The 54,703-nt window shown below is 32.7% G+C and carries 48 protein-coding genes, 1 other RNA gene and 1 riboswitch; of the genes, 5 read left to right on the forward strand and 44 right to left on the reverse strand.

What is annotated here, in order from left to right; genetic code table 11:
* The 9 genes from HMPREF3239_RS04510 to HMPREF3239_RS04550 all read right to left on the reverse strand — a co-directional run.
* Window positions 1-3,283: YSIRK-type signal peptide-containing protein (locus HMPREF3239_RS04510; protein WP_141763585.1), on the reverse strand; the 3,283-nt coding region annotated here is incomplete at its 3' end.
* Window positions 3,284-3,904: 621 nt separating this feature from the next.
* On the reverse strand, window positions 3,905-4,783 hold the full coding sequence (locus tag HMPREF3239_RS04515; RefSeq protein WP_070854866.1) for a 5'-3' exonuclease: 879 nt from the start codon (window positions 4,781-4,783) through the stop codon (window positions 3,905-3,907).
* Between the two features lie 16 nt (window positions 4,784-4,799).
* Entirely contained in the window at window positions 4,800-8,243 is a 3,444-nt protein-coding gene (locus HMPREF3239_RS04520) for a dynamin family protein (protein WP_070854867.1), read from the reverse strand.
* A gap of 192 nt (window positions 8,244-8,435) precedes the next feature.
* Entirely contained in the window at window positions 8,436-9,074 is a 639-nt protein-coding gene (locus HMPREF3239_RS04525) for an SDR family oxidoreductase (protein WP_070854868.1), read from the reverse strand.
* 164 nt (window positions 9,075-9,238) lie between these two features.
* Window positions 9,239-10,372, reverse strand: a complete 1,134-nt coding sequence (locus tag HMPREF3239_RS04530) for a THUMP domain-containing class I SAM-dependent RNA methyltransferase (protein WP_053029415.1) — start codon at window positions 10,370-10,372, stop codon at window positions 9,239-9,241.
* 120 nt (window positions 10,373-10,492) lie between these two features.
* Window positions 10,493-10,876: RNase P RNA component class B (rnpB, locus tag HMPREF3239_RS04535), an RNA gene on the reverse strand.
* Window positions 10,877-11,007: 131 nt separating this feature from the next.
* Window positions 11,008-11,346: a cell division regulator GpsB gene (gene gpsB / locus HMPREF3239_RS04540; protein ID WP_053029416.1), complete on the reverse strand. Its 339-nt coding sequence runs from the start codon at window positions 11,344-11,346 to the stop codon at window positions 11,008-11,010.
* Window positions 11,347-11,356: 10 nt separating this feature from the next.
* Complete coding sequence (locus HMPREF3239_RS04545; RefSeq protein ID WP_070854869.1) at window positions 11,357-11,920, reverse strand: SLOG family protein; 564 nt, start codon at window positions 11,918-11,920, stop codon at window positions 11,357-11,359.
* 10 nt (window positions 11,921-11,930) lie between these two features.
* Window positions 11,931-12,269: a DUF1798 family protein gene (locus tag HMPREF3239_RS04550; RefSeq protein ID WP_070854870.1), complete on the reverse strand. Its 339-nt coding sequence runs from the start codon at window positions 12,267-12,269 to the stop codon at window positions 11,931-11,933.
* Window positions 12,270-12,561: 292 nt separating this feature from the next.
* Between HMPREF3239_RS04550 and recU the strand changes: the two genes are divergently transcribed.
* Both recU and HMPREF3239_RS04560 read left to right on the forward strand, forming a co-directional pair.
* Complete coding sequence (gene recU, locus HMPREF3239_RS04555) at window positions 12,562-13,188, forward strand: Holliday junction resolvase RecU (RefSeq protein ID WP_053029419.1); 627 nt, start codon at window positions 12,562-12,564, stop codon at window positions 13,186-13,188.
* Window positions 13,185-15,446: a transglycosylase domain-containing protein gene (locus tag HMPREF3239_RS04560; protein ID WP_070854871.1), complete on the forward strand. Its 2,262-nt coding sequence runs from the start codon at window positions 13,185-13,187 to the stop codon at window positions 15,444-15,446. Before recU ends, HMPREF3239_RS04560 begins: the two co-directional genes overlap by 4 nt.
* Before the next feature lie 336 nt (window positions 15,447-15,782).
* Here HMPREF3239_RS04560 and HMPREF3239_RS04565 read toward each other — a convergent pair whose 3' ends face one another.
* The 25 genes from HMPREF3239_RS04565 to cmk all read right to left on the reverse strand — a co-directional run bounded on the left by HMPREF3239_RS04565 (window position 15,783) and on the right by cmk (window position 41,194).
* Window positions 15,783-16,112: a YpoC family protein gene (locus tag HMPREF3239_RS04565; protein ID WP_070854872.1), complete on the reverse strand. Its 330-nt coding sequence runs from the start codon at window positions 16,110-16,112 to the stop codon at window positions 15,783-15,785.
* A 21-nt stretch (window positions 16,113-16,133) separates the two neighbouring features.
* Window positions 16,134-16,787 (reverse strand): endonuclease III, encoded by a 654-nt coding sequence (nth, locus tag HMPREF3239_RS04570; protein WP_053029422.1) that lies wholly within the window; start codon window positions 16,785-16,787, stop codon window positions 16,134-16,136.
* Entirely contained in the window at window positions 16,777-17,463 is a 687-nt protein-coding gene (locus HMPREF3239_RS04575; RefSeq protein WP_070854873.1) for a DnaD domain-containing protein, read from the reverse strand. The genes nth and HMPREF3239_RS04575 overlap by 11 nt, the downstream gene beginning before the upstream one ends.
* A 220-nt stretch (window positions 17,464-17,683) precedes the next feature.
* A complete protein-coding gene (gene asnS / locus HMPREF3239_RS04580; RefSeq protein ID WP_070854874.1) occupies window positions 17,684-18,976 on the reverse strand; it encodes an asparagine--tRNA ligase in 1,293 nt (430 codons plus the stop codon).
* Window positions 18,977-19,086: 110 nt separating this feature from the next.
* Window positions 19,087-21,789 (reverse strand): helicase C-terminal domain-containing protein, encoded by a 2,703-nt coding sequence (locus HMPREF3239_RS04585; protein WP_070854875.1) that lies wholly within the window; start codon window positions 21,787-21,789, stop codon window positions 19,087-19,089.
* A gap of 32 nt (window positions 21,790-21,821) precedes the next feature.
* Window positions 21,822-22,793 (reverse strand): biotin--[acetyl-CoA-carboxylase] ligase, encoded by a 972-nt coding sequence (locus tag HMPREF3239_RS04590; RefSeq protein WP_070854876.1) that lies wholly within the window; start codon window positions 22,791-22,793, stop codon window positions 21,822-21,824.
* The gene (locus HMPREF3239_RS04595; protein ID WP_070854877.1) at window positions 22,780-23,982 is read right to left on the reverse strand and encodes a CCA tRNA nucleotidyltransferase; all 1,203 of its coding nucleotides are present in this window, start codon (window positions 23,980-23,982) and stop codon (window positions 22,780-22,782) included. Before HMPREF3239_RS04595 ends, HMPREF3239_RS04590 begins: the two co-directional genes overlap by 14 nt.
* 1 nt (window position 23,983) lies before the next feature.
* Complete coding sequence (bshA, locus tag HMPREF3239_RS04600) at window positions 23,984-25,114, reverse strand: N-acetyl-alpha-D-glucosaminyl L-malate synthase BshA (RefSeq protein ID WP_070854878.1); 1,131 nt, start codon at window positions 25,112-25,114, stop codon at window positions 23,984-23,986.
* A 28-nt stretch (window positions 25,115-25,142) separates the two neighbouring features.
* Entirely contained in the window at window positions 25,143-25,460 is a 318-nt protein-coding gene (locus tag HMPREF3239_RS04605; RefSeq protein WP_053029429.1) for a nucleotide pyrophosphohydrolase, read from the reverse strand.
* Between the two features lie 289 nt (window positions 25,461-25,749).
* Window positions 25,750-26,448, reverse strand: a complete 699-nt coding sequence (locus tag HMPREF3239_RS04610) for a zinc metallopeptidase (RefSeq protein WP_053029430.1) — start codon at window positions 26,446-26,448, stop codon at window positions 25,750-25,752.
* Between the two features lie 44 nt (window positions 26,449-26,492).
* Window positions 26,493-27,092 (reverse strand): DUF1405 domain-containing protein, encoded by a 600-nt coding sequence (locus HMPREF3239_RS04615; protein ID WP_070854879.1) that lies wholly within the window; start codon window positions 27,090-27,092, stop codon window positions 26,493-26,495.
* A 24-nt stretch (window positions 27,093-27,116) separates the two neighbouring features.
* Window positions 27,117-27,653: a YpiB family protein gene (locus tag HMPREF3239_RS04620; protein ID WP_070854880.1), complete on the reverse strand. Its 537-nt coding sequence runs from the start codon at window positions 27,651-27,653 to the stop codon at window positions 27,117-27,119.
* Window positions 27,654-27,667: 14 nt separating this feature from the next.
* On the reverse strand, window positions 27,668-28,912 hold the full coding sequence (locus HMPREF3239_RS04625; RefSeq protein WP_070854881.1) for a tetratricopeptide repeat protein: 1,245 nt from the start codon (window positions 28,910-28,912) through the stop codon (window positions 27,668-27,670).
* Between the two features lie 6 nt (window positions 28,913-28,918).
* Entirely contained in the window at window positions 28,919-30,217 is a 1,299-nt protein-coding gene (gene aroA, locus HMPREF3239_RS04630; protein ID WP_070854882.1) for a 3-phosphoshikimate 1-carboxyvinyltransferase, read from the reverse strand.
* Between the two features lie 12 nt (window positions 30,218-30,229).
* Window positions 30,230-31,294 carry a 3-dehydroquinate synthase gene (gene aroB / locus HMPREF3239_RS04635; protein ID WP_053029435.1) on the reverse strand — a complete coding sequence of 355 codons (1,065 nt, stop codon included), beginning with the start codon at window positions 31,292-31,294 and terminating at the stop codon, window positions 30,230-30,232.
* A 32-nt stretch (window positions 31,295-31,326) separates the two neighbouring features.
* Window positions 31,327-32,493 (reverse strand): chorismate synthase, encoded by a 1,167-nt coding sequence (gene aroC / locus HMPREF3239_RS04640; RefSeq protein ID WP_070854883.1) that lies wholly within the window; start codon window positions 32,491-32,493, stop codon window positions 31,327-31,329.
* 347 nt (window positions 32,494-32,840) lie between these two features.
* The gene (gene ndk / locus HMPREF3239_RS04645; protein WP_053029437.1) at window positions 32,841-33,290 is read right to left on the reverse strand and encodes a nucleoside-diphosphate kinase; all 450 of its coding nucleotides are present in this window, start codon (window positions 33,288-33,290) and stop codon (window positions 32,841-32,843) included.
* Between the two features lie 153 nt (window positions 33,291-33,443).
* Window positions 33,444-34,400 (reverse strand): polyprenyl synthetase family protein, encoded by a 957-nt coding sequence (locus tag HMPREF3239_RS04650; RefSeq protein ID WP_070854884.1) that lies wholly within the window; start codon window positions 34,398-34,400, stop codon window positions 33,444-33,446.
* Between the two features lie 21 nt (window positions 34,401-34,421).
* Window positions 34,422-35,132 carry a demethylmenaquinone methyltransferase gene (locus tag HMPREF3239_RS04655; RefSeq protein WP_070854885.1) on the reverse strand — a complete coding sequence of 237 codons (711 nt, stop codon included), beginning with the start codon at window positions 35,130-35,132 and terminating at the stop codon, window positions 34,422-34,424.
* Window positions 35,125-35,712, reverse strand: a complete 588-nt coding sequence (locus HMPREF3239_RS04660; protein ID WP_070854886.1) for a heptaprenyl pyrophosphate synthase subunit A — start codon at window positions 35,710-35,712, stop codon at window positions 35,125-35,127. Before HMPREF3239_RS04660 ends, HMPREF3239_RS04655 begins: the two co-directional genes overlap by 8 nt.
* A 209-nt stretch (window positions 35,713-35,921) precedes the next feature.
* Window positions 35,922-36,194: an HU family DNA-binding protein gene (locus HMPREF3239_RS04665; protein ID WP_070854887.1), complete on the reverse strand. Its 273-nt coding sequence runs from the start codon at window positions 36,192-36,194 to the stop codon at window positions 35,922-35,924.
* A 168-nt stretch (window positions 36,195-36,362) separates the two neighbouring features.
* Complete coding sequence (locus HMPREF3239_RS04670; RefSeq protein WP_053029441.1) at window positions 36,363-37,361, reverse strand: NAD(P)H-dependent glycerol-3-phosphate dehydrogenase; 999 nt, start codon at window positions 37,359-37,361, stop codon at window positions 36,363-36,365.
* Window positions 37,362-37,376: 15 nt separating this feature from the next.
* Window positions 37,377-38,687 (reverse strand): ribosome biogenesis GTPase Der, encoded by a 1,311-nt coding sequence (der, locus tag HMPREF3239_RS04675; RefSeq protein ID WP_070854888.1) that lies wholly within the window; start codon window positions 38,685-38,687, stop codon window positions 37,377-37,379.
* Window positions 38,688-39,048: 361 nt separating this feature from the next.
* Window positions 39,049-40,227, reverse strand: coding sequence for a 30S ribosomal protein S1 (gene rpsA / locus HMPREF3239_RS04680; RefSeq protein ID WP_070854889.1), 1,179 nt, complete (start codon window positions 40,225-40,227; stop codon window positions 39,049-39,051).
* A gap of 310 nt (window positions 40,228-40,537) precedes the next feature.
* Entirely contained in the window at window positions 40,538-41,194 is a 657-nt protein-coding gene (gene cmk, locus HMPREF3239_RS04685) for a (d)CMP kinase (protein WP_070854890.1), read from the reverse strand.
* Window positions 41,195-41,270: 76 nt separating this feature from the next.
* Between cmk and HMPREF3239_RS04690 the strand changes: the two genes are divergently transcribed.
* A complete protein-coding gene (locus HMPREF3239_RS04690) occupies window positions 41,271-42,245 on the forward strand; it encodes an asparaginase (RefSeq protein WP_070854891.1) in 975 nt (324 codons plus the stop codon).
* A 287-nt stretch (window positions 42,246-42,532) separates the two neighbouring features.
* On the opposite strand, the gene ypdA is transcribed toward HMPREF3239_RS04690, so the two are convergent.
* The 4 genes from ypdA to HMPREF3239_RS04710 form a co-directional block, all read right to left on the reverse strand.
* On the reverse strand, window positions 42,533-43,519 hold the full coding sequence (ypdA, locus tag HMPREF3239_RS04695; protein WP_070854892.1) for a bacillithiol disulfide reductase YpdA: 987 nt from the start codon (window positions 43,517-43,519) through the stop codon (window positions 42,533-42,535).
* A 281-nt stretch (window positions 43,520-43,800) separates the two neighbouring features.
* On the reverse strand, window positions 43,801-45,363 hold the full coding sequence (ebpS, locus tag HMPREF3239_RS04700; protein WP_371106759.1) for an elastin-binding protein EbpS: 1,563 nt from the start codon (window positions 45,361-45,363) through the stop codon (window positions 43,801-43,803).
* Window positions 45,364-45,507: 144 nt separating this feature from the next.
* The gene (locus HMPREF3239_RS04705; RefSeq protein ID WP_070854893.1) at window positions 45,508-46,887 is read right to left on the reverse strand and encodes a RecQ family ATP-dependent DNA helicase; all 1,380 of its coding nucleotides are present in this window, start codon (window positions 46,885-46,887) and stop codon (window positions 45,508-45,510) included.
* Entirely contained in the window at window positions 46,880-47,833 is a 954-nt protein-coding gene (locus HMPREF3239_RS04710) for a YpbB family protein (protein ID WP_070854894.1), read from the reverse strand. The genes HMPREF3239_RS04705 and HMPREF3239_RS04710 overlap by 8 nt, the downstream gene beginning before the upstream one ends.
* Window positions 47,834-47,942: 109 nt before the next feature.
* Here HMPREF3239_RS04710 and HMPREF3239_RS04715 point away from each other — a divergent pair, with 109 nt between their 5' ends.
* The gene (locus tag HMPREF3239_RS04715) at window positions 47,943-48,191 is read left to right on the forward strand and encodes a ferredoxin (RefSeq protein WP_002449743.1); all 249 of its coding nucleotides are present in this window, start codon (window positions 47,943-47,945) and stop codon (window positions 48,189-48,191) included.
* A 69-nt stretch (window positions 48,192-48,260) separates the two neighbouring features.
* On the opposite strand, the gene HMPREF3239_RS04720 is transcribed toward HMPREF3239_RS04715, so the two are convergent.
* The 6 genes from HMPREF3239_RS04720 to HMPREF3239_RS04745 all read right to left on the reverse strand — a co-directional run bounded on the left by HMPREF3239_RS04720 (window position 48,261) and on the right by HMPREF3239_RS04745 (window position 53,862).
* Complete coding sequence (locus HMPREF3239_RS04720) at window positions 48,261-48,812, reverse strand: ECF transporter S component (protein ID WP_070854895.1); 552 nt, start codon at window positions 48,810-48,812, stop codon at window positions 48,261-48,263.
* Between the two features lie 63 nt (window positions 48,813-48,875).
* Window positions 48,876-49,003, reverse strand: a riboswitch (FMN riboswitch).
* Window positions 49,004-49,249: 246 nt separating this feature from the next.
* The gene (locus HMPREF3239_RS04725) at window positions 49,250-51,007 is read right to left on the reverse strand and encodes an ATP-binding protein (RefSeq protein ID WP_070854896.1); all 1,758 of its coding nucleotides are present in this window, start codon (window positions 51,005-51,007) and stop codon (window positions 49,250-49,252) included.
* Window positions 50,988-51,713, reverse strand: a complete 726-nt coding sequence (locus tag HMPREF3239_RS04730; RefSeq protein ID WP_053029451.1) for a response regulator — start codon at window positions 51,711-51,713, stop codon at window positions 50,988-50,990. Before HMPREF3239_RS04730 ends, HMPREF3239_RS04725 begins: the two co-directional genes overlap by 20 nt.
* Before the next feature lie 151 nt (window positions 51,714-51,864).
* Window positions 51,865-52,602 carry a pseudouridine synthase gene (locus HMPREF3239_RS04735; protein ID WP_070854897.1) on the reverse strand — a complete coding sequence of 246 codons (738 nt, stop codon included), beginning with the start codon at window positions 52,600-52,602 and terminating at the stop codon, window positions 51,865-51,867.
* On the reverse strand, window positions 52,599-53,138 hold the full coding sequence (scpB, locus tag HMPREF3239_RS04740) for an SMC-Scp complex subunit ScpB (RefSeq protein WP_053029453.1): 540 nt from the start codon (window positions 53,136-53,138) through the stop codon (window positions 52,599-52,601). Before scpB ends, HMPREF3239_RS04735 begins: the two co-directional genes overlap by 4 nt.
* Window positions 53,131-53,862, reverse strand: a complete 732-nt coding sequence (locus HMPREF3239_RS04745; protein ID WP_070854898.1) for a segregation and condensation protein A — start codon at window positions 53,860-53,862, stop codon at window positions 53,131-53,133. Before HMPREF3239_RS04745 ends, scpB begins: the two co-directional genes overlap by 8 nt.
* Window positions 53,863-53,955: 93 nt before the next feature.
* Between HMPREF3239_RS04745 and HMPREF3239_RS04750 the strand changes: the two genes are divergently transcribed.
* Window positions 53,956-54,474, forward strand: coding sequence for a DUF309 domain-containing protein (locus tag HMPREF3239_RS04750; RefSeq protein WP_070854899.1), 519 nt, complete (start codon window positions 53,956-53,958; stop codon window positions 54,472-54,474).
* Window positions 54,475-54,703 lie beyond the last annotated feature (229 nt).

Below are 54,703 nucleotides of genomic sequence, written 5' to 3' on the forward strand. Positions count from 1 at the left end.
TGACTGGATCAGACATAGAACTATTCGGATGTTCCGCATTATCAATTGCTTTAGCTGTAACATTACCTTCAGGAATAGGTCTTGTCGGTGTAATATTGACACGACCTGAACTATCCGTAGTTCCAGTTCCTATGATTTGCCCATTTTTATCTAATAATTGAACATTCGTATTCGGATCTGTTGTAACTGTAACAGGGTCAGTCGTACCTGCTTTTCCTCCTAAAGGTGAAGTAACTCTAGGTTTAGTTGGTGGCGTCGTATCCGTCGCTTTTCTAGGTGCAGACGTTGAAACATTGTTAGCTGGGTCATAAGCTTTCGCAATGACATTACCCTCTACAATAGGAGTTGTAGGAGTGATAATTACATGCCCATTTCCGTCAGTTGTACCAGTACCTATAACACGCCCATTTTTGTCGATTAAATCAACTCTCGTATTCGGATCCGTTGTAACGGTAATTGGCGTTAAAGTTGTTGCTTTTCCTGTTAAATCTGTATCTACAGTTGGAACAGTTGGTGGAATGGTATCTGTTACTGGTACATGATCAGAATCGATTGAGTTTGGTGTTTCTGCACCATCTGTAGCACGTGCATAGATTTTTCCTAAAGGTAGTGGCTCTCTTGGCGTAATTATACCGTGACCGTCCATTCCAGTAAGAACTACACCATAACTTTTACCATTTTCATCAAAGATTTCTACTCTAGTCAATACATCCGTAGAAACATCAATAGGCGTTCTTGTACCTACTTTATTAACTAAATTTGTATTAATTACTGGTTTTCTAGGTTGTGTTGTATCGGTAACATGTCTAGGATCAGATGTTGCATTATTAGTTTCATCAGTTTGATCATATGCTTTCGCAGTGATATTACCCTCGAAAAGATAATGATCAGGGGTAATATTAACATGTCCGTTAGAGCCTGTAATACCACGTCCAATGACATTATTATTTTTATCTAATAGTTCAACTCGCGTATTTGGAGTAGATGTAATGTCGATAACTGGTGTAGAGAAAGCTTTACCCGCAACATTTGTATTAATTACTGGTTTCATTACAGGAATAAGCGTTGTCGCTTGAACAGGTATTGAAACCGAACTATTTGGATGTAAAGCATTATCAGTTGCTTTCGCAGTAACATTACCTTCTGGGATAACACGATCTGGAGTAATTACTACGTGACCACTACTATCTGTTGTACCAGCACCAAAAATACGGCCATTTTTATCTATTAATGCAACATGCGTATTTGGATCAGTAGAAACATCAATCGGTGTTAATGTACCAGCTTTGTAAACTAGTCGTGTGTTAATTACAGGTGTTGTAGGTGGTGTTGTGTCAGTTGCAAATTTAGGATCAGATGTTGAAACTTTTGATTCATCACTGTGATTATATGCTTTTGCAGTGACATTACCTTCAGGTATAGGACTAGTTGGCGTAATGTAAGCATGTCCATTAGAACCTGTCGTACCTGTACCAATTTTATTACCGTTTTTATCGAAAATTTCTACTTTAGTATTCGGATCAGTAGATACATCAATAACTGTTGTCGTTGTTGCTTTACCTACTAAATCAGAGTTAATTGTTGGTTTCACTGGTGGTTGGTTCTCGATAGATGGCAGTGCACTATCTTCAGGTAATATACGACCTGATAAAACTGTATAAGCAGATTTACTTACACCACCCATAGCAGCTGTATTAGCATATGACCAAGCATTTTCTAGCTCGGCATTTGTAACATTATCTCTTAATTTAACTTCAAGATGCATATGATACGCACGATTTGCGCCTTCTGGATGGTTAGGATCTACTTGAATACCAATACCATAGTTCCATCCACTGTAAATGCCTCGTTGATCTTCAACTGCTCTTCTCAAGTCAGGATTATTTCTATTTGAATGGAAATATTCGTTTGCATCACTATTAAAGCTTCTGCCTGGACGAACACCGAAACTAAGATAAAATGTTGTATGACCAAAATCGCGTTGATTACTTCTTAACATATCAATCATTTGTGTACTATTATCTGGATCGATAATAAAATCGCTAGGTGATTCACTTAATAGACTATTTCTACCACTTCTTTTTTCATAAGCTGCGTAAGATAGATTTCTAACTGAATCGCTCGCAAATGAACCATCTGAGTTCAATTTCATTACTTTATATGGTAATAGTAAGGCCATCCCTAAACGTTGTTGTGACCCAGGTGATATAAAGTTAACGCCGTCATTATTGAAGAATACATCATAAACTAAGTATTTTGAATTACCTTCATTTTTATAATAAGCACGCATTACGGTCTTTCTAGAAGTAATACTTTCCACACCGTTTCTTTGTTGACCAGTACCAAGCGCTCTACCATCAGGTAAAGAAGCATAGTTTCGTTGATATACAATAACGTTTCTTCCAGCATTCCAACGGCTATTCAATGTAGTAAATCTAAAGTTCGTTCCTTTATCGATTTGTTGGCCATTTCTTGGATCACGTTTACCTGAATGTGATCGAGTAATCACATTGGCTAATGAATTGCGAGTTCGCTCTAATCTCTTAGCTAAATCTAAAAGTGATTGTTGTGATACATCGCTAGATTGAATAATATGATGACTTTCAACTATTAACTTTTTAGCTTCTTCAATATGAGGATTTGAAGGTTCTAAAGTTTCAACTTCTGGCAATTTACTTTGAATTTCATTTGTCAGGTTAGTCAATTTAGATACGTTTTTACTATCACTCTTCTGTACGTTATCCACCTTAGATGCTTTAAGCATGTCCGGATTGTCTGCTAATTGTTTAGATGATTTTGAGTTAGAGTATTCAACTGATTGTTTACTTTGATTCGATGATTCTTTCTCAACGTTTAATGAAGATTTTTTCTCCAGCACTTTATTTTTTTCATCTTTAACGACTGTCGGAGATTCCTCTATCTTTTCTTTAATTGGTGAAGATGTCGAATTAGTAATTTCTTTTTTGCTTGTTTGAGTTTCTAAAGTATTTTTTTCTGTCGTTATCTTGTCATCTTGTTTTGACTGCTTATTGATTTCTGCAGCTTGATCAGAAGTTTGATCATTTTGAATTGTTATTGCATCATTTTGAGAACTATTTATGTCTCGGGTTGCTTGTGTATCAGTATTTGTCTTAGCTTTTTCTACGGTAGCATTAGCATTCTCACTTGCATGCGCTTGATCCGTATGCGTCCCTAGAAATACGAGCGTGGCAATTAAAGTTGAGAATGTTCCCACTGCATACTTTCGGATACTGAATTTCTGCAATTTATCTCGATGATTCATTGATGCGCGTCTCTCCTATTCTATGTTGTATATTCTTGATGTTGATGTTATGAGCATGATTGAAAAGTAATTCCGATAACACATAGCTCAATATCAAAAAGGTTGATAATTAAGTTACCGTTATTATTGTCAAAATTTTAAGTGTCACTTTAACACAAAAAAATTACTCGACAAAAGTTTTACAACTCCTCTCGGGTATTAAATTTCAATTATCATTATGAAATGAACAATTCAATTGTTGTTCTCTTTAATTGTAGCACTAATTCAATTCACTGTGAATTAGAATTTTTATCAATAAAATAAATTAATTTATGAATTGAGCGGCATTTAAAATTAATAAAAAATAAAGAGTGGGACAGAATTCTTTTTAAATTCGTCATCCACTCCTATCTTGCTTTGTTTATAAAATGTATTAGTAAAATGCACTTTGCTGGGACCCCGACTCCCAACTTGCTTTGCTAGTAGAATTTCTTAGTGGAATTCTCTTTGTTGGGGCCCCCGCCCGCAAGGATGCCTAGAACTGAGAAAAGCTCGATTTAAACGCCTTCTCAGTTCAGTCAACTACTGCAAATTTCCAAAATACATCATTATTTTATATATGTTCCAGACTCATTGCGTCCGTTATAACTTCGATGAAATATATTTACCTGATACATATAGTTCATGTTCATTACAAATTGAAAGTATGTGATTAATTGAATGTGCGTAAGCCATATCTTTATATATTTCTATACTATTAAGTGGTACTTCAGTATATATTTCGGCTAGGCGTTTGGATAAAGTTAAGTTATCTTTATCACTTTCAATTTTCTTGCGTTGTGCAGGTGTTAATTTATCAATATTAGAAAGCACATTTTCGACACTTCCATAGGTTTGAATTAATTTGAGAGCTGTTTTCTCGCCTATCCCTTTTACACCGGGATATCCGTCTGCACTATCACCCATAAATGCTTTAATATCAATCAGTTGTTGCGGATTTAACTGATATTCATCATTGAAACGTGTTAAAGTATAGCGATTATATATGTTAAATCCTTTTTTAATTAGCCACACTTCTACTTTTTCATTGATGCATTGTAAGATGTCTTTGTCTCCAGTGATGATGTGAACTTCATTATTTTTTGAAAAAGATTTTGCAAGCGTACCTATAACATCATCAGCTTCATAATTTGTCATACCTACATTAATGAAACCAAATTGATCTGAAATGTCTTTGACATAATCAAATTGAGGTATGAGTTCTTCTGGAGGCGCTGGACGGTTTTGCTTATAAGCGCTATACATCTCATTTCTAAATGTTGATTGTCCCATATCCCAGCAAACTGCAACATGGCTAGGTTTAATCTCATTAATTGCTGTAAAAATATGTCTGACAAATCCTTGGATACCATTGGTTGGTACCCCTTTTGAATTATACATAAATTGTTTGTGTAAACTAGTTGCATAGAAATGTCTAAAAAGTAAAGCCATTCCATCCACTAATAGGACACGATTTTCCATAGATTGTGCCTTCTTTCTATTTTAATAGTGCATTTAATTTTTGATGCGCTGTTTGTAATTGTTCAATTAAAGTATTGTCCAAATTAAATGATACTAATTCATCAATTTGGCTTTGAATCGCACCTTCAAGTTGCGCAAATTTATCTTCTGCCTCTTCATTCATTGAGGCAACAAATTGAATTAATGCTTGTCTGAATTCACTCATTTGATTTTGTAATAATTCAAGTGTGCTTATACTAATTTGTTCTTGCAATGCTCTTTGAGTATTAGGATTAAGAATTCTTCGTTTAGTTAATTGTTTAGGTAATGCAGCAAGCATATCGTTTAAATCTATACGTAAAAATGCTTTTTCAGTAAATTCAGGCGTGACATTAAACTCAGGATTAATAAACACATGCAATTGGTTTAATTTTTGTAGTATTGGTGCGACTTGATCGCTAAGTTGATGATTATAATATTTTTTTATACGCTCAACTAATAGACTTTGTTCCAAATACAGGCGTTGGTGAATTTGGTCTAAAAATGTTTTAGAAGAAATTTTCTTTTCATCATTAAAATCACTATTTTGAGTCATTTGACTATTATAAACACGTTTAACATCATCTAATAATTGTAACTTTAATCTTCCATTTAAATGATAAATCTGATCTTCAACCTCATTATTAGTATGTTGTTCCGTAGTCATTAACAATTGATTTGATAATCTTTGCTTATTTTGATATTGCTTTAATTGCTGTTGACGTTGCTCAATATGAGATTGGTTTGTTTGATAGTCATGAATCATTTCTTCAAAAGAAAGATTGATTTGTTCAAGCTGCTTAACCATTTGTTGTTCTAATATACGATTTGAATCTATTTCTACAAATTGATCAATACTTTGTCGCAATTGATCAATGCCTTCATCGCTTTGTTTCAGTGCTAGTCTACTTGAAACGCCAAAGATATCCGATTTTAGGTTGACTTGAGTGAGCGCATCTTTAACATAATGTTTCACAGCGTTTAAATCATCAGAGCTTTCTGCTAAGTCTACCGCGTTGATGACCATTTTAAATGCTTGATTTTCATTAAGTTGATTCATTTCTTTCATATGTTCAATAAAATGCTTATCGTTATCAGTAAAGGAATGATTAAAATAACTCACATATAAAATTAAGTCAGATGAAGTCAAAATTTGTTCAGTTTCATTTGTATGTCGTTGATTATTAGAATGTAGACCTAGAGAATCAACAATGATTTTACCTTTAAGCCATTCTATCGGTAAATTGATATGGACAGTCTTAACAAATGTAGCGAATTCATCTTGGGCACTCCATTTCTTAATTTCTTCTCGAGAAATCACATGTTTGGTACCTTCTGCTAACATATCTTTATACATCGAATAATGTTTTTGAACTGCGCTTACAAAGGCAAGTTGGTTCTTTTCTAATTTACGCTTTAAACGTTGAATATCAGAATAGATAAATGAGTCAAGTGTTTCAAAAGAAACATCGTGATATTCAATTAGTTGATTAAGTTCGTTTAATAATTGTTCTTCAGTTTTAAGTGTAATCTGACTATTCTCTCCATATGATAATTCAGTCGTCGCTGCTGTAGTTGGATTTGGTGAACTTACTAAATATTGTCCACCTAATAAAGCGTTAATTAAACTACTTTTACCTGCGCTGAATGTGCCGAACACACCAATTTTAACTAACTTATTGTCTAATCGCTCTAATGTATCTTTAATATCTTTTTTCGTTCTTTCAAATAAAGGTACAGGATTAATAATATCCAATGCTGCTTGAATATTAACTTCATTAATGTGATTAACATTCGAATGATGATTTGATGCGTCCTCATCGTTTGTGATAACCTGTTCGGTATCCTCGAGAACATAATTTGCCTCAGTTCTACCTATTAATTTATCTAAAGAATCTTCCATATGGATATAATAATGTAAATAATTCTTAGTAGTTAGAGATGATTTTAAATTTTGTAACTCTAGATAATGCTCGTAGATTTGTAAGTCATCAGTCGTCTCCTCAGTTAGATCTTGCGCTTGTGTATACTTAATTGCTTTATCAAACAATGGATTAGATTGTTTTTCTACATCATTTCTGATTGCTTTTAGCACGTCATCACTGAAAGTAAGTACATACGTATTACTTATACTCGTTTGAGGTTGATATAAATTTGAGATTAAACTTGAATCAATAGCATAATGCTGATTTAGAATGTCATGATTCACCTCGGAATTATTAATAAAGCGAGTTAAGAACGACATATCTTCTCTTAGAGGTTGTCGAATTTGTTGATTCATCTTATCTTGTAATTTAGTTACAACATTTTGTAGGCGCGCTTCTTGTTCTTCTTGCTTTTTCTTCTTTTTGTTTAAGAAGCCTCCAACTTTAAAATCATCGCTCATACTTTCAAGGTATTGTCTAATTTCTTCACGCATGTCATGCGTCATTATATATGCATTATCTAATACATCTTTACGCTTTTGTTTTAAAAAGCTTAATAATTGATCAGGATTATTCAATAGTCTAGCTTCTTCGCTAACAGCTTGATTTTGTTGAAACTTGGCATAAGCTTGTTCAAATTCATCTTCATTAATGTTAAGTTGTTCCAATATATCTTGTAGCTCATTTTGAATATATCCTAATTGTGCTTCTGTAATGAATTTCACTGTACGATTGACATATTCTTCAATAGCTTCTCTGTTATTATCTTTCTCTACTAAATACTGAGAGAGACGTGATAGTTCATTTTCAGGGTGATCGAATTTAGACACATAAAAGATATCTGTTAGATTAATCTCCCAATCCTCAATTGACTTATTGACTCTCTCTTTAAAAGTTCCAAATGTAATTTCATCTTCATTATGTTTATCAATTTGATTAATGATAAAGATGACAGGAATCCCTACATCATTCATTCGTTTAATAAATTGAAAATTTAACGCTGATTGTACATGATTATAATCTACTGTATAGAATAGAATATTACTTGTGTACATGAATTGTTCAGTAGTGGATTGATGTGTAGCAACGTTTGAATCTACGCCAGGTGTATCTTGCAAAGTAAAGCCATTTTTAAATTTTGCAGATGGAAAATTAATCTCAACAGATTCTACATCTACATTTAAACGGTTCATTTTTTTAACTTCATCATAAGTTTTTAATTTAGAATATTGTTGATTTTCTAAATTAGCTATAATACCTTGTTTATCTGAAACAGATACAATTGCAGTATTACTTGTTGTTGGTACTGGTGAACTTGGAAGAATATCTTGTTCTAATAATAAGTTGATTAAAGTTGATTTACCCGCTGAAAAGTGCCCTACAAAAGAAGCAGTATATTGATTTAAATATACTTTTTTAATGACTTGATTAATGGTATGTACTAAAGTTGAGTTTTTAGATTTTTCAACTTCTTTTTTTAATTTATATAAAATATCCAGTTGTTCATTATTAGCCATGCTAAGTCCCCTTTATTTCAAACATTCTAATAAAAAAAGTAAGAGCCTGAGACATACTAAATGTAACAGGCTATTTTAACAGTGGTAGTATTCTATAGAATAGAATGAACGGCATTACAATATCAATTCTGCCAAGCTACCTATTTATTAAATTTTATCACAACACTTGTTTGAAACAAATATAAAGAATTGTTAATTAAACCAAGCAGGTTTATCCCCATCAGTGTTTGGTTTATTAACACCAATATTTTCTTTTGAGTACAGTTCTGGGTTTTTAGCAATGCGGACAGCTAAACTTGCAACACTTCGACGTGAAACTTCTGTTCCTTTAAATTGAGCATCTTTTGAAGTAACTTCGTAATCTGTTTCATTCTTAAATGTAAGCCAAGCAGGACGTATAATTGTATAATCTAGTGTTGACGCTTCAATAATGTCTGCTGCTTTACGATATTTAGTTAATTTTTCTCCAAATTGAGATTTATTAAATGCATTAAATTTAGGTGGTAATTCATCATAAATCCCAGGGGCAGCTACAAAGATTAGACGTTTTACATCTTTTTTAGACATTGCATCTACAATCGCTTGTGCTTCAACATCTAATGAACCAGATAGGCTCGCAAAGACAACATCAACTTTATCTAATGCTTGTTCTAAATCTTCCGCATTTTTTGCATCGCCTTCATATACTGTCACTCGATTTGATGCATAATCTGGAATTCGATGTGCATTTCTTAAAAATAAATCAACATTAAAATTTGAATCCTCTAAAAATATTTTAGTAGCCTCGATAGAGACCTTACCGTTTGCGCCAATAATTAAAACTGTTTGCATATGATTTCTCTCCTAACTATGATGTTTAAAATATATGTAGTTGTATCTAAATTTAACACTCTTACTATCACTTTACATCAGTAATAATAAGAGCGCTAATGAATTGATTAAATTAATTAAATATTATTAGATACAGCAAGAAAAATTTACAAATTTAATAAAAATTATATAGTAGTTGGTTTTTTACCCCAATATTGATAATACGTACATTCAATATAACCATTGAATAATTTTCTTCTCTTAGTCGCTTTTCGATTAACTAAGAATTCGAATTCTTTGTTGCTAGTAAGAATGTAGGTTGATAGATGTGCATGTTGATTCATCAACTTACCAATATAGCGATACATTTCTTCAACTTCTTCTCTATCCCCAATACGTTCGCCATACGGAGGGTTCCCAACTAAAGCAACAGGGCTATCCGTATCAATTGTTAATGTATTAACATCTTTCACACTAAATTGAATAATATCTGCTAAGCCGACTTCTTCAGCATTACGTTTAGCAATTTCAACCATTTCAGGATCTATATCGGATGCAAATACTTGAATATCTTTATCATAATCTGCTTGCTGATCAGCTTCGTCTCTCATTTCATCATATATATTAGGTGGCATAATATTCCATTCTTCAGAAACGAAATCACGATTGAATCCAGGTGCGATATTTTGCGCAATTAAACAGGCTTCTATCGCAATGGTACCTGAACCACAGAATGGATCAATGAAAGGTGTATCTCCTTTCCAATTTGCTAATCGAACTAAACTTGCAGCAAGTGTTTCTTTAATAGGTGCTTCCCCTTGAGCAATTCGGTAGCCACGTCGATTCAAACCAGAGCCTGATGTATCAATGGTTAGTAAGACGTTATCTTTTAAAATAGCTACTTCAACAGGATATTTCGCGCCACTTTCGTTTAACCAACCTTTTTCATCGTATGCTTTCTTTAAGCGTTCCACAATTGCTTTTTTTGTGATTGCTTGGCAGTCTGGCACGCTATAAAGTGTAGATTTAACACTTCTACCTTGAACAGGAAATTGGCCTTCTTTATCAATAATGTCTTCCCAAGGTAATGATTTCGTCTTCTCAAAAAGTTCATCAAATGTTTTGGCATTGAAGCGGCCCACTACGATTTTAATACGATCAGCTGTACGCAACCATAAATTACATTTTACAATCGCTTTAGCATCACCTTCGAAAAAGATGCGCCCATTTTCAACTTGTGTTTCATATCCGAGTTCTTGAATTTCTTTGGCAACAACAGCCTCTAATCCCATAGGACAAACTGCTAATAATTGGAACATGACGTGATCTCCTTTTTTATAATTACATTTTTATGTTAACAAATATTTAAAATTTTATGTATGATTAGAAAAAAATAAAAGCTCTCCAATCAATGGGAGAGCTAAACTAGTTCATGATATTTCTGTAAGCCATGTTCTGTACCGTTGTACTCATATCGTACACTAGTTGTACTGGTACGTCGGTGGTAACCATCTGTCTACATATCTTTATATTTCGAATAAAGACGTCTCGTTTATACGTTGAATTCCGCTAAACAAGTGCTCCTACCAAATTTGGATTGCTCACTCGAGGGGTTTACCGCGTTCCACCCTTCTTATTTCTAAGAAGGCTACGTCACTGTGGCACTTTCAAACTACTTTAACCGTATCATTAGACTTAGGTTATTTCGTTGCCGTCAAATTAATGCCTTGATTTATTGTTTCATCAAGCACGAACACTACAATCATCTCAGATTGTGTGAGCATGGACTTTCCTCTATATTGCTATAGCGATTACCCAAAATATCACTTTTGCGATTATATCATAATTATCTATACTATTACAGATATTTTTGTAGATTGACTATTGTTTAGTGAAAATGACGCTACACAATAGTTATCTATTATTACATTCATTAAATCTAAAGACGCTTACATTACTTTCCAAATACAGCTTTTTCTAAGTTAGAAATTCGTTTTAAAATATCAACATTATTGTTTGATGAATTAGCGTTGTTTGAAGAAAATGATTTATTGTCAGAAGGTCTTGATGTTGCCACTCTTAGTCTTAATTCTTCAACTTCTTTTTTTAGTTTGTTATTTTCTTCAGACAATTTTACAACTTCATTATTCATATCAGCCATTTTTTGATAGTCTGTAATGATATCATCTAGGAAAGCATCTACTTCCTCACGACGATAACCACGGGCCATAGTTTTTTCGAAATCTTTTTCATAGATATCTTTTGCTGAAAGCTTTAAAGAAACATCTGCCATTTTTTCCACCTCATTCGAAACTTTGATCTTGCTCCCACTGCATGTCATTTATAAAATCAGTGAGTTCATCAAATGCCACAATATCACAAGTATAGTTTGTTTTATCTATAAAATCAACTAACATCCTTTTAAAGAATTTCGGGCTTCCTTCTTGCTCATCATCATATATAAGTAAAGACATATCAGAGTGATCTAGCATAAATTGATCTGTTTGTTTGAACTGATACGGCCCCTCATATTCTGAATGATGAACACTTTCCATAAAATCAGCTTCTTGCGCAATCTTATTATACTTCATTTGATTTTGTTCATTCCACTTCGACGTATGTCCGTAAAACGGTGTTATAATGCCTAATTTCAATTCTGGATAATCAGAACGTAAATCGATAACAACCTCAGCAGTCCATAATTCAATGCCGAGTTGACCTTGTATGAGGACCCATTCAAGGCCTTCATCAATATATTGTACTAATTTGTGCTTGAGAAATGCTTTTAAATAATAGACTTCAGGTGCATCATCTTTAAATATATTTAACTCAAATGATTTATATCCTGTAACATACACAGTTTTCATTTGTGCGACATCACCCTTCAATAGTTTGATAAATATATTTTAAATCGTAATTGACTGCTTTTACCTTTTCAGTGAACAACTTTTTACTCGTTCTATGAAAATGGCAGTCGACAGATAATTCTTTATAAGACTTGATAAGTAAATCAAATTTGTTGGCGTTCATATAACTTAGTTGAATAATCTGTGGTTTTAATTTGATTAGGCTTTCTAATTTAGCATCTATCATTTGCGAGTATGGATAAACCACATTGTAAAAATCATAATCATTTTGTGAAACTTTCACGTTATTAAAGCGTTCTTCAATTGTTTGTAGTTCATTGAGTAAGTCATTTATTGTTTTTGTATCCATGAAGACGCCCTCCTTATATCCAATTTAATTTATCATAATTTAAACCGACCGTCATTTAATTGATAGCTTCATTAATAGGATAAATACATTGAAATATTGTTTTACCAGATAAATAACGTTAAAATGAAGAAGATTAATAATGAAGTCACTCATGAGTATAAGTGCTTATTTGTTTATGCTTCATTATTATCTATCCTAGTTTGAAATTACAATCCGTAATCACTTAAGGATTAGTTGGTATTAGTGTTACATATCCACTATTAAATGTATTCAAACTTGTGTGGTGAATCTAATGAATTACCCTAATGGCAAACCTTTTAAGGGAAATACGACTAAGGTCGGAAGAAATGGCAAATCGAATTCTAGTAATATAGAATATGGTGGCCGTGGTATGACTCTTGAAAAAGATATTGAACGTTCTAACGATTATTATTTAAACCATGGCAAAGCGGTTATACATAAAAAGCCGACACCGGTTCAAATCGTTAATGTTCATTATCCGAAACGAAGTAAAGCAGTTATTAATGAAGCTTACTTTCGTACACCTTCAACTACGGATTATAATGGCGTGTATAATGGTCATTATATTGATTTTGAAGCAAAGGAGACTAAGAATAAAACTTCTTTTCCTTTGAATAACATTCATGATCATCAAGTAGAACATATGAAAAAAGCATTTCTTCAAAAAGGAATTGTATTTTTAATTATAAGATTTAAAATACTTGATGAAGTATATCTATTGCCATTTTCCAAATTCCAAAAATTTTGGGAAAGATATAAAAATGAAATAAAAAAATCAATAACAGTTGAAGAAATAAGAAAAAATAGTTACTATATTCCTTATCAGTATCAACCAAGATTAAATTACCTCAATGCAGTTGATAAGTTGATATTAGATGAAAGTGAGGACCGCGTATGACGGAAAATAAAGGATCTTCTCAACCTAAAAATGGTAAAAATGGGAAGTCCAAAGCAAAAAAGAATAAGAATGTGAAAAGAACGATTATTAAGATTATTGGCTTTTTATTAATCGCCTTTATCGTTTTAGTTCTACTAGGCATTTTATTATTTGCGTACTATGCATGGAAAGCACCTGCATTTACCGAATCTAAATTACAAGATCCTAAACCGGCAGAAATTTACGACAAAAATGGTGACTTGGTTAAAAAATTAGATAATGGCGCAAGACGAGAACATGTTGAATTAAAAGATGTTCCTAAAAATATGAGAAATGCCGTGCTAGCAACTGAAGATAATCGATTCTATGAACATGGTGCAATTGACTATAAACGTTTATTTGGTGCTATTGGTAAAAACTTAACTGGTGGATTTGGTTCACAAGGTGCATCTACCTTAACGCAACAAGTAGTTAAGCGAGCATTTCTAAGTGAAGAGAAATCTATCGGACGTAAAGCCCAAGAAGCTTACCTATCTTATCGTCTAGAGCAAGAGTACAGTAAAGATGAAATTTTTGAAATGTACTTAAATAAAATTTATTACTCAGACGGTGTATACGGTGTTAAAGCTGCAGCTAAATATTACTTCGATAAAGATTTGAAAGATTTAAATCTTGCTGAAGAAGCATATTTAGCAGGTTTACCACAGGTGCCTAACCTTTATAACATTTACGATAATCCTAAACAGGCAGAAAATCGTAAGAACACTGTACTATACTTAATGCATTATCATAATAGAATTTCTGATAAAGAATATAATGATGCTAAGAAAATTAACTTAAAAGCTAATTTAGTAGATCGTACAGCTAAGGAACGTCAAATTGGCACAGATGATTCTGATTCTGAATACGATTCATATGTAAACTTTGTTAAATCTGAATTGATGAACAACAAAGAATTCAAGGATAAAAACTTGGCTGATGTTCTTCAAAGTGGAATCAAAATTTACACTAATATGGATAAAGATGTTCAACAAACATTACAAAATCGTATAGATAATGGTAATTACTACAAAAATGATGACCAACGAGTTGGTTCAACAATTCTTGATAGTAAAACGGGTGGTCTAGTTGCAATCTCTGGAGGACGTAACTTCAAAGACGTTGTAGATAATAATGCTGCAACAGATGCACACTTAACTGGTTCATCATTGAAACCATTCTTATCTTATGGTCCAGCAATCGAAAATATGCAATGGGCTACAAATCATGCAATTCAAGATGAATCTAGTTATTCAATTGATGGCGGTACATTCCAAAACTATGATGGAAATGGTCATGGAACTGTAACTGCGTATGATGCACTAAGACAAAGTTTCAATATCCCAGCACTTAAAACTTGGCAACAAGTGAATGCACAAGCTGGTGACAATGCAGTTAAGAAATTTGCATCAAAAGTTGGATTAGATTATCAAAGTGATATTGGTCCTTCTGAAGTACTTGGTGGTGGCGCTTCTGAGTTCTCACCTACTCAATTAGCATCTGCATTCGCAGCAATTGCTAATGGTGGTACTTATAATAATGCGCATTCGATTCAGAAAGTTGTAACAGCTGACGATGATACAATTGAGTTTGATCATACGAGTCATAAAGCGATGGAAGACTACACAGCTTACATGTTAGCTGAAATGCTCACAGGTACATTTAAAGCCTATGGTTCAGCATATGGACACGGCGTTTCAGGCGTTACAATGGGTGCTAAAACTGGTACAAGTACTTATGGTACTGAAATTAACCAACAATATAACCTACCTGATAACGCTGCGAAAGACGTTTGGATTAATGGCTTTACACCTAAATACACGATGTCTATCTGGATGGGCTTCAGTGAAATTAAAGAAGGTGGCGTTAACTCATTCTTAGGTCACACAGAACAAGAATATCCACAATTCTTATATGAAGATGTGATGTCAGATATTTCTTCTAGTAATGATGGTGACTTTGAAAAACCAGATTCAGTTAACGGTTCTAGTCCTGATAATTTATCAGTTAGTGGTCATCCTGATAACAACACGACTAATCGTGAAGTAAACGGAAGCAGTGGCTCAAGTACATCAACTAACGCTAACAGTTCAAATAGTAGTAATAGTAACAATAGTAGTAACACTAATTCAGGAAATACGAATAACAATTCATCAACACAAAGTTCAAATAGTTTCGGAAGTACCCTTTCAAATATTTTTAATTTAAATAGTATTTTCGACTTTAAAAAAGCTTCATAGTGTTTTTGAAGTGTTAAATATTTAAATGAAAGACTGGGACATCATTCCTAGTAAAATAGCCAGTAAATGAGTTTTGATAAATTCATTTACTGGCTTGTTTATTTATAATAATTAGTATTGTTGGAGTGCTTGCCTAACTTATTTTGCTTGTAAAATTTCTTAATGAAATGCTTTTTGTTGAGGCCCGGCCGCAAGAATGACTAGAACTGAGACGCGTTTATTTTAAGGGCCTTTATAAAAGCGTATTGCAAGAAATTGAGATCATTAAATTATGACCCTATTTTATGACCTATATCTAAAAATAACGTCTCAATCTCAACGGCTATTATCTTAACTTTAGTCCAAACGCTTCCTTCTAATTTGATACGAAGCATTCATTTTAATTAACTCACTTTTTAGCGTCTTCATTTGACTATAACCCATAAAATGATACTTTCTAGCTAACATATACTGATAGCGTTCCTCGAAGTTCATAGGTACCACTGGATATTGATCTAATAATTTGAAATCAATCGTCTCAATTTCATTTATCTCTTTAAAGAATTGAATGATTAAGTCAAAATATTTATCAATAACCTTTTTAGCTTCATTTGAGTTTAATCTGCGCTGATTAGCAAATTCATCAAGTTGTTCTTCAATTTCTATAAAATCCTGTTTATTAATCATTTAATCAAGCTTTCTAAATTATTATTTTGTTTGTGCTTTCATACGTTTTTGCCCTTCTCTACAATCATCTAGTAAAGGACAAATGTCACACTTAGGCTTTCTAGCTAAGCAATGATAACGACCAAAGAAAATAAGTTGGTGATGACTTTTACTCCATCTTTCCCTAGGAATAATACTGCATAATCGCTCTTCCACTTGGGTAACATTATCTTTCCATCTATTGATACCAAGTCGCTTAGAAACACGCTCAACATGTGTATCAACTGCTAATGAAGGTTCGTCAAATGCTACGCTCATTACAACATTTGCTGTTTTACGTCCAACACCCGCTAAACTTTCTAGCGCTTTATGCGTATTAGGAATGTCACCATTAAATTGGTCGATAAGTGACTGACATAGCTTTTGAATATTTTTAGCTTTATTACGATACAAACCAATGGAACGTATGTCATTTTGCAATTCTTCGATATCAACGTTTAAATAATCTTGAGGCGTTTTATATTTCTGAAAAAGTGTACGCGTGACCTTATTCACTAAGTTGTCTGTACACTGTGCAGATAATAATACCGCAATCGTTAATTCAAAAGCATTATCATGTTTAAGTTCACATTCTGCATCTGGAAACATTTCAGCTATGACATCTATCATTTCAAGTGCTTTCTTTTTACTTATCATCTAATTTCTCCCCATTTAACCAATCAAACTTTGGTATATGTTTAACCGTATGTGTCATAGTTGGTTTGTTAAATTGTTCTCTAACTTTCTTAGATTCTTCAGTCGTTGTTACGTTATTCTTTTTCCAGTTCAATAAAATACGGTCAACATATTTAAAGCTAAGCTTATCATGGCTATATGCTTCATCTAATGCAGCTCGTATTAAAGCAAAATTATGTTGGTCTACATCAATCCATTGATTAAGCGTTTCGATTTCATAAGGAGAAATCGGTCTAGCAAACAAAGTTTCAATGTATTGAAACAAATCTTTGAAATCTTGCTGCGTTTGATTCGTTTTTTGATTTGTTTGTTCCTGAGATAAAATAGTACTTAATTTCTCAAAAAAGCCATCCAAATCCATATATTCAGTAAATTTACCTTCTTCATCCTTTTTCACTTGAAGTTGTAACAAATCTTTTTGAATTAAATGTTGAATAATACTAGTAATTTCCCTTGGCTCCATGTTAGACCCTAATTTTAATTCATCGACGGATGGTTGCTTATTTGATGATTCAGAGGCATAAATCAATTTAATTAAAATGATTAAATCTTTTTCAGTTAGTCCTAATTCACTATAATGATCAAATAATTCTCTTCTAATGACGACAGGACGTTTTTTCAGTTGAAATTTATTCAAATTGATATTCCTCCCTCTTTAAAGTTGAAAAAGCGGGAGTGGGACAGAATTCTTTTTAAATTCGTCGTCCCACCCCCGCAAGGGTGACTAGAACTGAAAAAAGCTTGATTTAAGTGCATTTTCAGTTCAGTCAGCTACTGCGAATTTGCAAAATAGCACCATCATATTATTATGTCCCAGGCTCGAGTAAATAACTGTGTATGAAAAGTAATCATAAAACCTATGGATATAAACGATTTAATAATCGTGGGAATGGTGCAGTTTCTCTTACGTGTTCTACACCTGAAATCCAAGCAACTGTTCTTTCTAAGCCCAATCCAAATCCACTATGTGGCACACTACCATAACGACGTAAATCTAAATAATAATTGTAACTTTCTGTGTCCAATTGATGTTCATCAATACGTTGTTCTAATAATTCTAAGTCATTAATACGTTCAGAACCGCCGATGATTTCACCATAACCCTCTGGTGCAATTAAATCAGCACAGAGTACAGTGTCTTCATTATCTGGATTTGGTTGCATATAGAATGGCTTAATTTTAGTTGGATAATTTGTAATAAATACAGGTAAATCATAATGATTTGCAATTGCAGTTTCATGTGGTGCACCAAAATCTTCGCCCCACTCAATATCATCGAAACCTTCTTCTTTTAAGAATTTAATTGCGTCATCATATGAAATTCTTGGGAAAGGTGTTGATACTTTTTCAAGTTTACTTGTATCTCTATCCAATGCTTTAAGGTCTAATTGACAATTTTTAAGTACAGATTGAACGACATGTGTAACGTATTGTTCTTGTACTTCTAAACTTTCAGCATGATTAGTAAATGCCATTTCTGGTTCAATCATCCAAAATTCAATTAAATGGCGTCTTGTTTTAGATTTCTCTGCTCTAAAAGTTGGACCAAATGAGAATACGCGACCATGAGCCATTGCAGCTGCTTCCATATATAATTGGCCACTTTGAGAGAGGAAAGCATCTTCATCAAAGTATTTCGTATGGAATAGTTCACTTGTTCCCTCTGGCGCACTTGCAGTTAAAATTGGTGGATCAATCTTAGTAAATCCATTCTCATTGAAGAATTCATATGTTGCTCTAATAATTTCATTTCTAATTTTCATAACAGCATGTTGTTTTTTAGAACGTAACCATAAATGACGGTGATCCATTAAAAATTCAGTACCGTGATTTTTAGGTGTAATTGGATAATCATGTGCTTCGTGTATAACTTCGATTGATTTCACTTGCATTTCATATCCTAAATCTGAGCGGTTATCTTCAGTAATAACTCCAGTCACATAAAGTGATGATTCTTGTGTGATTTCTTTTGCAAGTTGGAAAGTTTCTTCATCCACTTCTGATTTAACTACCACGCCTTGCATAAAGCCACTACCATCACGTAATTGTAAAAAGGCAATCTTGCCACTTGAACGTTTATTCGTTAACCAAGCACCAATAGTCACTTCTTGGTTAAGGTGTTGTTTAGTTTGTTTAATCGTTGTTTTCATAACCAATCTCCTAATTGTCATTCTATATAGTCAATACTTATTTATTTTAACAAAATAAATTGTGAAGTTCTAGCATGTGACGATGTTGTTTCATCGTTGAATCGTATAAATTATTGTTTCTTATCAATATTTTGCTGGATTTTTTTAATGAGTTTACCAAACTGTTTGATATCCCCTTTTTTCTGTTTATAATTTTCTAGCGTTTGAGCAAAAAAGTTCTTATAGTTACTGCTAATTAAACGGTCATCAAATGAAACAATAAGTCCTTGATCATCCTCATTTCGAATTAATCGACCGAGTCCCTGTCTAAAACGTGTAACTGCATCAGGTAATACATAGTCTTTAAAGGTAGACTCAAACTCTGAATCCATGAGCCAATGTTTTGTATTATATTTATTCATAAATGGTAGTTTGGCAATCATGACACATTTAATTCCATTTGATTGATAATCAAAGCCTTCAAAAAAGGTAGACGTACCAAGCAATATCGTTTTATCGAAACTATTAAATTGTTGAACGATTTTATAATTTTGATTTTGCTGTTGTGTGAGCACAACATAGTCCTCAAATGCTGGTAGTTCATTTAATAACTCTTGAACCATATGCATCATGCGATAACTTGTAAATAATACTAAACATTTCGACTGCGTGATTGTGACATATTCCTGTATATAATCGACAATAGATGCTACATAATCATCGATATTTTTGAAGTTATAAGCACTTACATCGCTAGGAATATACACATTTGTATTCATACGATTTGATAATGTCGAAGGAACTTGATAAGTGTTAAATTGCACATCCTCTTTGAACCAATTTTTGAAGGCATCGAACTTATGATTAAAAGTTAACGTCCCTGAAATAAAGGTTAAAGAGTTAAATTTATCTAAGACGCGTGTTGTAAGTATATCTCGGACAGCGTAATCTTTAACAATTAATTTAATTGTTGATTTCTGAGTCAAATTTCTAATAGATAAATAAGCTGTATGATGATCTTTAAGGCTTTGTTCTATGTTTCGATAAGTATCGTTAATATATAGCAATTGTTTACGTAAAGTCTTAATCGTTTTATGCGTCATGCCATTAAATATTTCTAATGTTTTATTTATTTTATCAACAATTAAATGTAAATCTTTAAGTATCTGTGTTGAATCAAATTCAAATACATAATGGTGTCGATGAATGTCATCATCGTGAACGTCCGAATTTTGAATAATTTCAAATATATGATTGAATAAACGCTCATTTAAATCATGTATTTCTGAGATGTTCATCTTCAGTCCAAATACATCAATTGGTGCAATATCTAAACGTTCTAATATACGTTGTTGTTCAAGATGATCGATTGCTTTCAACAATTTTTCATTTTCATTCTTCCCTATTAAGCCAAGTTGATATTTTAAATCTGAGTAATCAAGTTCATTTGTAACTTGATTTAATGCATAATCAGGCAAACGATGGGCCTCATCAATGATACAATCATCGAACAGTTGGTATATTGAGTTCTCTTGATCTGAATGTATAAGATGCGCATGATTAGTGATACCGATTTGGATGTGTTGTGCATTTCGTTTGATGTAATTGTAATAATGAATATCATGTCTAACGGGCACATAGGTTTCAACTTTTTGGTCAAAATACATTTTTTGACCACCTTTTAGATTTAAATCTTGAATATCCCCTGTTTCAGTTTCGATAATCCATGTCAATAATTGCATTTTTAAAATATTAACTTCATAGTTAGTAGTTTCATCTTTTAATATTTGACTAATTAGACCAAGTGAAATATATTCTGTTTTACTTTTAATAAGTGTTGCATTAATTTTAAAGTTTAGCGCTTGATTTAAACTAGGTATGTCTTTTAATAAAAGCTGATTCTGCAATAATTTAGTATTTGTTGAAATCATGACATGACGTCCTGTTTCAATATTATACATTAGCGCTGCTAATAGATATGCTAATGACTTCCCACTACCTAAAGGTGCTTCTATCATTGCTTTATCGTTGTGCATCAATTGTTCTAATATAATTTCAGATAAATATAATTGTTGAGGACGATATGTAAGATTGAGAGCTTTAACTGCATCACGATACAGATCTTTAAGTGATCCATTAAATTGAGTTTTAGGTGCTTTTAGATCCACTTGTTTTTTATAAATAATTTGTTCAAATTGTCCAAGCGTATTATCTAAAGGTAATGATGGATGCTGACGAACCATTTCAAACAAGATATTATATAAATCGTATTTTAAATTTTTACTTAAATAATAGAGTTGTTTTAACGTATCTATTGGAAGTTGTTCAAATTTTTGAAAGGCTTTAATCATTAATAATGCAGTTGTTGTAGCATCCTCATCAGCTCTATGTGCATTATCTAAAGGGATATCATGAGACTCCGCTAATTCACTAAGTTGATAACTTTTATCTGTTGGATAAGCAATTTTAAATAACTCTAATGTATCGATGACTTTTTTAGGTTCGAAATGTATATTACAGTTTTTAAAAGCCTTCTTAATAAAATTCAAGTCAAAATCTACGTTATGCGCCACAAATACACAATCTTTTAGTTGTTGATAAATATCTTTTGCGATTTCATGAAAATAAGGGGCTTGTTCTAACATTGTATCTTCAATTGAGGTCAATGCTTGAATGAATGGTGGAATTTCCAAATCAGTACGAATCATAGAATGATAAGTCCCAGATATTTTATTATTACTTACAAAGGTTATACCAATTTGTATAATTTCATCATAATCAAGTTGATTGCCAGTTGTTTCTAAGTCGACAACTGCATAACTTGTGTGTCCCATAACTAACTCTCCTTATCTTCTTGTCATACGCTTTATATATCTATATCCGCACTAATAAGGCGTCTAACTTCATTATCCTCATCTTTTACAATTAAGAAACCATCACGGTCAATATCAATCGCTTCACCAATAAATTGTGTATTATTCTCAGTAAAACGTAATTGGCGTTGCCAAATATTAGAAGCTTGAATATACTCATTTCTAATTTCTGCAAATGGCTGAGTTAAAAATTGAGTATAACGTTTTTCAATTGATGAAATGAGCGCTTCTAAAAATGTATATCGATTGATTTTAGTATCACTATGTAAACCGACACTTGTCGCGCTATGTTTAATCTCATCTGAGAAATCACTATCTTCATGGTTTAAATTGATGCCAATACCACAAATGATGGCGTCAATTGAATCATAATTTGCAATCATTTCAGTCAAAAAACCGCATACTTTTTTGTCAGCGATATAAATATCATTCGGCCATTTAATTTCTACTTTGTCATTTGAAAATGACTGTATAGCGTCTCTAATTCCTAAAGCAACAAATAAATTAAATTTTGGAATCATTGAAAAAGGTACATTAGGACGTAATACTAATGACATCCATAAACCTTTACCTTTTGAAGATGCCCAATTACGATTAAATCGTCCACGTCCTTGTGTTTGTTCATCACTTAAAATAATCATTGATGCACTATTGCCAACTAATTCTTGCTTAGCAATCGTTTGAGTTGACGCAACACTCTCGAATACCTTTATTTCTGAGGCTAATTGCGAATCTTTTAAAATATAAGTTACGATACCTTGATACCAACATTCTGGTAGTTCATTTAATTGATGGCCTTTATGATTGATGGAGTCTATTTTACACCCATCTTTTTTTAGTTGATCGATGACTTTTTTTACAGCTGCTCTTGAAATATTTAATTGATCAGCAATATATTGTCCTGAAATATATTCAGATTGATGCTTATATAGTATACGAATAACGTCTTGACTATATTTTGACATTCTCTTTCACCCACTTCAATAATTCATCTTTAGAATTTGAAACTTTATGTGTAACAACTTCACTTTCGATTTGTCGTAACACCTCTTTTAACCAAGGACCACTTTTTTTAGGCACAACTTTGAGTATATCGCCACCATTGATATTAAGCGCTTTACGACTTTCAATTGGTAATTGATGATTAATTTCTTTAATCGATTGATAATTAAAGATTAGAGGTGACGCTACTTTAATATTATTTTCTTTAAGTAAAGGAATGATGTCAATGATGTCCAAAATATTACTTGCGCCATAATCATAAACAAATAACTGTAATTGATTTTTAGTTGAGATTTTTGGCATCTCTAATAATAGTTTATGATATTGATTTATTTTAGCTTTCTCTTTATTGCTTATTTTCAAGCTTGAAAGCGGCGTGTCTGATTGCTCAATGGTCTTTAAGATTGCTAGCCATAATTCAAAGCTTATCGGTGCATTAATCCTTGTTGCTTTCATATCCAGATCTTTAAAAAATGGAACATAATTAAAGAAGTTCAATGTCAATAAAGTTGTGTAGCTTTCACTAACATTTTGACCTTGTATTAATTTTTTAAGTTCTACAACGATACGTTCTATAGATAAAAATTCGATATCTGCAATATGATGTTGCATTGCCTCAAACGTATGATGTGAGATCGTGAAATTTAATTGCGATTGAAAGCGTACGCCTCTCAAAATGCGTAAAGCATCTTCATCGAAACGCTCGTGTGGTATACCAACAGTAGTTATAATCTGTTGCTGTAATGCCGTTTGACCATCAAAATAGTCATAAATTTTAAAATCTTTATCCATAGCAATAGCATTAATTGTAAAGTCACGACGTTGTAAATCTTCTTTTAAATCACGTACAAAATACACTTCATTAGGTCTGCGATGATCAACATAATCTGATTCAGCTCTGAAAGTTGTCACTTCGTAATTCGTTCCTTCGTACACGACATTAATCGTTCCGTGCTCTTTTCCAATTGGGATTGTTTTATCAAATATCGATTCTATTTCATCTGGTGTTGCGCTGGTTGTAATATCGATATCATGGATGGGTCTATCCATTAAATAATCACGCACAGACCCTCCGACGAAGTATGCTTCAAAGCCATGGTGTTCTATTTTTTCTAAAATAGGTTTTGCTTGAGTAAATAGTTTTGTTCCCATACTAATCCTCTTTTTGATTTAACATTTTTCTATAGTAGTGTTCGTATTGATCTGTAATTAATTCTGAACCAAATCGTTTTTCTATGTCATTTAACATAGCAATTTGCATGTGTTGGTATAAATCAGGGTTAGTAAGAAGTTGTATGGCATAATCACTTGCGCTAGTACTATCACCAATATCTACGATATAACCTGTCTCATTATGCTTGATAACCTCTTTTATACCACCTGCATTAGAACCGATAGGCACAACACCTGTTTTCATTGCTTCTAGTAATGTCAATCCAAAGCTCTCTTTTTCACTTAATAGAAGCACTAAATCAGACATTTGATAGAATTCACTTACTTGATCTTGTTTGCCTAAAAATAACACATCATTTTCGATATCTAACTGACGTGCTAACTTTCGCATATCTAATAATTCTGGACCGTCACCTAATAAAATGAGTTTACTTGGTATATGATGATGAACTTTCGCAAACGTTTCTAAAATAGTATCAATACGTTTTACTTTTCTGAAATTAGATACGTGAATCAGTACCTTTTCATTTGGTTTGATGCCATAGACTTCTTTAAGTTTTTCATCATGACGTGTTGGAAATTCATTTTCACGAACAAAATTATAAATAGGGATAATTTCTTTCTCAGTTTCAATGATGGACTTTGTTTGACGTGCTAATGAATGACTCACGCTTGTAACAATATCACTTTGCTCAATTCCGAATTTGATAGCACCTTTAAGTGAGTGATCGTAACCTAATACGGTAATATCAGTGCCGTGTAACGTCGTCATTATTTTAATATCTTTACCAGACATTTGACGTGCTAAAATGCCACAAACAGCATGAGGCACGGCATAGTGCATGTGCAATACATCTAAATCATATTCTTTTATCACTTCAGAAATTTTAGTACTCAAAGTGATATCATATGGAGGATATTGAAAGACGGCATACTGATTTACTTCAACTTGATGAAACGTAATATTAGGTAAAGGTTTGCGGATTCTAAAAGGAATATTCGACGTTATAAAATGTACTTCATGACCTCTCTCAGCCATTTTAATGCCTAACTCAGTAGCGATGATACCAGAACCGCCCATTGATGGATAACATGTAATACCTATTTTCATGTTACACTATCCTCCTTTTTAAAAATGATTATTTTCGTTCAAAACGATTTTTATCTCTAGTGTTGAATTTTTCCATTGTTTCATTAAAGCTTTCAGTCATGTCGATATCGAGTGAGTTTGCTAAGCAAAGTAAAACAAATAAATTGTCTCCTAATTCGGCTTTAATTGTATTTTCATCTTCAGTTTCTTTCTTTTTCTTTTCACCGTGATAATGGTTGATTTCTCTAGCAAGTTCTCCGACTTCTTCTGTCAAACGTGCTAAATTTGCAAGTGGAGAAAAATACCCAGCTTTGAATTGTCCAATGTATGCATCCACTTCATTTTGCATCTCTTTCATAGATTTCATTGTGTTCACTTTCTCCTTTATTATTGATACTTAATAAGTATATATCATATTAAACAATCATGCATTTTATGAATATGAAAAGAACGGATTATATTTTAATTAAATTTTCAAGAAATATAAAATAAAAAATTGGGAGTAGAACAGAATTCTATACGAATTCAATGTCCTACTCCCACGTCGCTATCTAAGATTGAAAAGCATATTATAATTACTTACTCAACTTTAGTGAGCGATTAATGCTAGTAGCATAAAAATGATGTTGTTTAATGCTAAATATTTATAAGCTAAATTAATTATCACTCGCTTTAGCGATAAGAATAATTCTTACTAATTCTGCTACAGCTGTTGCAGTTGCGGCAACATACGTCATTGCAGCTGCTGAAAGAACTTTTTTAGCATGTTTATATTCTTTTTCATTGACAATATTCAAAGCAGTTATTTGTTTCATTGCTCTTGAACTTGCGTCGAACTCAACAGGTAACGTTACAATCGAGAACAGGACAGCGAGTGACATTAATCCAGCGCCAATCCATAATGCTGTTGATCCAAATGCACTTCCCATAGCTGTAAGGATAATTCCTAACATGATAATCATGTAACTTAAAGAACTACCTAAATTGGCAAATGGTACTAACGCACTTCTGAATCTTAAAAATACATAACCTTGTTGATGTTGAATCGCGTGTCCAACTTCGTGTGCAGCAATAGCTGTACCAGCTACTGAAGGTCTATCGAAGTTTGCAGGAGATAAACAAACAACTTTCTTTTTAGGATCATAATGGTCAGTTAGGAAACCTTCACCTTTAACAACGTCAACATCATAGATGCCATTCGCATGAAGGATTTCTTCAGCTACCTCACGGCCAGTTTTACCACTTGTTGATCTCACTTGTGCATATTTTTCATAATTCGATTTTACTTTGTGTTGTGCCCACATTGGAATGAGCATAATAATGACGATATATATTATATAAGACATTATAGACAATAATTCCACTCTCCTTTATCCATATTCTACTGAGAATCCTTGATTTAATCAAATAATTTAATTGGTATTATCTTTTGTAAATAATAATATAAGCATAATGCCAATGAACTTAACCAAAACGCGATATAGCCAACCATAACTTTATGTTGCTCAATAAAGTCATAGTACGGATACTTATTTAAAACATAATCAATGAAATCATTATGAAACACCCACACCATCGCAATTAGCAAACCACTTATTCTAATCTTTAAGCGAGGATAAAAGTAAATTGCTTGTATCGCCATAATACCATGACTCAAAATTAAAAATATATTCATGATTGTTATATTATGATTTAAATGAATCATTAGAAGATTCATTATTACAGCCCATAGCCCATATTTTAATAAAGTAACGAAAGCAAGGGCTTCAATAAACGGGATGTGTTTATTGATAATTAAACAAAAAATAACAATACATAAAAAAAGCGAAGCAATTGGACTATCAGGTATAAAAGGTAAGAAATACCAAGGTGTTTGAACTAATTGATCACCATACCAAATGAACCCATACAATGTGCCAAGTAAGTTACAAACAAGTAAAAAGATTAAGCAGGATTGACGATATAATGTTAACTCCCACATTTGTTTAAATGTTAGCATACGTTTTATTTCCTTTAATGACTTTTATCGATTTTCAAGCACCTCTAAAATTTGAGTTAATTGATAGAATTGTTCTCGATCATTAAATTGAAGGCTTAAATCAATATTATGGCGCAAGTGCTCAATGAGTGAGTAGACACTTGTCGAATCAAGAGATAAATTGTAAATCGTATTTAGATAAGCCATATATTGAGTTGAATACATTAATTGATGAATCATCAAGTCATTTAATTTAAAATCGGTAGCGTGTTCGTCTGAAAAATGAATCAGAATATCAAATTCACAATGATGAGATATAATATAATTGAAAATCTCATTTGTGTTTATGAGTATGTGATGATTATTAACCAACTTAATTGCTGGAGCATCTGCATTACTTAAACTCATTTCTAGCGTTTTATGATTGGATATTTTTTGATTAACAAAATGAACGTGTTCAAGTAGATCGTAATGAGATTTAATATAGTTTAAAATCCATACACTAATACGCGATTTAAAATGATAATGAAACAAAGCATATTCAATATAACTTTGTTTCATCTGATTAAGGGTTTGATTCAAGTAAATCACCTTCATTAATAATCAAGACGATTGGCTTCTTCTTGCCAAGTCTCATTACTAGGATCCATTTCTAGTAATTGTTGTAAGAGTGTCATTGCCTTTTCTTTATTACCGATTTCAATTAAATAATAGTAATAGTCACTTAAGAATGCGCTTTGCGTTTTCGTTGTAGGATAAGCAAGTTCAAAGAAATGTTGTGCTTCCTTATCACGTTCTTCTTGACCAAATGCATGCGCTAAATGCCACATGAAAACAGGATCTAAATCATCTTCATCAACATATGATAACAATGCAATAATTGCTTCATAGTCTTCTTCGTTTCGGAATAAATCACTCAAAATTAATAATGGCTCATGATAAGCGTTGTCCACTTCAAGCGCTTGTTTGAGTAATTCAACACCTTCATTAGCATCGCCATGCTCAATTTCTAAACTTCCTGTTGAAACCATCAATTCTTTATAAAATTGATTTAAGCGTAAGCCTTCTTTACCAGTTTCAATTGCATCAGGATAATTTTTTTCATTTTCATAAAGTGATTGTAAATAGAAGTATCCTTGTATAAAGTCAGGATCTTTAGATAGAAGATTTTTCGTGATTTTAATGGCTTCTTGAGTGATATCATTTTTTTCATATGCGATGGCTTTTTTGAAGAAATCTTCAGAAGTCATTTCATCTTCATTAATTTCATCATATAAATTAATCGCATCACTATAGTTACCACTTTGTAATGCGCAATCTGCCATTCGAGCAAACAAATTGATGCCATTTACTTCGTACTCACCTGTATCTAATACGACTTCATATTCACGAGTCGCACGTAAGTATTGACCATCAAAATACAACAATTCAGCTAATGCAAAATGGATGATTGGGTCGTTAGGTTCTAATTCTCTTGCTTCTATTAATTTATCAATAGCAACTTCAGTCATATTAATTTGTTGATATAAATCAGCTTCTAGCATCAGTTTTTCGGTTGATATTGCAACTTGACTTAAATATTCTAACGCTTCATCAGTTTGGTTCTCTGACATTAAGCCTTCAATAAAGTATATTAGTAATTCACTCTCATCTGGATACTTATGATATAAAGTTCTAAACACCTCTAGTCCTTGAGGTGTTAATCCAAAATTATATAAGGTTTCACCAAGAATAAATAATGCATCATCATTATTAGAGCTCAATGCATCATTTACGCGTGTATCTAAATGATCTAATTTTTGAAGATTGATATCGTCTATTAATTTATAGATATCTTCCATTTTATTTTATCCCTCATTTTCTAAAAGCTTTAATTTAGGAAGGAAACCAGGGAATGATACATTAACAGCATCAAATTGTCGGATATTAAGCGGTTCATCACTTAATAATGAAGCTATAGCTAACATCATCCCAATTCTATGGTCAGTTAAACTATCTACGGTTGCTGATTTTTTGAATTCTGAAGGATGAATAATTAACCCATCTTCAGTTGGTTGTAATTCGAAGCCTAATAACCCAAGCATGTCTGCAGTTGTATCAATTCGATTTGTTTCTTTCACTTTTAATTCTTCTGCATCTTTAATGATACTTGTACCAGCTGCTTGTGTACACAATAGTGCAATGATAGGTAATTCGTCAATCGCTTTCGGTACTAAATCGCCTTCAATATGGACTGGTTTTAAGTTTGGTGTATATTTTACACGAATCGATGCAGTTGGTTCTGACGTTTGCGTGACATTAAAGCACTCAATACGGCCTCCCATTTGTTCAACGATATCTATAATACCTGAACGAGTTGGATTGATGCCAACATTATGAATTATTATATCGCTTCCAGGCGTAATAAGTGCTGCTACAATAAAGAATGCTGCTGAAGAAATATCTCCCGGAACACTAAAGTCTGTAGCTTTGATATGTTGGATAGCGTTTGCCTGCGTAGTAATCACTTTACCAGAAATGCTAATTGGAATGCCATAATGTTCAAACATTGTTTCAGTATGATTTCGACTTATATCTAACTCAGTAATTTCAGAAACTTCATTTGAAAATAGACTAGCAAACAATAACGCACTTTTAACTTGTGCACTCGCTACTTCCATTTCATAGGTAATACCTTTTAGTGAAGCGGGTTCAATAATTAAAGGCGTATAGTTATCATCTATTCCTGAAATATTAGCACCCATCAATCTGAGTGGTTTCATCACTCTATCCATGGGCCGCTTACCTATTGACGCATCACCAGATAACACACAATTAAGGTTGAGACCACTTAGCAAACCTGCTAATAAGCGTGTCGTAGTTCCCGAATTACCTGTGTATAAAGTTTGATGTGGTGTTTTAAATTTATTATAGCCTGGTGAATTAACAACGATTTTGTCATCCGCAATTTGTATATCAACACCCAATAATTTAAATATTTCGATTGTACGTAAACAATCTTCGCCTAATAACGGTTTAAATATCGTTGATTGGCCAGTTGCTAAAGAAGCCAACATGATGGCTCTGTGCGTCATGGATTTATCTCCAGGCACTTCAATTTCACCAACTAATGGTCCCTTAATATCGATCATTTGTTCATTTGACATGCTATCATCCACCTACTTCAATACGAATTGTAAATCCTCAAATGCTTGAATTAATATGTCTTTTTCAACGTGGCAGACACGTGGTTTACCAAGCTCTTCTAGTAAGACCATTTGAATACCTTCACCATTATTCTTTTTATCCGTTAACATATATTGATACATATCATTAAAGTTTAATTGTTGAACCAATTCAACTGGATAACATAATGTTTTTAAATAATTAGCATAATGTGAAACATCAAATTGTGATTCAAACAGTCTGTTGGCGATAATAAATTGATAGATAATACCAATCATTATGGCGTGACCATGTGGTATTTTAGTCTTATATTCAACAGCATGGCCGAACGTATGCCCTAAATTCAAATATTTTCGCATATTATGCTCTTTTTCATCTTTAACGATGACGTTCAATTTCGTCTTAATGCCTTTGAAGATAAACTGATCCATATCTTTTAGAGAATTCAGTTTTTCTCTAGTAGAAAAGTGCTTCTCAATATCATCTGTAGCGACTTGTCCTGTTAATAAAGCATGTTTATAAACTTCAGCATAGCCACTTAAAATTTCTTCATAAGGTAAAGTATTTAAAAAGTTCAAATCATATATGACAGCTTTTGGTCGATAAAATGCACCGATTAAATTCTTTCCATGAATAGAATTAATACCTACTTTGCCTCCAACACTAGAATCATGCGCAAGTATCGTCGTAGGTACTTGTATGAAATCAACACCTCTTAATAAAGATGAAGCTAGAAATCCAGTAAAATCACCTGTAGCACCGCCACCAATCGCAACTAAACACGTGTTGCGCGTTAAGTTATATTCAAGTAATTGTTCTAATGTTTGTTGATAGTGCTCAAATGTTTTCATTTTCTCACCGGCAGGTACAACGATCTTATAAGTGTTTGATGCGTTAAGTAGTGAAGTGAACTTATGTTTAAAATTAAAATCAACAAATTCATCAACGATGAGAAAGACTTTATCATAGTCTTGTATATAGTCAGATAATGTTTCAAAGGCATTATGTTCGACGATAATTGGATAATTATTATTTGGATACGTTGTTTGTAATTGCATTCAAAATACCTCGTTTCTATACGTACATTGATTTAAAATTCAATGTTCAGACGTCTTCGTTCCTCAATTTGGGCTTTTAATTGATCAATATGGTTGGATTGAAACTCTTCTGTAATCGCTTTGGCTACTTCAAAAGCAACAACATGTTCACAAACTACACTTGCTGCAGGTACAGCACAACTATCAGATCGTTCAATCGTAGCTTTGAAGTCCTCTTTAGTGTTGATATCAACAGAATTAAGCGGTTTGTATAAAGTTGGGATTGGTTTCATAACGCCATTTACGATAATTGGCATACCATTTGTCATACCACCTTCAAAGCCACCTAGATGATTAGAACCACGGTAGAAGCCTGATTCGCTATTATATAAGATTTCATCTTGTATTTCGCTTCCTGGTTTTTCTGCAGCTTTAAAACCTTCACCGAAGCTTACTCCTTTAAATGCATTAATACTAACAACACCTTGAGCAATACGACCATCTAATTTACGATCATATTGTACGTAACTACCAACAGCCACAGGCATATTCTCGACCATTACCTGAACAACGCCACCAATTGAATCGCCTTCTTTTTTAGCGGCATCTATCTTATCTCTCATTTTCTGTGCGATAGATTCATCGATAACACGTACATCATTCTTATCTATATTTTGTTTGAAAGTTTCAGTATCATATAACCCCTCGTCTTTAATACCGCCAATTTCAACTACACGACTATACATATGAATATCTAATTGTTCTAACAGTATTTTAGATACTGCCCCAACTGCAACACGCGCTGCTGTTTCGCGAGCAGAAGAACGTTCTAAAACGTTTCTTAAATCTCTATGATTGTACTTCATACCACCAATTAAATCCGCATGTCCCGGACGTGGTTTTGTAATAGTACGTTTCATATTCTCTCTTTCTTCATCTGTAATAGGCGCAACACCCATAATGTTTCTCCAATGTGTGAAATCATCGTTTGTGACAACAAGTGTGATTGGACTGCCAAGTGTATAGCCATTTCTGACACCTGATACAATTTCTACAGCATCTTTCTCAATTTGCATACGTCGTCCTCTACCGTAGCCACCTTGACGCTTAAACATTTCCGTATTAATATCTTCTGCTTTAATTTCTAAATTCGCAGGTACACCTTCAATAATTACTGTTAATTGAGGACCATGTGATTCTCCTGACGTTAAATATCTCATGTGAATACGCTCCTTTCCCTTTACTACGTTAAATTGTGATATGTGTTATCATATCACATTCAACCGTATAACATAACTAGTGTGCAATAGTAAATTTGAATTTATTAGAATATTTCAATAATTAAAGAGTGAAAAACGAAATGATGATATTTCATCTTAAAAAAATAGAAAGAGAGCGAACTAGTATTCATAATGCATTCTAGTTCGCCCTCTAAAGGATGACAAGTGATGGGCAACGTATTATTAACGGCTTCACTATTTTGTCAGTCTTTGTGATTTATCTAAAAGGTAAGCCTCAACCTAATTGTCTAGACTACCCTTATCAGTTCAATATGTGTATTAAATTTCTATTCGTATAACCAAGCATCTCTAGGTGACGCATAGCTACTTAATTCGTCTTCATTAAACCATAGTGCAATTTCACGTTGTGCTGATTCAACTGAATCTGAACCATGAATTACATTTCGTCCTACAGTTAAGCCGAGATCGCCTCTAATAGAACCTGGTGTTGCTTCAGATGGGTTTGTTTTACCTATAATGTGTCTTGATACATCAACGGCATCTTCGCCTTCAACAACCATTGCAAAAACAGGTGCAGAAGTAATAAATGAAATTAATTTGCCGTAGAATGGTTTATCTGTGTGTTCAGAATAATGTTCTTCAGCTAATGATTGAGGAACAGTCATCAATTTACCACCTACTAGTTTTAAACCTTTTCTCTCAATGCGTGAAATAATTTCTCCCACTAAATTACGTTGAACTGCATCTGGTTTAATCATTAAAAATGTTCTTTCCATCGTAAATTATCCCCCTGTGTGTGAAGTCTCAATGATATAAACATAAGACTTAAATGATGAATATTTAAATATGTATCGTACTTTGGCGTAACAAAAGACCTGCTACTATTCAATAGTAACAGGTTGTTAAAGCGCTTTCAATATTTTTTCATTTTAAACGTTACGTGATCCCATTTTCTTTATTAATTTAATAAAAAGACTTTGAGCATTGGGTTCATCAAGTTCATTAATTAACTTAAGTGCTTTAGCTAAATATTTATCACTAATTGCTTTAGATTCTTTAATGCTATTAGAGTTTCTAATCTGCTCAATCAAAGGTTCAAAGTCCTGAGATTTAGATTGATGGTTGAGTGAAGCAATTTGACGCTTGAATGATATATCTTTTTTCATTTCAAGTAGCACTGGTAATGTAATATGTCCATTCATTAAGTCACTACCCACAGGTTTGCCCAATTTCTTTTCAGTGCTAGTGAAGTCTAAAATATCATCAACAATTTGGAAACTCATGCCAATATAGTGGCCTATCATTTTAAGCTTTCGAATAGTTTCATCATCAGCCTCAGAAGTAATCGCACCGACTTCAGTTGCTAATTGAATTAACAAAGCGGTCTTTCTATTGATACGTCTCAAATAATTGGTAATACTTTGCTCACTATTGAATTGATCTTGAAACTGGAATAATTCACCAAGTCCTACGTTTACAATCGAATTTGAAATAATATGATGAATTCGGTTATCACGAATTTCAGATAAATGTTCAAGACCCAATGCAAGTAAGAAGTTTCCAGTTAATATTGCGGTAGTAACGTCCCACTTTTTAACTATGGTTAAACGTCCACGTCGTTTGTCGCTTTTATCGATAACATCATCATGTACTAGTGTTGCCATATGAATTAATTCAAGGGCAACTGCAACACGATACGTATCTTCAGTTTGCTTTTGTGGTCCGAACTGACTACTCAAGATAACGAATGCAGGTCTAACTCTTTTGCCTCCTGAAGAAAGCAAATGAGATGATGCTTCATGTAAAATTGGATCATTGCTTTCGATAGCTTTTTGAAGGCGTTTTTCTACGTTCTTAATTTCGCTATTCATGTTTAACTTTGCCACGTTAATCACCTTTTATTTTGTCTAACTTTTTTGTTTATAGCCTAGATGCATTGCAGCAACGCCACCTGTAAAGCTACGGATTTTAATTTTAGTGAAGCCAGCTTGTTCAAATAATTGTTTTAATTTGTCTTTATCTGGAAAATCGAACGTAGATTGTTGTAACCACTCATATTCTTCCTTAGATTTAGCGAATAATTTACCGAAAATTGGCATTATGAATTTAAAGTATAACTTATAAATTTGTTTAAATACCGGCATTGTTGGTTGACTTGTTTCAAGACAAACGACCATTCCACCTGGTTTTAAGACTCTATTCATTTCTTTTAATGCAACTAAATAATCAGGTACATTACGGAGACCGAAGCCAATTGTGACATAATCAAATGAATTATCTTCGAACGGTAAATTCATTGCATCTCCATGAACTAAATGAATATTATCCATATGTTTTGTTTTCTCTTTACCCACTTCTAGCATGTTTTCACTGAAGTCTAAACCAGTTACTTCACCATGCGCACCTACTGCTTTACTAAGTGCAATAGTCCAGTCAGCAGTACCGCAACAAACGTCAAGTGCTTTACTACCAACTTTAACGTGCATATCTTTCATTACATGTTTTCGCCACACTTTGTGTTGCTCAAAACTAATAATGTTGTTTAAGCGATCATACTTACTTGAAATATTTTGGAAGACTGTATGAACTTGTTCTTTTTTTGCATTATTTTCAGTCATTAATATTACCTCTACTTTTCTCTATATAACTTTGATTGATATTTTGTAAAAACTGACGTACATCAGATGGTTGGTACATCTTAAGGTAAGATGGATAATAGTCATCACCCTCGGAGATTAATTGTTGATATAAATCTAAAGGCGTTACTTGTTCTTTACTGAAATGAGACAAAGTTATATATGGGAAGATTGTTTCAATTTCAATAATTGCATCATAGATAGCTTCAGACTCTAATACTTGATGATGTAATGATGATTTTAATTCATTCGATTTGACTATCGCTTTGCTCATTGCTAATTGAAACGTTGGATCATTTATTTCAGCTAAAAGCGTATAAAAATGAGCGCTTAGTAAATCACCAATTAAAATAGATTTTTTTGACTTTTGGTTTTGTGTTATCTCATCAAGATGTTTCATTGAAGTATCGATAGTGAGGCAAGCAAGTTTAGCATTTTCAGGAATGTCATAAGTATCGAGTAATGTACTCAAATTAGCATTTATATGAATCGTTTCATAATCATGAATTCCTGTAAGCTTTTGATTAATTTGTCTATTTAATTTGCTTATTGTTGTTTCCATGTTCACACCTCACGTTATTATCACTATACATCTTAACATTATATGAATAAAAATAAAATACAGTGACTTAAGTGGATGTTACTTTACTTATTTGAATATATGCACTAATGAGACATTTGTAATAGTCAAGTTAAATTACATAGGACAAATTAAGTCTATTAAAATGATATATGTATAAAAAAAAGCCCTTTATAGGGCTTTTAAGTAAATTATTTAACAGCATCTTTTAATGCTTTACCAGCTTTAAATGCTGGAACTTTACTTGCAGGAATTTCGATTTCTTTACCTGTTTGAGGGTTACGTCCTTTACGTGCAGCACGTTCACGTACCTCGAAGTTTCCGAAACCAATTAATTGTACTTTTTCACCTTTAGAAAGTGATTTTTGGATTGATTCGAAAACAGCATCTACAGCTGAACCAGCTTCTTTTTTAGTTAAATCAGCTTGTTCTGCAACTGCATTAATTAAGTCAGTTTTATTCATTACGAGTTCACCTCCAGATGAATGATAATGATATCTTTATATCATTATGCTATGACTTTAACACAACAATTAATGTTACCGCAATAATTTATGCACTTAAAACACTGAAATATCAGTATTTTAAGTGCAAATCTGCGAAAATTTTTTGAAATAGAGTAATATTACACTCTATTCGGATTTTTTATCTCTTCCCATCAAGTCTTTAACACTATCTTTAACTGGTTTATCTTCGAATAAAACCTTGTAAAGTGCATTTGTTATAGGCATATCCACATTTTGTTGTTTGGCTAAATGATATACAGAATTAGTAGTGTAAATACCTTCTACAACCATATTCATCTCATTTAATGCTTCATCCATAGTTTGGCCCTGTCCTAACTTATATCCCAATGTATAGTTACGGGAATGTGTAGATGTACACGTAACAATTAAGTCACCAATTCCGCCAAGTCCTAAAAACGTCATAGGATCAGCCCCTAATTTTTCACCTAATCTGCTTATTTCAGCTAAACCACGTGTCATTAAAGCAGCTTTAGCGTTATCTCCATAGCCCATACCTGCAACAATACCACTTGCGACTGCTATTATATTTTTTAACGCGCCACCTAATTCAACACCAACTAAATCGTTATTAGTATAGACACGTAAATAATCATTCATAAATAAATCTTGAATGAGTTCACTAACTTTTTCATCTTTTGATGATGCAGCCACAGTTGTTGGTTGTTTAATTACTACTTCCTCAGCATGGCTAGGACCTGATAATACACCTATGCCACCATTATGTTCTTCAGATATAGAATCTTCAATCATTTCTGAAACACGTTTGAATGTATCATTTTCAATACCTTTAGCTACATGGATGAAGGTTTTCTTTGTGTTGATCAAACCATCAATTTGACTAGTTACTTCACGCATAGCTTTAGTAGGTAAAGCCATTAAATAAATATCGGTAAAATTCACAGCCTCATTGATATCGCTAGTGGCTTTAATACTACTATTGAGTACGACATCTTTTAAATAACGGTTATTTTGATGGTGATCATTTAATTCTTTGACACTATCTTCGTTTTTACCCCACATTAGAACAGTATGTCCATTTTCTGCTAACACATTGGCTAATGCAGTACCAAAACTTCCCATACCAAAAACAGTAATTTTAGTCATAGTATTATCTCCTTTTTAGTTTCTTCTTCTCGGAATGATGTGAATGGGTGTTCCTTCAAAACCAAATGCATGACGAATTTGATTCTCAAGGTAACGTTTATAAGAAAAGTGCATTAATTCGACATCATTTACGAATACAACAAACGTAGGAGGTTCGATAGCTACTTGTGTAGTATAAAATACATTTAAACGACGACCCTTATCTGTTGGCGTAGGATTCATAGATATAGCGTCTGTCACTACTTCATTTAATGTAGAACTTTGAACACGTTTCTTATGATTTTCGCTTGCTTCATTAATATAAGGGAATAGCGTGCGTAGGCGTGTACCTTCTTTGGCAGAAACGAAAGCGATTTGAGCATAATCTAAAAATTGAAATTGGTTTCTAACATCATCTGCAAATTTCTTCATTGTGTTACTATCTTTATCGACTGTGTCCCACTTATTCACTACAATTACTACGGCTTTACCTTCTTCATGAGCATAACCTGCTACACGTTTATCTTGTTCTATTATACCTTCCTCTGCATCTATAACGATTAGTACTACATTAGAACGTTCGATGGCTTTAAGCGCACGTAATACGGAATATTTCTCAGTAGACTCATACACTTTACCCTTTTTACGCATTCCGGCAGTGTCGATTAAAACATAATCTTGACCATCATAACTATATTCAGTATCAATGGCATCCCTAGTCGTTCCAGCAACATTCGATACAATAACACGGTCCTCGCCAAGAATGGCATTTACTAAACTAGATTTTCCAACATTAGGACGTCCGATGATTGATAATCGTATTGTGTCTTCGTCGTAAGGGTCTTCATAATCCTCTGGAAAATGTTTAACCACTTCATCTAACAAATCACCTAATCCTAAGCCATGTGAGCCTGAGATAGGATATGGATCTCCAAAACCTAATGCGTAAAAATCAAAAATGTCGTTTCGCATTTCAGGATTATCCACTTTATTAACGGCTAACACAACGGGTTTTTTAGATTTATATAACATCTGTGCAACCATTTCATCACTTTGAGTTAAACCTTCACGCACATTTACCATAAAAATAATAACATCTGCTTCATCTATTGCAATTTCAGCTTGTGCTCTAATTTGTGTTTGGAATGGCGCGTCACCGATTTCAATTCCACCAGTATCAATAATGTTAAATTCATGTGTTAACCATTCGCCTGATGAATAAATTCTATCACGAGTAACACCAGGTGTGTCTTCGACTATTGAAACACGTTCACCTACTACTCTATTAAAGATTGTAGATTTCCCTACATTTGGTCTTCCTACAATCGCTACAATAGGTTTCGTCATAAGCTAACTTCCTCTCTTTCTAAAATCTCTATAATTTTATCATATGACCTATTTATTTCAAACAAAGTATATAAGTTAAGTTACATTATAATGAATTGATAATTTAAATTTGAATGATAACACCTTAATTAAATAGTGAACGATTCATTAAATGTTTTGCTTAAAAGATAATACTAAGATTGGTAATCAGGTTGGCATCACTATTTTGTTAAGGTTAATCATCAAAATCCATGCAACCTATCACGTTGATAGCACGCTTAAATCAAATTGATTCACATCTGTCAGTTACTGCCAGAACAATAAAATAGACTGAGACATTTTATTTTGTCCCAGCCTCATGTATTACTATCCTAACTTTAGATTAGAATTTTAAGTTTTTGAATTTATCACCAAAGACATCGCCAAGTGTTGGATTATCTTCGTTTGGATCATTACTTAAATAAGATTGAGTTGTAGCATCATCGCTTTCAACGACATCTTCTTTAGGTAAAGTAGCTTTGATTGAAAGTGAAATACGTTCATTTTCTTCATCAATACCTAAAATTTTAACATTAACTTGTTGACCTGGCTCAAGCTTTTCACCTGGTGTACCGATATGTTCATGTGCAATTTCTGAAATATGAACTAAGCCTTGTACACCTGGTGCGATTTCAACGAAAGCACCAAAGTTAGCTAAACGTACAACTTTACCTTCGACAACATCATCTTCGTGGAATTGTCCTTTAATACTTTCAAATGGTGTTGGTAAAGTGTCTTTAATAGAAAGTGAGATACGTTCTGCATCTTTCTCTACAGATTTAACTTTCACATCTACTTCTTGTCCTACAGAAACAACATCTTCTGGAGAATCAACATGTTCGTGTGAAAGTTCTGAAACGTGGACTAAGCCATCTACGCCACCGATATCAACGAAAGCACCAAAGTTAGTTAGACGAGCTACTTTACCTTTAATAACATCGCCTGCATTTAATGATTCTAGTAAAGAAGCTTTTTTAACATCATTTTCAGCTTGCTCTACTGCTTTACGGCTTAAAATGACTCTATTATTTTCAGGATCTAATTCTTCTACTTTGATACGAATAGTTTGTCCTTCAAATACAGAGAAATCTTCAATGAAATCAGTTGAAATGAGTGAAGCAGGTACGAAACCACGTTGACCTACATCTACAACTAGGCCACCTTTAACTACTTCTGTAACTTTTGCTTCAATTATTTCATCATTATCTAATTTTTCTTGTAAATATTCATATGATTTTTCAGTTTCAAGTTGACGTTTAGAAAGAATATACGCACCTGAGTCATTTTCTTCATCAACTTCTATTTTAGTAACATATGCTTCTATTTCATCACCTTGTTTAACAACCTCACTAGGGTTTTCAATATGATGCGTTGAAAGTTGGCTAATTGGAATAATTCCATTGAATTTGCCACCATTAATATGAACTACGACTTGTTTGTCTTCAACTTGTTGAACCTCACCAGTGACTTTGTCACCTTCTTTAATATCATTAATCATTGATTCATTGAATTCTTCAGTCATCTTATTTGCCTCCTTATACACTACATACATATAACATCTTATAAACCAGTAGAATTGTCAAGAAATTCCCCTTTAGTTTCATAAGTTCTTAAAAAAATTATCAATTATCAAAATTATTAAATAGAAATTTAACTGATTTGTAACTTTTAAAGATTTATAATTTTAATGAACCTTAATAAATGTTATACGATTTAAACAGTGATTAATTATTACCACTTTTAATTATATAGAATAAAAATAGCTATTTAAAATAATTCGCACTTTATTCTAAATTAAGTACAAATTATTCTATATAGCTATTATTGCTCATTTATAAATTGTTAACTAAGGTCATTATGTCTTCAGTTACTTCTTCAATCGTTTTGCCAGTTGTATCCACTGTAATCGCATCGTCTGCTTTTTTTAAAGGTGAAATGTCACGATTCATATCATAGTGGTCTCTTTCTTCGATTTCTTTTTTTAGTTGCGATAATGTTGAAGGAATACCACGTTGTTCATTTTCTTTTTGTCGTCTTTCAGCTCTCTCCTCAACTGAAGCAATCATGTACACCTTTAATTCTGCATTTGGTAGCACTACTGTGCCAATATCGCGTCCATCCATGACGATCCCTTTTTTGGCTGCTAAGTCTTTTTGTTTCTGAACTGCAAATGTTCTAACAGGCGCTTTAGAAGCGACATAGGATACATTTTGAGTCACATCATTTTCTCTTAAAAAATCGGTAACGTCTTGATCATCTAGTAAGATACGTTGTCCTTTACTTTTATCATAAGTTAATTCTAAAGTAGTTTGATCAACGAGTGCTTTAAAATCTTCAGGTTTATTATTTTGAAGATATTTATAAGTTATTGCGCGATACATTGCACCAGTATCAACGTATATCATTGATAATTTACTAGCAACTTGTCGAGCAATTGTACTTTTACCTGCTGCTGCAGGACCATCCAAGGCAATATTTATTAAGTCCATATTATTTTATCCTTCCTTGTTGTTTTGTTTGTATTATTTTATCATAAATATGTAAATTAAAAATAGGAGGAACGCAATGAAGCGATTATTAGTTATACATACTGGTGGTACGATTAGCATGTCTCAAAATCAATCCAATCAAGTTGTAACAAATGATGTAAATCCAATATCTTTACATACAGACATTATTGGTCAATACGCTGACGTAGATGAAATACATCCATTTAACATTCCGTCTCCACACATAACAATTCAAAACGTTGAACAATTGAGAAATATCATTATTGATGCAAATAAGACAAATCAATACGATGGTTATGTGATTACACACGGAACAGACACGCTTGAAGAAACTGCATATCTTCTTGATTTATTAATAGATATTCGATATCCAGTTGTGATTACTGGAGCGATGAGATCTTCAAATGAAATTGGTTCTGATGGTTTATATAATTTTATTTCGGCCATTCGTGTAGCTTCATCCAGTGATGCGCAAGACAAAGGTGTAATGGTCGTATTCAATGATGAAATACATACTGCCAGAAATGTCACTAAGACGCATACGTCTAACATTAATACCTTCCAAAGTCCTAATCAAGGTCCATTAGGTATTTTAACCAAAGATAATGTTCAATTTTATAATCAGCCCTATCAACAACAGTCTTTTGATACAGTCAATCATGAGTTAAGCGTGCCATTGATTAAAGCGTATATGGGGATGGACAGTGACATATTTAACTTCTATTCACAACAGCATGTAGATGGTATTGTCATTGAAGCTTTGGGTCAAGGTAACTTGCCACCAAGTTGCTTAAATGGCGTTCAATCATGCTTGGACAATAATATACCAATTGTGTTAGTTTCAAGATCCTTTAACGGTATTGTAAGCCCTGTATATGCCTATGATGGCGGTGGATTCCAATTATCAAATAAAGGTTTAATATTTTCGAATGGATTAAATGGTCCGAAAGCGAGACTAAAATTATTAATTGGTTTAAGTAATCATCTTAATACGTCAGAATTGAAGCATTATTTTGAAAAGCAAAATTAGCAAGGGCCGAAAAAAGGCGTATTGAATTGTATCTGATGAGTATAAAATAAGATGACAAGGGAGTGGGACAGAATTCTTTTTAAATTCGTCGTCCCACCCCCGCAAGGGTGACTAAAACTGAGAAAAGCTTGATTTAAGCGCCTTTTCAGTTCAGTCAGCTACTGCGAATTTGCAAAATAGCTTCATTAGATTATTTTTGTTCCAGACTCTTCTATTTAGCTACTATGAAAGTACATTGTAGCTTTGAAATATTTATCTCGTTGCGTTTAGCATTTTATGATTACACCTTAACTTTCGAGAGGTGTTTGCTTTTTACTTAAAATGCTTTGGGTAATAATGCCTCCATGATATTTACCGTTTTCAATGAAGATTGCATTATTATCATTACCAGCAGCAATGACGCCAGCAATATAACAATTCTCTACATTTGTCTCAAACGTTTCTTTATTATGAACGGGTGCAGTACCGAATTCATTTGTATTGATTTCTATTCCAATTGATTCTAAAAAGTCATAATCAGGATGGTATCCTATCATCGCGAATACATGATCATTAGGTATTTCAATCAATTTACCTTCTTTTTTATAAACCACACTATTTTCAGTGATTTCAGTTACATTAGCATTAAATTCCATTGTGATTTTTTCATGATTAACTAATGATTCAAAGTTAGGTAAAATCCATGGTTTAATAGCAGATGAATAACGATCGCCTCTATATAATACAGTTACATTTGCGCCAGCTTTTTCTAATTCTAATGCTGCGTCGACTGCAGAGTTTTTACCACCAATTACAGTTACATTTAAATTGAAATAAGGATGTGCTTCTTTGAAGTAATGTTGTACTTTCGGAAGTTCTGCACCTTTAACCTCTAATGTATTATGTTGACCATAATATCCAGTTGCAACAGTTAAGAATTTACATTCATATACATCTTTGGTAGTTGTTATAGTGAATTTATTATCAATCTTTTTAACAGTTAACACTTCTTCAAATGCATGAACATTTAATTGGTGATGTTTAACAACTTCTCTATAATAAACTAACGCTTGATTACGTCGAGGTTTACTTTCTTCAACGATAAATGGTATATCGCCAATACTCAATTTATCACTAGATGAGAAGAATGTTTGGTGTGTTGGATATTTATATATAGCATCTACAACATTCCCTTTTTCGATGACTAATGTTTCAATACCCTTTCTTTTTTGTTCGATAGCAGCACTTAAACCGCATGGGCCTCCGCCGATTATAATACTTTCTATGCTTTGCATGTCATTGACCTCCTTTAATCACCCATTAATTATAGCAGTTGTAACATGATTTCTAAATAGAATCGCACCTATATTATTTACAATTTAATGAGATTATAAATTTTATAAAGAAAACAGGGATAGGACTGAATTCTATTTGAATCCATTGTCCTACCCCTACAAGGTTAGCTAAAATGAGAGATATGCTTGATATAAGCACCCTTTCAATTTTAGTCAGCTACGATGAATGAACAACGTAGCATTATTTTTTAATTTTTATCCTATGGCCTTTTTTAATGTAATTATTGTGGAATTACTAATCTTTGGCCATTTGAAATGTTATTACTAGATAAGCCGTTCGCTTGTTTCAGTTTGTTAACATTTTCAACAGTACCTTCTCCGTAGTATTGAATCGCGATACGATATAGGTTCTCGTTACCTGATACGACATGCGTTTGTTGTCCTGAATTAGTATTATTTGATTGATTGTTATTACTATTATTTTGGTTACCACTGTTCTGAGTGGCTTGTGAATTAGCATTATCACTGTTGCTATTTGAATTATAAGCATCGCTATCTGATGATGAACTGTTGTCAGATGCGTTTGATGAATCATTGTTGTCAGAAGTACTACTATTATCATCGCTTGAATTACTTGATGATTCATTATCAGTTGTAGCTTTGTCACTTGAGTCATCATCTTTAGTGGCATTATCTTTATTCTTGTCACTGTCGTCGCTAGCTTTGTCTTTGCTATCTTTGTCATTATCTTTGTTTGCAGTTTGTTCAGTTTTGCTATTATCAGCTTGGTCGCTATCTTTTTTATCATTGTTTAAATACATACCAATAAAGATAGCAAGTGCTGCTAGAATTAGTAATAACGCAATTAATGGAAGTAAAAGACCTGCTAAACCACGTTTCTTTTTACCATTGTGAGCTTGGAATCCATCATTATCCTCTTGATGTTTTTTATCATTGTGTTCTTCATTCGTTTGATTATCTTTATGATTGTGATGGTCTTTATTATCTTTTTTATGTTTTGCGGCTGCTACACCAGCAGCACCAGCGGCACCTGCAGCACCAGCACCGACTGCAGCTTTTTTCCCTTTATTACCTTTTTTTGATTCATCTTTAGAAAGATGTTCTTGATTGTCATCTAGTTGCTTTTCATTGTTATGTTTTTTATTGCGATCACGCTTATGATCATGATTTAAATGATCGTCATCTTTATGTTCATTATGATTTGAACGATGATTTGTGTCTTTATTTCGTTTATCCTTAGCAGCTTTGGCACCAGCAGCACCAGCGACACCAGCACCACCAGCAAGTGCAGCATCTTTACCATGTTTTGACTTATCATGTTTGTTTGCATCGATATGCTCTTGGTGATCACGACGGTGACGATCATCATCATTTAAACTTTCATTATCATAGTCTTTATCATGCTTTCTACTTGATGCTTCATGACGATGATTTTCTCGAGACGATTGATTATTAAAGTCTCTATCGGGTGAGTGTTCCCCATCTTTATGTATTGATGCTTTATCTAATTGATTCTCTTTTTGGTTGTGTTGTAACTCATTTAAAGAGTCTTCATCGTGTCGATCATCAAGTGAACCAGTAGCATTTGAATCAGAAGTTTGATTATCGAATTTTCTGTTTTTATTTGTAGCTTGATTACGTCTTCTTTGACGTCTTTGTGCATTTCTAGGTGGGAATTGTTGATCTGATTGATTCTCAAATTCATCTGAATGATTTGAGTTATCATCAAACTCATTTGTGTTTTCTTCGAATTGGTCATCAGAATTGATAGACTGACGATTTTTTTCGAAATCATCTCTAAAATTATTTTTAGACACGGTCATCATCCTCTCTTAATTAAATATTTTAATATCACATACCATATACCCCACAAAGTGTGAAATATGTATAGTATCACGATATTTCTTGAAAAAACTTTAAGTATTTTAATTATATCCTCTTAAAATAATTTTAGTAAAGAAAAGCAACTATACTTTAAATAAATATTTTAACTTTTCACTATAATTTAATTTTCTTTTAACTTTTTTTCGGTTTGTAACGTGAATGGATTCTAAATCCGAATCAATATCACAGCATTGTTTAGGTTGAAGTGGTGTATCGCCAAAAAATTCTAATAAATAGCGGCGTCTACATTGATCTAAAGATGTATATCCAATCATCCTTTGATAACCTAATTTTTTACGTATTAAAGCGTTGTTGAAAATTGATTTAAGCACTTTGGATGAATATCTTTGGCTTAAAATGGATAGAATTTCTTCCTTTTGTGGTGGTAGAAATGCGCCAATATCATAAGCGTCAATATCTTCTGTTGTAATCGCATCACTAAAAAGTAATGTTTCCAAAATGAAGCTATCATCAGGTTGATATAGGCTTATCGCTTGGCTTGGTAAATTATCTCTACCTGCTCTACCTATTTCTTGTAAATAGTTTGATGGACTTGTCGATAAATGAAAGTGAATCACTGTTCTAATATCTTTTTTATTGACCCCCATACCGAAAGCGCTTGTGGCCACAATAACGGGTATAAAGTTTTCCATAAATTGATTTTGAACGGTATGGCGTTCTTGATAGGATAGATCACCGTGGTAAATACCAGTTAAATAGCCATGGTGATAGATCATGGTCGCTAATTCTAAGCATACTTTTTTGGATGAAACATAAATGATTGTAGGTCCTGATTGTTCTAAAAAGTTTAATAACCACTGGATTTTACTATCATCATTATCAAAATTGAGATGTGAAAAAGCAATATTTTGCCGATTCATAGAAGTCTTTATAACAGTTAATTCCTTAGATAAAATAAGGTTTAAATCTTTTTCGAGATGAGGTGGTGCTGTCGCCGTTAGGGCTAATATGGTTGCATTCTTGTAATAAGATGTAATTTCTCCAATAATTGCATAGTGTGGTCGAAAATCATATCCCCATTCTGATAGACAATGTGTCTCATCGAGTACTATTAAACCGAAATCTATGTTCTTAATTAATTCGAAATTTTGAGATTGTAACATAAATTCTGGACTTAAAAACACAAATCGACTTTTTTGTAGTAAATTTATATTTTGCCTTTTTTCATTTTGATCCATACCAGAGTGAATAGAAGCAACTAATTTCTCTCCTTGAGATTTCATTTGCATGACTTGGTCATCCATAAGAGAGATTAAAGGTGAAATGATGAGAGTTGGCTTTTCTTTTATATAAGTTGGCATTTGATAACATAAACTTTTGCCACTACCTGTTGGAAGAATTCCTAACGTATCTTTATCGCTCAATACGCTTTCAATAATTTCTTTCTGACCCGGATTAAATGAGGAGAAACCGAACCATTCTTTTAATTTATCTTCAAGCACTTAACTCACCTCTTTCAATTCCAATAATTAATAATTTGATTTGAAAATAAGACAATTGATTGAATTGCTCTTTATATATTTTTAATCGATGTCCTCTATTCTGGTGATAAAATTCTATGAACGAATTATAATCTGTCGTACTTACATATTGTTGATACGCTGTAAAATAACCTTTAATAAATAATTCAAGTACATGGTCTTCAATCGTATTGATTTTAACATTTTGAGTCACTGCTGCTTCATTCATTGAAAGTCCTTTGAGTAATTGATGATATGTAATTGTAGTTTTATTTAGTAATGTAGGTAAAATAATGGTTTGAGATAATATTGGAAATTGTTCTTTATGTTCTAATGCAAACATCATTTGAACTAAATTATTCAATTCATGGACAAATAACTCGGTTACTGGTATGTCTTCAATGAGAGAAACTTGTTGACGCGTATACATTGGTTCTTCATATCCTTGTAGATAATAATGAATCAAACAGTTGCCATTGCACGTTTCATTAATGATATGAAAAAGTTGCTCAATTTCATTTTCTAAATCATCAATTAAGTCACTCTCGATGATAGTTGAATATAATTGCTTTACTTTATTTTGAACTATGACTTGTTGCGTAATGGGTATAAAGTCTAAATGATTATTTTTGAAATGCGTCATCGTTTGTATAAGTAATTGAATACAACTAAATGTTTGAATGATACTATCGTATGTAAACCTTGGATGAATAGTAATGGTGATATCTTGGTCATCATTACTATTCAAAAATCGCTCAAAAGACGGATATTTTAATTTAGGTAAACTGTGATATAATGATAAAAGTTGTTGGGAACATGCATCAAAAAAAGTTTGATGTGATTTTTTCCCAATTAAAATATTATAGATACTTTTATTGGTTTTATATTCGAATGAATGATTTGATGCATAGGTAATAATTGAATGCATTAATGATTCCTCACTTTATGTAACTAATAAAATAGTAAATAAATTAATCGAAGTGTTAGTTAACATTTGTTATACTAGTGTAGCATTTTTATCAAAGGAGGCGAAGAATTTGGCAAAGTATACAATCGTTGATATGGATACATGTATTGCTTGTGGCGCATGTGGTGCTGCGGCGCCAGACATTTACGATTATGACGACGAAGGTATTGCTTTCGTAATCCTTGATGATAATCAAGGTACTGCAGAAGTACCAGAAGAATTATATGAAGATATGGAAGATGCGCTTGAAGGTTGTCCAACTGATTCAATTAAAATTGAAGAAGAACCATTTGATGGTGATGCCCTTAAATTTGAATAGTTTATGGCACAATCAAATAAATTTTAAATCTCCTATTGCTGAGTACTTAATTCAACAATAGGAGATTTTTTATGATAAAACGCGTTTTAATCGATTGTATAATAGTACAAATATAATTGAAATCACAACACCTTTAATAATATTAAAAGGTATAACACCAGATAAAATGACAATTTTTAAATTATTAAATACATCTCCTAAATTAAAAATCATCCCATATAATGGAAGCAACACAAAGTAGTTTAATACACTTAACACAATCGTCATAACTATAGTACCGATTGCGAGTCCTATAACTAAAGAACGTGGCGTATGTGCATGTTGTCTTTGACGTTTTGTAACATAGTAAGCGGATAATAAGAAACTTACACCTGCTAAAAAGTTAGCAACTGGGCCCACTGGATCGCCCATGTTAAATAAAAAGTTAAGTATATTTTTTATGAGTGCTACGATAATACCAGCAACTGGACCCAAAAGGAATGTTGCTAATAATGTTGGCACATCACTAAAGTCTAATGTTAAGTATGGCGGTAAAAATGGTAGCGGAAATTTGATAAATGTTAAAATGAACGCTATCGCACTTAACATACTTATCGTGATAAGACGTTTGTTTTGTTGCATATTGAATTATCTCCTTCCATTCATCTTACTTAGAATAGGAGATAATTTTGCACAACAAAAAATCTCCATCTTCTCCCATCCAGACTATACTGTCGGCTTCAGACTTTCACTGAATCAGCCACTTCATAAGAAGCGGGTCGCAGGCTTGAATTACTGCCGGTTGGGACTTACACCCTACCCCGAAGATGAATTATAACTATATATTAATTTAATTTTTATATTACATTAAGTAAGCACATTGCGCAATAATGGTGCTTAAACTGATTAGAAAAAAAGAGTGAAATCAGATTCAACATGAATTCTGACCCACTCTTGGTCTAGCAATTTCATTTTTAGAATAAAAGCTAGTACGTTAAGTAAAACCTCGTGATGTACGAGTTTCTAATGTAACTTAAATTAAAGCGCTTGATAGATAAGTGCGTAAGATTGTAATCATATTAGCACTTAGGTTTAGGTAATTTAATGATAAATGTTGTACCTTTGTTTACTTCGCTTTCTACTTGAATAGAACCACCATGTTCTTCGATAATCATCTTGCAAATAAATAATCCTAAACCAGTACCTTGTTTCCCTCTCGTTCTTGATGCTTCGACTTTATAAAATCTATCAAAAACAAGTTCAAGATGTTCCGGAGATATACCACTTCCGGTATCGCTAATGTACAATGTCTGATATGTGTCATCAGATGATGAAGTGATTGTAATTGAATCACCTGGTTGAGTATAACGTGTGGCATTATCAATCAGATTTGTAAGTACTTGATCAATACGATCGGCATCATAATCCCACAATTCATCAGTCATTTCTGGCGCGAGTGACATGTCTAACTCTAAATCTTGTGCCTGTTGTTTATACTTCATTTGCATTTTAGTTAATAAAGGTTTAATGGGTTGTTTCTCTTTATTAACAGTTAAACCTTCTGCATCCATACGCGCTACATTCAATAATTCATTTACTAGACGATTTAAACGTTTTGTTTCATCAAGCACGATAGATAAAGAGTCTCGAATTTCATCGGGCTCTGTTACAATGCCATCTACAATGGACTCTGTATACCCTTGTAGTAAAGAAATAGGAGTTCTTAATTCATGTGAAACGTTAGCAATGAAGTCTTTTTTCATTTGATCAAGATTATGTTCGTTGGTCATATCTCTAATAATGACTACTAGACCACTACGGCCATCTTGTTGGATTCGCTCGATATAACTCATGATAATGACATAATATTTGTTATTAATTTCGTATTCTTGGAATTCTGTATTCTTTGAAACAAATGTTTTTTCGATTTGCTTTTCAATATCTTTATATACAGGTGCACTAAGTGATTTAGTAATATCATCAGCCATTTTATTTGAAAGGATAACTTCTCTTTTGTCATTTAGGCCTAGTACACCTTCTATCATAGAATTGATTAGACTATCTCTAATATTTTTTTGAGTTGAAAGTGCTTCAATATTCTCTTGTATTTCAGAACTCATATGATTGAAAGTATGTGATAATTCACCTATTTCATCTTTAGTTGAGACGCTTGTCTGTTTAGAATAGTCCCCCTTAGATATATTTAATGCTTGCGTTCTAAGTTGTCTCAAAGGTTTCGTAATTCTATTTGATAAAAAGAAAGCAAATACAGTTGAAATAGCAATAAAGATAATCGCAGTAATTAGTATGATAATTGTAATTGCATTATTCGTATCTTCAATAGATTTTAAATCTTGATATATAAATACAGCACTATACTTTGAGTTTGCATTGTCTTGTGCTTTCATTGGATAGCCCAATAGAATATAAGAGTGCGAGTTACCATTATTACTAATGGTTATATTTTGGGTAGTAGATTTACCCTTTGAAAAGACTTGTTGGAATTTGGCATTATTGTGTATTGCTTCAAGCATTTTATTTTTAGTTTCACTATTAGAATGATTAAGACTTGAAGGTTTATTTGCCATAATAATCACGCCACCTGAGCCATCAATTAATTGTTGGCTATGTTGAATGGCTAACGTCTTATTATCAGCTTGTTCAACTAAGTGACTAATTCTAGACGCGTCTTCCCTTATAGCATTTTCAGTTTGTTGAGTGTAATAATACTGTATAAATGTAATTAAAGCTGCACTTAATAAAATTAAAACTGTCGTTACTATGAAAAGTATAGTTAACCACAGTTTTATTACCACACTATTTAGTCGGCTCGTCATTAGACTTTACCTCGAATTTGTAACCAACACCCCATACAGTTTGAATCATATGTGCAGCATCTTCAGATACACGATTAAGTTTCTCACGAAGGCGTTTTACATGAGTGTCTACCGTTCTTAAGTCTCCGTAAAACTCATAATGCCATACTTCTTTTAATAGTTGTTCACGATCAAAAACTTTATTAGGTGTCTTAGCTAAATAAATAAGTAACTCATATTCTTTAGGCGTTAAATTCACTTGTTGATTATCAGCTAAAACGCGATGCGCATCATTATCAATGATTAAATGATTAAATTCTATAACATCTCTTGCGTGAGGTTCACTTTGTTCAGGTTTAGAAGATTGCGTTCTACGCAATAATGCTTTAACTCTTAATACAACTTCTCTTGGAGAGAATGGTTTAACGATATAGTCATCAGCGCCTGATTCAAACCCCTCAACCCTATTTGTTTCTTCACCTTTAGCAGTAAGCATAATAATAGGTGTGTCTTTATGTTCACGTAATTTAGATGCCACTTCAATTCCATCCATCTCTGGTAGCATCAAGTCTAAAAGTATGCACGCATAGTCATTCTCCATTGCAAGATCATAGGCTTCTTTACCATCACTTGCTTCATGAATCGTAAACGATTCTCTCTCTAGGTAGAGTTTAAGTAATCTTCTAATTCTATCCTCATCGTCTACAATTAAAATTTCGTTTGTCATTTTGTTTATACCTCCTACACATGCTGAATACACTCAATATTATAGCATATAGCATGATTGAAAGCTTTACTTTAAAGTTAACTTTGTGAAAAAAATAGCAAGAGAAATTAAGTTAAATTAAATTCTCTTACTATTGTAAAATATTATTTATTTATTTTCCATTTTCTGCCATGTGTCTTAATACTTTAACTTCATGTGGTGTTAGGACTCTACCTTCACCTGCATTTAAACCTTTAAGATTTAAGTTACCGAACTCAATTCTTGTTAATTTATCAACTTGGTGACCAAAGTGTTCAAACATACGACGAACTTGACGATTTCTACCTTCACTTATAGTAATTTCTACAAGTGTAGTGTTTTTATCTTTATCTTGTTTTTTTACTTTCACTTGTGCTGGTTGCGTAAACCCATCTTCCAGTTCGATTCCTTTTTCTAAAGCTTTGACTTCCTTTCGCATGAGATATCCTTTTAATTTAGCAACATACTTTTTCTGAATGTGGTATCTAGGGTGTGTCATTAAATTCGTAAATTCACCATCATTTGTTAGTAGTAATAGACCTGAAGTATCATAATCCAATCTGCCAACTGGATAAATTCTAGTCTCTAAATCTTTAAAATAGTCTGTGACTACTGTACGTCCTCTATCATCAGACACACTTGTGATCACTTGCGTTGGTTTGTAGAATAATATATACATTTTGTCTTCTTGTTCTATTTTAATGCCTTCTACTTCAACAGTATCAGAACTTTTAACTTTAGTACCTAATTCAGTCACAGTTTCACCGTTGACTTTTACTTTTCCTTCTGAAATTAAAGTTTCAGCTTTTCTGCGTGATGTATACCCACTATTAGCAATGCGTTTTTGAAGCCTTTCTAATTCTTTGCTCATTTCGTATCTCCTTTTTGATTTACTAAATTACTAAAGAAATCTTCCATCTCTTCTTCATCTTCTTCAGTCGTTGGTAAATCTTCAATTTTTTCTATTCCGAATACATTTAAAAATAAATCTGTTGTTTGTAAAGCATGACTACGAGAATTTTCAACATCTTTTGCTTCAATTAAACCACGTGCAATTAAAGTTCTAACTGCACCATCGGAATTAATGCCTCTAATTAATTCGATATCACTCCGCGTTAATGGTTGATTATATGCAATAATCGATAATGTTTCCATTGCTGCCTGTGATAACTTCATATTTGATTTTTGTTCAATGAGTTGTTCAATATAAGGTGATGCTTCTTTCTTTGAAGTTAAGATATAAGTTGAACCAAATTTTTGAATCATTAAACCACTTGAAGTATACGATGACACTAATTCAGCTAATTTTGCTTGATTAATATCTAGAATCTCTAAAATTTGCTTTTCTTCAAGCCCTTCATCTCCCGCTGTATATAGCAATGCCTCTATGATTCCATGTTTATCCAAGATTAAAATTCACTCCTCTAACGATACGTATATCATCAAAATTTTTAACTTGTTCAATATTGATTTGTCCAGATTTAGACATTTCTAATATTGCTAAGAAGTGAGTAACCACTTGTTCTAATGGTTCACTAAAAGTAAACAAACTAAAGAAGTTAAACGATGTATGATGTTTTAATTGTGTCGTTACTTTTTCAGTTGCTTGTTGAATCGTAAAGCTTTCTTTAACGATGTCAACAGTCTTAGGTGTATTAAGTGCTAGTCTATTTTTTACACGTTGATAAGCAACAATTAAATCAGTTAAATCTAATGTTTGACTTTGATCCCATGTGACGTCTTTTTCAAGATGGGATAAATCAGTTGGGTGCTTAGTGAAATAGTGCTCGCGTTCTTCTTTCTTTTCGGCTAATAATTCTGTATATTCTTTATAATTTTGATATTCAATAAGTCGACCTACTAAATCTTCTCGTGGATCTTCCTCTAAATGTTCATCAACATCATGTTGCGGTAGCAATAATTTGCTTTTTATCATTAATAACTCAGATGCCATAACTAAATATTCACTCGCTATATTGATTTCTAATTGTTTCATAGCGTGAACATATTGCATATATTGTTCTGTTAATGATTTCATAGGTATATCATAAATATCAATTTCATATTTTTGAATTAGGTGTAGTAATAAATCTAAGGGGCCATTGAAGGCATCTAATTTTACTTCATACATGTTAATCGTCCTTATACTGAATCTAAATCGTGCATAATTTACTAAAGTATTATAGCATGAATATTACAAACATTAAATTAAGGATGAGTCGGATTGGAAAAAGCCTTAATCGATTTTTATTATTATTTTCATAAACAGCAACATTATTTCTTATGTCATGATATTTTAGAGGATGCATGGAAAGCAAATAGTCAGTTTTCTAAAAAGGATGGCATTGTAAGCCTAATTTTATTTTCTACTGCCATGTATCATTATAGAAGAGGAAATATCAAAGGTGCGCGGATAACTTTTGAGAAGTCATTAAATACTTTTAATGACGCATATGATAAAACAGTGCTAAATCTTAGTGAACACGCATTTCAAACATTAATTGTGAATGAGATTAAAGCTATAGATGACTTGAAACCATTCAAACCGGCATATTTGCCTATCAATTCAACCTTTGAAAAACAAATAATAGATAGGTATCCAGATTATTCATTTACATTTCTTTCTACTGAAGATAATTATATTGTTAATTATCACAAACTTAGAGATAGAAGCGATGTGATCAATGCCAGACAACAAGCATTGATGTATAAAAAGAGGATGAGGAGTTGGATGGATGATTAGTTAAAATTCAAACTGCCACTAAATAACTCGCTTTACTGTAGAAATAAAGCGTATTCTATTAAAGTCTGAGTCAAAAATAATAAAGTAAGACTATTTGGGATTTTCCCAATAGTTGACTGATTGATGAATACACTTAAGTTAAGTTGCTTTTAGTTCTAGTCGTCATTTAAGGTAGAGCCCCAGCAAAAAGAATTTCACTAAGAAATTCTACAAGCTAAGCAAGCTGGGA

Source organism: Staphylococcus sp. HMSC34C02, assembly GCF_001838705.1.
Classification (GTDB): Bacteria; Bacillota; Bacilli; order Staphylococcales; family Staphylococcaceae; genus Staphylococcus; species Staphylococcus borealis.

Bases quoted from the DNA above. Each gene is read 5' to 3' on its own strand.
- HMPREF3239_RS04515 (WP_070854866.1), bottom strand. From the start codon at position 4,783: ATGGAAAATCGTGTCCTATTAGTGGATGGAATGGCTTTACTTTTTAGA.
- HMPREF3239_RS04520 (WP_070854867.1), bottom strand. From the start codon at position 8,243: ATGGCTAATAATGAACAACTGGATATTTTATATAAATTAAAAAAAGAA.
- HMPREF3239_RS04525 (WP_070854868.1), bottom strand. From the start codon at position 9,074: ATGCAAACAGTTTTAATTATTGGCGCAAACGGTAAGGTCTCTATCGAG.
- HMPREF3239_RS04530 (WP_053029415.1), bottom strand. From the start codon at position 10,372: ATGTTCCAATTATTAGCAGTTTGTCCTATGGGATTAGAGGCTGTTGTT.
- gpsB (WP_053029416.1), bottom strand. From the start codon at position 11,346: ATGGCAGATGTTTCTTTAAAGCTTTCAGCAAAAGATATCTATGAAAAA.
- HMPREF3239_RS04545 (WP_070854869.1), bottom strand. From the start codon at position 11,920: ATGAAAACTGTGTATGTTACAGGATATAAATCATTTGAGTTAAATATA.
- HMPREF3239_RS04550 (WP_070854870.1), bottom strand. From the start codon at position 12,269: ATGGATACAAAAACAATAAATGACTTACTCAATGAACTACAAACAATT.
- recU (WP_053029419.1), top strand. From the start codon at position 12,562: ATGAATTACCCTAATGGCAAACCTTTTAAGGGAAATACGACTAAGGTC.
- HMPREF3239_RS04560 (WP_070854871.1), top strand. From the start codon at position 13,185: ATGACGGAAAATAAAGGATCTTCTCAACCTAAAAATGGTAAAAATGGG.
- HMPREF3239_RS04565 (WP_070854872.1), bottom strand. From the start codon at position 16,112: ATGATTAATAAACAGGATTTTATAGAAATTGAAGAACAACTTGATGAA.
- nth (WP_053029422.1), bottom strand. From the start codon at position 16,787: ATGATAAGTAAAAAGAAAGCACTTGAAATGATAGATGTCATAGCTGAA.
- asnS (WP_070854874.1), bottom strand. From the start codon at position 18,976: ATGAAAACAACGATTAAACAAACTAAACAACACCTTAACCAAGAAGTG.
- HMPREF3239_RS04585 (WP_070854875.1), bottom strand. From the start codon at position 21,789: ATGGGACACACAAGTTATGCAGTTGTCGACTTAGAAACAACTGGCAAT.
- HMPREF3239_RS04590 (WP_070854876.1), bottom strand. From the start codon at position 22,793: ATGTCAAAATATAGTCAAGACGTTATTCGTATACTATATAAGCATCAA.
- HMPREF3239_RS04595 (WP_070854877.1), bottom strand. From the start codon at position 23,982: ATGGGAACAAAACTATTTACTCAAGCAAAACCTATTTTAGAAAAAATA.
- bshA (WP_070854878.1), bottom strand. From the start codon at position 25,114: ATGAAAATAGGTATTACATGTTATCCATCAATGGGCGGTTCTGGTATC.
- HMPREF3239_RS04605 (WP_053029429.1), bottom strand. From the start codon at position 25,460: ATGAAATCTATGAAAGAGATGCAAAATGAAGTGGATGCATACATTGGA.
- HMPREF3239_RS04615 (WP_070854879.1), bottom strand. From the start codon at position 27,092: ATGCTAACATTTAAACAAATGTGGGAGTTAACATTATATCGTCAATCC.
- HMPREF3239_RS04625 (WP_070854881.1), bottom strand. From the start codon at position 28,912: ATGGAAGATATCTATAAATTAATAGACGATATCAATCTTCAAAAATTA.
- aroA (WP_070854882.1), bottom strand. From the start codon at position 30,217: ATGTCAAATGAACAAATGATCGATATTAAGGGACCATTAGTTGGTGAA.
- aroB (WP_053029435.1), bottom strand. From the start codon at position 31,294: ATGCAATTACAAACAACGTATCCAAATAATAATTATCCAATTATCGTC.
- aroC (WP_070854883.1), bottom strand. From the start codon at position 32,493: ATGAGATATTTAACGTCAGGAGAATCACATGGTCCTCAATTAACAGTA.
- ndk (WP_053029437.1), bottom strand. From the start codon at position 33,290: ATGGAAAGAACATTTTTAATGATTAAACCAGATGCAGTTCAACGTAAT.
- HMPREF3239_RS04655 (WP_070854885.1), bottom strand. From the start codon at position 35,132: ATGACTGAAAATAATGCAAAAAAAGAACAAGTTCATACAGTCTTCCAA.
- HMPREF3239_RS04660 (WP_070854886.1), bottom strand. From the start codon at position 35,712: ATGGAAACAACAATAAGCAAATTAAATAGACAAATTAATCAAAAGCTT.
- HMPREF3239_RS04665 (WP_070854887.1), bottom strand. From the start codon at position 36,194: ATGAATAAAACTGACTTAATTAATGCAGTTGCAGAACAAGCTGATTTA.
- HMPREF3239_RS04670 (WP_053029441.1), bottom strand. From the start codon at position 37,361: ATGACTAAAATTACTGTTTTTGGTATGGGAAGTTTTGGTACTGCATTA.
- der (WP_070854888.1), bottom strand. From the start codon at position 38,687: ATGACGAAACCTATTGTAGCGATTGTAGGAAGACCAAATGTAGGGAAA.
- rpsA (WP_070854889.1), bottom strand. From the start codon at position 40,227: ATGACTGAAGAATTCAATGAATCAATGATTAATGATATTAAAGAAGGT.
- cmk (WP_070854890.1), bottom strand. From the start codon at position 41,194: ATGGACTTAATAAATATTGCCTTGGATGGTCCTGCAGCAGCAGGTAAA.
- HMPREF3239_RS04690 (WP_070854891.1), top strand. From the start codon at position 41,271: ATGAAGCGATTATTAGTTATACATACTGGTGGTACGATTAGCATGTCT.
- ypdA (WP_070854892.1), bottom strand. From the start codon at position 43,519: ATGCAAAGCATAGAAAGTATTATAATCGGCGGAGGCCCATGCGGTTTA.
- ebpS (WP_371106759.1), bottom strand. From the start codon at position 45,363: ATGACCGTGTCTAAAAATAATTTTAGAGATGATTTCGAAAAAAATCGT.
- HMPREF3239_RS04710 (WP_070854894.1), bottom strand. From the start codon at position 47,833: ATGCATTCAATTATTACCTATGCATCAAATCATTCATTCGAATATAAA.
- HMPREF3239_RS04720 (WP_070854895.1), bottom strand. From the start codon at position 48,812: ATGCAACAAAACAAACGTCTTATCACGATAAGTATGTTAAGTGCGATA.
- HMPREF3239_RS04725 (WP_070854896.1), bottom strand. From the start codon at position 51,007: ATGACGAGCCGACTAAATAGTGTGGTAATAAAACTGTGGTTAACTATA.
- HMPREF3239_RS04730 (WP_053029451.1), bottom strand. From the start codon at position 51,713: ATGACAAACGAAATTTTAATTGTAGACGATGAGGATAGAATTAGAAGA.
- HMPREF3239_RS04735 (WP_070854897.1), bottom strand. From the start codon at position 52,602: ATGAGCAAAGAATTAGAAAGGCTTCAAAAACGCATTGCTAATAGTGGG.
- HMPREF3239_RS04745 (WP_070854898.1), bottom strand. From the start codon at position 53,862: ATGTATGAAGTAAAATTAGATGCCTTCAATGGCCCCTTAGATTTATTA.